This is a genomic window from Pigmentiphaga soli (assembly GCF_039541095.1).
In the GTDB taxonomy this organism is placed as follows: Bacteria; Pseudomonadota; Gammaproteobacteria; order Burkholderiales; family Burkholderiaceae_B; genus Pigmentiphaga; species Pigmentiphaga soli.
This window is the reverse complement of record NZ_BAABFO010000029.1, coordinates 1-55,601: the sequence shown is the minus strand read 5'-3', so window position 1 is coordinate 55,601 and position 55,601 is coordinate 1. Positions and strand designations below refer to the sequence as shown.

The 55,601-nt window shown below is 69.9% G+C and carries 50 protein-coding genes and 1 pseudogene (1 of these 51 running past the window's edge); 29 read left to right on the top strand and 22 right to left on the bottom strand.

What is annotated here, in order from left to right:
• The 4 genes from ABD927_RS21495 to ABD927_RS21480 all read right to left on the bottom strand — a co-directional run.
• On the bottom strand, positions 1–194 hold the start of the coding sequence (locus ABD927_RS21495; protein ID WP_345251918.1) for a hydantoinase B/oxoprolinase family protein. Its footprint begins 1,387 nt before the window's first position; 194 of the gene's 1,581 nt are visible here — the first part of the coding sequence; it begins with the start codon at positions 192–194; its stop codon lies beyond the left edge, outside the window.
• An 8-nt stretch (positions 195–202) separates the two neighbouring features.
• Entirely contained in the window at positions 203–2,308 is a 2,106-nt protein-coding gene (locus ABD927_RS21490) for a hydantoinase/oxoprolinase family protein (protein WP_345251917.1), read from the bottom strand.
• Positions 2,309–2,446: 138 nt separating this feature from the next.
• Positions 2,447–2,761 (bottom strand): DUF4387 domain-containing protein, encoded by a 315-nt coding sequence (locus ABD927_RS21485; RefSeq protein WP_345251916.1) that lies wholly within the window; start codon positions 2,759–2,761, stop codon positions 2,447–2,449.
• Positions 2,758–4,134 carry an acyclic terpene utilization AtuA family protein gene (locus ABD927_RS21480; RefSeq protein ID WP_345251915.1) on the bottom strand — a complete coding sequence of 459 codons (1,377 nt, stop codon included), beginning with the start codon at positions 4,132–4,134 and terminating at the stop codon, positions 2,758–2,760. The genes ABD927_RS21485 and ABD927_RS21480 overlap by 4 nt, the downstream gene beginning before the upstream one ends.
• A gap of 249 nt (positions 4,135–4,383) precedes the next feature.
• On the opposite strand from ABD927_RS21480, the gene ABD927_RS21475 reads away from it, so the two are divergent.
• The 3 genes from ABD927_RS21475 to ABD927_RS21465 all read left to right on the top strand — a co-directional run bounded on the left by ABD927_RS21475 (position 4,384) and on the right by ABD927_RS21465 (position 7,030).
• A complete protein-coding gene (locus ABD927_RS21475) occupies positions 4,384–5,370 on the top strand; it encodes a tripartite tricarboxylate transporter substrate binding protein (RefSeq protein ID WP_345251914.1) in 987 nt (328 codons plus the stop codon).
• Between the two features lie 191 nt (positions 5,371–5,561).
• Positions 5,562–5,987: a DUF2501 domain-containing protein gene (locus ABD927_RS21470; protein ID WP_345251913.1), complete on the top strand. Its 426-nt coding sequence runs from the start codon at positions 5,562–5,564 to the stop codon at positions 5,985–5,987.
• A 68-nt stretch (positions 5,988–6,055) separates the two neighbouring features.
• The gene (locus ABD927_RS21465; protein ID WP_345251912.1) at positions 6,056–7,030 is read left to right on the top strand and encodes a Bug family tripartite tricarboxylate transporter substrate binding protein; all 975 of its coding nucleotides are present in this window, start codon (positions 6,056–6,058) and stop codon (positions 7,028–7,030) included.
• Here the strand turns inward: ABD927_RS21465 and ABD927_RS21460 are convergent.
• Complete coding sequence (locus ABD927_RS21460; RefSeq protein WP_345251911.1) at positions 7,027–7,431, bottom strand: TraR/DksA family transcriptional regulator; 405 nt, start codon at positions 7,429–7,431, stop codon at positions 7,027–7,029. The two genes, ABD927_RS21465 and ABD927_RS21460, sit on opposite strands and share 4 nt — an antisense overlap.
• A gap of 126 nt (positions 7,432–7,557) precedes the next feature.
• Here ABD927_RS21460 and ABD927_RS21455 point away from each other — a divergent pair, with 126 nt between their 5' ends.
• Positions 7,558–9,618 carry an NAD(+) synthase gene (locus ABD927_RS21455; RefSeq protein WP_345251910.1) on the top strand — a complete coding sequence of 687 codons (2,061 nt, stop codon included), beginning with the start codon at positions 7,558–7,560 and terminating at the stop codon, positions 9,616–9,618.
• A 48-nt stretch (positions 9,619–9,666) separates the two neighbouring features.
• Positions 9,667–10,236: a GNAT family N-acetyltransferase gene (locus tag ABD927_RS21450; RefSeq protein WP_345251909.1), complete on the top strand. Its 570-nt coding sequence runs from the start codon at positions 9,667–9,669 to the stop codon at positions 10,234–10,236.
• A 74-nt stretch (positions 10,237–10,310) separates the two neighbouring features.
• Here the strand turns inward: ABD927_RS21450 and ABD927_RS21445 are convergent, their stop codons facing one another.
• The 4 genes from ABD927_RS21445 to ABD927_RS21430 form a co-directional block, all read right to left on the bottom strand.
• Positions 10,311–10,928 (bottom strand): RraA family protein, encoded by a 618-nt coding sequence (locus tag ABD927_RS21445; protein WP_345251908.1) that lies wholly within the window; start codon positions 10,926–10,928, stop codon positions 10,311–10,313.
• Positions 10,929–11,093: 165 nt separating this feature from the next.
• Positions 11,094–11,930, bottom strand: a complete 837-nt coding sequence (locus ABD927_RS21440; RefSeq protein ID WP_345251907.1) for an amidohydrolase family protein — start codon at positions 11,928–11,930, stop codon at positions 11,094–11,096.
• A 17-nt stretch (positions 11,931–11,947) separates the two neighbouring features.
• Positions 11,948–12,922 carry a Bug family tripartite tricarboxylate transporter substrate binding protein gene (locus ABD927_RS21435; protein WP_345251906.1) on the bottom strand — a complete coding sequence of 325 codons (975 nt, stop codon included), beginning with the start codon at positions 12,920–12,922 and terminating at the stop codon, positions 11,948–11,950.
• Between the two features lie 196 nt (positions 12,923–13,118).
• Entirely contained in the window at positions 13,119–13,916 is a 798-nt protein-coding gene (locus ABD927_RS21430) for an IclR family transcriptional regulator (protein ID WP_345251905.1), read from the bottom strand.
• Positions 13,917–14,062: 146 nt separating this feature from the next.
• Between ABD927_RS21430 and ABD927_RS21425 the strand changes: the two genes are divergently transcribed.
• The 3 genes from ABD927_RS21425 to ABD927_RS21415 are packed head-to-tail and all read left to right on the top strand — an operon-like array spanning position 14,063 to position 17,137.
• Positions 14,063–15,022, top strand: a complete 960-nt coding sequence (locus ABD927_RS21425) for a Bug family tripartite tricarboxylate transporter substrate binding protein (RefSeq protein WP_345251904.1) — start codon at positions 14,063–14,065, stop codon at positions 15,020–15,022.
• 41 nt (positions 15,023–15,063) lie between these two features.
• On the top strand, positions 15,064–15,993 hold the full coding sequence (locus tag ABD927_RS21420) for a TauD/TfdA dioxygenase family protein (protein ID WP_345251903.1): 930 nt from the start codon (positions 15,064–15,066) through the stop codon (positions 15,991–15,993).
• A 13-nt stretch (positions 15,994–16,006) separates the two neighbouring features.
• On the top strand, positions 16,007–17,137 hold the full coding sequence (locus ABD927_RS21415) for a mandelate racemase/muconate lactonizing enzyme family protein (protein WP_345251902.1): 1,131 nt from the start codon (positions 16,007–16,009) through the stop codon (positions 17,135–17,137).
• A 15-nt stretch (positions 17,138–17,152) separates the two neighbouring features.
• Here ABD927_RS21415 and ABD927_RS21410 read toward each other — a convergent pair whose 3' ends face one another.
• From ABD927_RS21410 to ABD927_RS21395, 4 genes are all read right to left on the bottom strand, one after another.
• Complete coding sequence (locus tag ABD927_RS21410) at positions 17,153–19,288, bottom strand: amylo-alpha-1,6-glucosidase (protein ID WP_345251901.1); 2,136 nt, start codon at positions 19,286–19,288, stop codon at positions 17,153–17,155.
• Positions 19,289–19,295: 7 nt separating this feature from the next.
• On the bottom strand, positions 19,296–20,354 hold the full coding sequence (locus ABD927_RS21405) for a glycosyltransferase family 4 protein (protein WP_345251900.1): 1,059 nt from the start codon (positions 20,352–20,354) through the stop codon (positions 19,296–19,298).
• A 134-nt stretch (positions 20,355–20,488) separates the two neighbouring features.
• Entirely contained in the window at positions 20,489–21,241 is a 753-nt protein-coding gene (locus ABD927_RS21400) for a hypothetical protein (protein WP_345251899.1), read from the bottom strand.
• 16 nt (positions 21,242–21,257) lie between these two features.
• Positions 21,258–22,265: a Bug family tripartite tricarboxylate transporter substrate binding protein gene (locus ABD927_RS21395; protein ID WP_345251898.1), complete on the bottom strand. Its 1,008-nt coding sequence runs from the start codon at positions 22,263–22,265 to the stop codon at positions 21,258–21,260.
• Between the two features lie 381 nt (positions 22,266–22,646).
• Between ABD927_RS21395 and ABD927_RS21390 the strand changes: the two genes are divergently transcribed.
• From ABD927_RS21390 to ABD927_RS21380, 3 genes are read left to right on the top strand one after another with little or no spacing between them, the layout of a single operon-like run.
• Positions 22,647–23,399, top strand: a complete 753-nt coding sequence (locus tag ABD927_RS21390; RefSeq protein WP_345251897.1) for an SDR family oxidoreductase — start codon at positions 22,647–22,649, stop codon at positions 23,397–23,399.
• 49 nt (positions 23,400–23,448) lie between these two features.
• Complete coding sequence (locus ABD927_RS21385) at positions 23,449–24,033, top strand: cysteine hydrolase family protein (protein WP_345251896.1); 585 nt, start codon at positions 23,449–23,451, stop codon at positions 24,031–24,033.
• Positions 24,034–24,047: 14 nt separating this feature from the next.
• On the top strand, positions 24,048–24,848 hold the full coding sequence (locus tag ABD927_RS21380; protein ID WP_345251895.1) for an aspartate/glutamate racemase family protein: 801 nt from the start codon (positions 24,048–24,050) through the stop codon (positions 24,846–24,848).
• Positions 24,849–24,903: 55 nt separating this feature from the next.
• Here the strand turns inward: ABD927_RS21380 and ABD927_RS21375 are convergent, their stop codons facing one another.
• Positions 24,904–25,851, bottom strand: a complete 948-nt coding sequence (locus ABD927_RS21375) for a LysR family transcriptional regulator (protein ID WP_345251894.1) — start codon at positions 25,849–25,851, stop codon at positions 24,904–24,906.
• Between the two features lie 92 nt (positions 25,852–25,943).
• On the opposite strand from ABD927_RS21375, the gene ABD927_RS21370 reads away from it, so the two are divergent.
• Together ABD927_RS21370 and ABD927_RS21365 are read left to right on the top strand one after the other, a co-directional pair.
• On the top strand, positions 25,944–27,377 hold the full coding sequence (locus tag ABD927_RS21370; protein ID WP_425570331.1) for an NYN domain-containing protein: 1,434 nt from the start codon (positions 25,944–25,946) through the stop codon (positions 27,375–27,377).
• A gap of 51 nt (positions 27,378–27,428) precedes the next feature.
• On the top strand, positions 27,429–28,343 hold the full coding sequence (locus ABD927_RS21365; RefSeq protein WP_345251892.1) for a LysR family transcriptional regulator: 915 nt from the start codon (positions 27,429–27,431) through the stop codon (positions 28,341–28,343).
• On the opposite strand, the gene ABD927_RS21360 is transcribed toward ABD927_RS21365, so the two are convergent.
• The 3 genes from ABD927_RS21360 to ABD927_RS21350 all read right to left on the bottom strand — a co-directional run bounded on the left by ABD927_RS21360 (position 28,340) and on the right by ABD927_RS21350 (position 30,987).
• Positions 28,340–29,302: a Bug family tripartite tricarboxylate transporter substrate binding protein gene (locus ABD927_RS21360; RefSeq protein ID WP_345251891.1), complete on the bottom strand. Its 963-nt coding sequence runs from the start codon at positions 29,300–29,302 to the stop codon at positions 28,340–28,342. The genes ABD927_RS21365 and ABD927_RS21360 overlap by 4 nt on opposite strands.
• Positions 29,303–29,367: 65 nt before the next feature.
• A complete protein-coding gene (locus tag ABD927_RS21355; protein WP_345251890.1) occupies positions 29,368–30,228 on the bottom strand; it encodes a TauD/TfdA dioxygenase family protein in 861 nt (286 codons plus the stop codon).
• Between the two features lie 147 nt (positions 30,229–30,375).
• Complete coding sequence (locus ABD927_RS21350; RefSeq protein WP_345251889.1) at positions 30,376–30,987, bottom strand: glutathione S-transferase family protein; 612 nt, start codon at positions 30,985–30,987, stop codon at positions 30,376–30,378.
• Between the two features lie 152 nt (positions 30,988–31,139).
• Here ABD927_RS21350 and ABD927_RS21345 point away from each other — a divergent pair, with 152 nt between their 5' ends.
• Together ABD927_RS21345 and ABD927_RS21340 are read left to right on the top strand one after the other, a co-directional pair.
• The gene (locus ABD927_RS21345) at positions 31,140–31,610 is read left to right on the top strand and encodes a hemerythrin domain-containing protein (protein WP_345251888.1); all 471 of its coding nucleotides are present in this window, start codon (positions 31,140–31,142) and stop codon (positions 31,608–31,610) included.
• Positions 31,607–32,254 (top strand): annotated as a pseudogene (locus ABD927_RS21340) (low affinity iron permease family protein). The gene ABD927_RS21345 and the pseudogene ABD927_RS21340 overlap by 4 nt, the downstream one beginning before the upstream one ends.
• Positions 32,255–32,267: 13 nt before the next feature.
• Here the strand turns inward: ABD927_RS21340 and ABD927_RS21335 are convergent.
• Complete coding sequence (locus tag ABD927_RS21335) at positions 32,268–33,308, bottom strand: PhnD/SsuA/transferrin family substrate-binding protein (RefSeq protein WP_345251887.1); 1,041 nt, start codon at positions 33,306–33,308, stop codon at positions 32,268–32,270.
• A 183-nt stretch (positions 33,309–33,491) separates the two neighbouring features.
• Between ABD927_RS21335 and ABD927_RS21330 the strand changes: the two genes are divergently transcribed.
• Positions 33,492–34,241 (top strand): GntR family transcriptional regulator, encoded by a 750-nt coding sequence (locus ABD927_RS21330; protein WP_345251886.1) that lies wholly within the window; start codon positions 33,492–33,494, stop codon positions 34,239–34,241.
• On the opposite strand, the gene ABD927_RS21325 is transcribed toward ABD927_RS21330, so the two are convergent.
• Positions 34,225–35,190 carry a PfkB family carbohydrate kinase gene (locus tag ABD927_RS21325; RefSeq protein WP_345251885.1) on the bottom strand — a complete coding sequence of 322 codons (966 nt, stop codon included), beginning with the start codon at positions 35,188–35,190 and terminating at the stop codon, positions 34,225–34,227. The genes ABD927_RS21330 and ABD927_RS21325 overlap by 17 nt on opposite strands.
• Positions 35,191–35,350: 160 nt before the next feature.
• Between ABD927_RS21325 and ABD927_RS21320 the strand changes: the two genes are divergently transcribed.
• The 7 genes from ABD927_RS21320 to ABD927_RS21290 all read left to right on the top strand — a co-directional run bounded on the left by ABD927_RS21320 (position 35,351) and on the right by ABD927_RS21290 (position 43,589).
• Positions 35,351–36,328 (top strand): NAD(P)-dependent oxidoreductase, encoded by a 978-nt coding sequence (locus ABD927_RS21320; protein ID WP_345251922.1) that lies wholly within the window; start codon positions 35,351–35,353, stop codon positions 36,326–36,328.
• A gap of 31 nt (positions 36,329–36,359) precedes the next feature.
• Positions 36,360–37,595, top strand: coding sequence for a CaiB/BaiF CoA transferase family protein (locus ABD927_RS21315; protein ID WP_345251884.1), 1,236 nt, complete (start codon positions 36,360–36,362; stop codon positions 37,593–37,595).
• 80 nt (positions 37,596–37,675) lie between these two features.
• Positions 37,676–38,641: a tripartite tricarboxylate transporter substrate binding protein gene (locus tag ABD927_RS21310; protein ID WP_345251883.1), complete on the top strand. Its 966-nt coding sequence runs from the start codon at positions 37,676–37,678 to the stop codon at positions 38,639–38,641.
• A gap of 10 nt (positions 38,642–38,651) precedes the next feature.
• On the top strand, positions 38,652–40,298 hold the full coding sequence (locus tag ABD927_RS21305; protein WP_345251882.1) for a thiamine pyrophosphate-binding protein: 1,647 nt from the start codon (positions 38,652–38,654) through the stop codon (positions 40,296–40,298).
• A complete protein-coding gene (locus ABD927_RS21300; RefSeq protein ID WP_345251881.1) occupies positions 40,298–41,695 on the top strand; it encodes an MmgE/PrpD family protein in 1,398 nt (465 codons plus the stop codon). The genes ABD927_RS21305 and ABD927_RS21300 overlap by 1 nt, the downstream gene beginning before the upstream one ends.
• Entirely contained in the window at positions 41,692–42,081 is a 390-nt protein-coding gene (locus ABD927_RS21295) for a carboxymuconolactone decarboxylase family protein (protein WP_345251880.1), read from the top strand. The genes ABD927_RS21300 and ABD927_RS21295 overlap by 4 nt, the downstream gene beginning before the upstream one ends.
• A gap of 29 nt (positions 42,082–42,110) precedes the next feature.
• Positions 42,111–43,589 carry an aldehyde dehydrogenase gene (locus tag ABD927_RS21290; RefSeq protein WP_345251879.1) on the top strand — a complete coding sequence of 493 codons (1,479 nt, stop codon included), beginning with the start codon at positions 42,111–42,113 and terminating at the stop codon, positions 43,587–43,589.
• On the opposite strand, the gene ABD927_RS21285 is transcribed toward ABD927_RS21290, so the two are convergent.
• The 3 genes from ABD927_RS21285 to ABD927_RS21275 all read right to left on the bottom strand — a co-directional run bounded on the left by ABD927_RS21285 (position 43,586) and on the right by ABD927_RS21275 (position 48,771).
• Entirely contained in the window at positions 43,586–44,545 is a 960-nt protein-coding gene (locus ABD927_RS21285) for a LysR family transcriptional regulator (RefSeq protein ID WP_345251878.1), read from the bottom strand. The two genes, ABD927_RS21290 and ABD927_RS21285, sit on opposite strands and share 4 nt — an antisense overlap.
• 88 nt (positions 44,546–44,633) lie before the next feature.
• A complete protein-coding gene (locus tag ABD927_RS21280; RefSeq protein ID WP_345251877.1) occupies positions 44,634–46,511 on the bottom strand; it encodes a sensor histidine kinase in 1,878 nt (625 codons plus the stop codon).
• A 22-nt stretch (positions 46,512–46,533) separates the two neighbouring features.
• The gene (locus tag ABD927_RS21275) at positions 46,534–48,771 is read right to left on the bottom strand and encodes a putative bifunctional diguanylate cyclase/phosphodiesterase (protein WP_345251876.1); all 2,238 of its coding nucleotides are present in this window, start codon (positions 48,769–48,771) and stop codon (positions 46,534–46,536) included.
• 370 nt (positions 48,772–49,141) lie between these two features.
• Between ABD927_RS21275 and ABD927_RS21270 the strand changes: the two genes are divergently transcribed.
• The 6 genes from ABD927_RS21270 to ABD927_RS21245 form a co-directional block, all read left to right on the top strand.
• Entirely contained in the window at positions 49,142–49,630 is a 489-nt protein-coding gene (locus ABD927_RS21270; RefSeq protein ID WP_425570330.1) for a formate dehydrogenase subunit gamma, read from the top strand.
• A 61-nt stretch (positions 49,631–49,691) separates the two neighbouring features.
• Positions 49,692–51,263 carry a formate dehydrogenase beta subunit gene (locus ABD927_RS21265; RefSeq protein ID WP_345251875.1) on the top strand — a complete coding sequence of 524 codons (1,572 nt, stop codon included), beginning with the start codon at positions 49,692–49,694 and terminating at the stop codon, positions 51,261–51,263.
• Between the two features lie 13 nt (positions 51,264–51,276).
• Positions 51,277–54,225 (top strand): molybdopterin-dependent oxidoreductase, encoded by a 2,949-nt coding sequence (locus tag ABD927_RS21260; protein ID WP_345251874.1) that lies wholly within the window; start codon positions 51,277–51,279, stop codon positions 54,223–54,225.
• Positions 54,226–54,234: 9 nt separating this feature from the next.
• A complete protein-coding gene (locus tag ABD927_RS21255; RefSeq protein ID WP_345251873.1) occupies positions 54,235–54,459 on the top strand; it encodes a formate dehydrogenase subunit delta in 225 nt (74 codons plus the stop codon).
• 28 nt (positions 54,460–54,487) lie between these two features.
• The gene (locus ABD927_RS21250; RefSeq protein WP_345251872.1) at positions 54,488–55,255 is read left to right on the top strand and encodes a DNA-binding transcriptional regulator; all 768 of its coding nucleotides are present in this window, start codon (positions 54,488–54,490) and stop codon (positions 55,253–55,255) included.
• A gap of 103 nt (positions 55,256–55,358) precedes the next feature.
• Positions 55,359–55,601, top strand: a 243-nt coding sequence (locus ABD927_RS21245; RefSeq protein ID WP_345251870.1) for an Rpn family recombination-promoting nuclease/putative transposase, incomplete at its 3' end; no start/stop codon positions are given.

Genomic DNA, 55,601 nt, shown 5'->3' with positions numbered 1-55,601 from the left:
CGGCCGGCCGGGTCCAGCAGCAGCGCGCCGAAGTCGCGCGCCTCCACGACGATCTTCGACATCGAGGTGCGCAGGATGGCATAGGCGGCCTCGTCGACCACCGTCACCAGCTGGCTCCACAGCACTTCCAGGTCTATCGGGCCGAGCCCGTGTTCGTGCGCGGCCGCGGCCGCGTTGGTATGCATAGTCGTCATGATGGTTCCTAGGCTGCCCGGACCGGATCCAGGGCCACACGCAGGCTGCCCAGCGCGTCGATCGACGCCCTGGCGCCGGCGCCGATGAAGACGGCCGACTCGGTTTCCTCGACGATGGCCGGCCCGTCGAACGCCGTCCCCGCCGCCAGCGCATAGCGGTCGTAGACCGGCACCTTGCGAAAGCCACCGGCCTCGGGCACCCACGCGTCGCGCTGGCCGCGCCGCGCCGCGCCGGCGTTACCGCCGGGCGCGGCCAGCCGCGGCTTGCCGCCCGGGTCGGCCGCGGTCACCCGCACGCGCCATCGCACCGCTTCCAGGCCGCCGCGTTCGCCGGCCTGGTGGTAGCGCGCGGCGTAGGCTTCGGTGAAGCGGCCGGCGATGCTTGCGATGCCGGCCGTATCCAGCGTGCCGCCGTCGACCGGCACGTACAGTTCGAAGCTCTGGCCCCGGTAGCGCACCGCCACCGCGCGTTCCACCGCGAAGTGCGCGGCGTCCGGCACGCTGGCGCGCACCACTCGCTCGGCCTCGCGCGCCATGTCGTCCAGCAGGGCGTCCAGCGCGGCCGGATCGGCGTCGTCGAGCGGGACCAAGCCGCCGCGCAGCACTTCGAACGACGGGTCGGCCACCAGGAAGCCGAAGGCCGATAGCACGCCGGCCCGCAGCGGGTAGATCAGCTCGCCGGCGCCCAGCAGGCGCGCCACGCCATAGGCATGGACCGGGCCCGCCCCGCCGTACGGGAACAGCGCGAAGCGGCGCGCGTCCTTGCCCTGTTCCAGGCAGTGCACCTTGGCCGCGCGCGCCATGTTGGCGTTGACCACGCGATGGATGCTGCAGGCGGCCTCTTCGATCGACAGCCCGAGCGGGCGCGCCACGCTGCGGTCGATCGCCGCCCGCGCCGCCGCCACGTCGAGCCGCATCGTGCCGCCCAGGAAGGAATCGGCGGCCAGGTAGCCCAGCACCAGGTCGGCGTCGGTCACGGTGGCGTACTCACCGCCCAGGCCGTAGCAGGCCGGGCCGGGGGCTGCATTGGCGCTGTGCGGACCGATCTGCAGCATGCCGATTTCGTTGACGTGAGCGATGCTGCCGCCACCGGCGCCGATCTCGATCATCTCGACCACCGGGATCTGCAGCGGCAGGCCGCTGCCGCGCGCGAAGCGGTCGGAGCGGCCGAACTCGAAGCTGTTGGACTTCAGCGGCGCGCCGCCCTCGATCACGCAGACCTTGGCGGTGGTGCCGCCCATGTCGTAGGCGATGAGGTCCGGCACGCCGCTCTGGCCGCCGATGAAGGCAGCGGCGGTGGCGCCGCCGGCCGGCCCCGATTCGGTCAGCCGCACCGGGAATCGCGCGGCGGTCTCGACGTCGACCAGGCCGCCGTCGGAAGTCATGATGAGCAGTTCGGTGCGTATGCCCAGTTCGTCCAGCGCGCGGCGCAGGCGCCGCAGGTAGCCGCGGATGACGGGGCGCACGTAGGCGTTGGCCGCCGTGGTGGTGGCGCGTTCGTACTCGCGAACGTCGGGCATGACCTCCGACGACAGGCAGACGTCCACGCCGGGCAGCCGCCGCGCCAGTTCCTGCGCCACCTGTTGTTCATGGGACGGATTGGCGTAGGCGTGCAGCAGGCATACGGCCACGCTTTCGATGCCGGCCGCCCGCAGTTGCCCGGCCAGGCGCGCGCCCGCGCCGTCGGCCGGCGGCCGAAGGACGCGGCCATGGTGGTCCATGCGTTCATCGATCTCGAACACCAGGTCGCGCGGCACGATCGGCGGCGTGACGGCCAGGTCGATGTCGTAGATGTTGTAGCGGCTCTCGCGCGCGAACTCCAGCACGTCGCCGAAGCCGGCGGTGGTCACCAGCGCGGTGGGCACGCCGCGCCGTTCGATCAGGCTGTTGGTGACCAGGGTGGTGCCGTGGACCACGCGGCGTATCGTGTCGGCGGCGATGCCGGCGTCGGCCATTACGCTGCGGATGCCGGTCATCACGCCGCGCGCCAGGTCCTGGTAGTCGGTCAATACCTTGCCGGTAGCGAGACGGCCGCCGGCGGCATCGAAGGCGACCACATCGGTGAAGGTGCCGCCGATGTCGACGCCGAAGGTAACGGACGGTGGAAGCGTCATTTCAGTTATCCATGGTGCTGCGCACTTGCCACAATGCATGAGCCCGCGTCGCTTCATCCAGGATGCGGCGGATCCGGCTTCGCCGGTCCGCTCGCATCGCCCCCTCGAGGGGGCGAGCGAAGCGCGTAGGGGGTGGGTTCATCCCAGCGGAATGTCCACGTCCAGCAGCGGAGCGTGCTGCTGCGCGCCGTAGACGTCGGTGTCGCCGATGTCGCCCGACGATACGCGGCGCGGAATCGTGGCCTTGAAGGCCAGGGCAGGGGCGTATGGCGTGAACAGCACGTCGCTTTCGGCCACGCCGTACAGGCGCGCGATCAGCGCGGCGTCGAGCACGCCGGCGGCCAGCACGCGATCGTAGGTTTCGCGGTCCCCGAACATGATGTCCAGCGTGACCTCGAACGGCCCGGCGTTCTTGCTCTTGCAGACTTTGGCCAGATGGCGCAGCGTGGTCATGGGGTCACCTCCTGGAGTTCGATGGGGAACAGGGCCAGCGGATCGTCTTGGCGCACTACGTGGAAGACGGAAAACCGATAGGTGGGACCGACCGAGATGTCCGACGGAGAGAAGGGGAAGGCCATGTTGCCGCTCTTGCACAGCCGGCCCGGGAAGTCGATCTTGGGCGTGACGACGCGGGCAATGGCCAGCACGGCCCGCGCCGTTTCCTGGTCGGCCGCCACCACTTCGATGACGATGCCCAGTTCGTGCGAGGCGGTCTGCCGCACCGGCTCGCCGGCGCCCATGACGCCGTCCTTGCCGTAGACGTGCAGCACCATCCGGTAGGCGTCGGACGACAGGCCGATGTCGGCGGCGCGGCGAGCCACGTCGGCGCGCACCTCCTCCAGGTAGCCCTCGATCTGGCCGATCAGGACCGGGTCGCGCGTGCCGCATATCGTGATCGCCCGAAAGCCGACGCATTCCGCGCCCTCCAGCTTCAGGTCGTAGCGCCGCGGCCGCCAGCGCATGCCCGCGACCCGGACGGCGCGGTCGGACAAGGCTTCGAACGTGCAGTCGGTGGCGTCCAGCGTGCCGCCGGGCTCTTCGTGCACCGACGGGCTGGCGTTCTCGTGCAGCGCATGGGTAGCCACCGATAGCGTCGTGCAGCGCCGCTGCGGATTGACCGGTTCCACGTCGATATGGTCGTCGCGCACGGTGACCAGCAGGCAGTCGTGGCCCTTGGGCGTGGCCGACGCGCAGCTGCATTCCAGCATCTTGCCGGAATACCAGGCGGGCGCCGGCGCCAGCCCCATGTGCATGGCGCAAGCCGCCCACGAGGCGGCATCGCTCGCGCGCGCGGCCAGAATCACCTGCGCGCCCTGCTCCAGCGCCCGCACGAACGGCTCGGCGCCCATCATGCCGACGATGCGTGACGACCGGTCGACCGCCTCGGCGGTCAGTTCGGGCACGTTGCGCAGCGCCGCGACGCGGCCGTCGGCCAGCCAGACCTTGACGTCTTCGGCCTTCTGCTCGGCGTGGATCAGCGCCATGCGGAAGGCCAGGCCCTCTTCGCGGGCCACTTCGCGCGCCAGTTCCGCCACGATCTGCAGGTGAGGCTCGCCGCCAGCGCCGCCGCAACTGCCGATCACCACAGGTACGCCGGCAGGCACGCCCGCCCGCAGCATCAGGCGCAGGTCGCGTTTCATGGCGGCGCGCGAGTTCAGGCATTCGCCGGCGCCCAGGTAGTGGGGGCCGGGGTCGGTGCTGCCGCCGTCGCAGCCGATGAAGTGGGGGTTGCGCGCCATCGCCAGGCGCAGCGATTGTTCCGGAAATCCGTATCCTAGGATGCTCGTGGTCGAGACCATCCGACATTCTTTCAATGCGTCGTGCATGTCTATCTCCTCCGTTGCGCGCGCTGCCGGTCGAGCCGGCCGCCGCTTCGGTGGACGGCATGTTCGGCCACGCGGCCTCTTCCGACAATTTCCGATTTCTCGCGAGGGTTGAGATTTACGAATGTCCGGACGGGGACAGGCAAGGGGTCTCTGGCATTCGAAAACCTCATGCCATGGAACAAATCGGAAATTGTCGACGCGCGCCGACTGCCGGAATATCCGGCGCGAAGACCGCACGAGGAGACAACGATGAAATCGCTACGCAGTGGCTTGCCCTTTTCTTTCCTGCTCGCGGCGCTGGCGCTGGCGTGCCCTGCCGGCGCGGCCCCGGCCCCTGGCTATCCGGCCAGGCCGATCAGGATGATCGTGTCGGGCGGCCCGGGGGGCGGGGTCGACACGATCTCACGGCTGATCGGGCAAAAGATGACCGAGGACCTGGGCCAGCCGGTCGTGTCCGAGAACCGGCCCGGCGCGGGGACCATGCTGGCGACCGAGCTGGTCGCCAAGGCGCCGCCCGACGGCTACACCATCCTGCTCACGACCAACAGCCTGTCGATTAATGCAGCGGTGCGCAAGATCAACCTGGATCCGCTGGCCGATCTGGCGGCGATCACGCTGGTGGCCAGCGCGCCCGACATCCTGGTAGCCAATCCGCGGCTGCCGGCCAAGAACGTCCAGGAAGTGATGGCGCTGGCGCGCGAAAAGCCCGGCAAGATCACCTTCGGCTCGGCCGGCACCGGCTCGGGTACCCACATGGATGGCGAGCTGTTCAAGTCGCTGGCCGGCATCGACATCCTGCACGTGCCGTACAAGGGCGGTTCGCAGGCGCTGGCGGACCTGCTGGGCGGCCACATCGACCTGATGTTCATGAATCCGATCGGCGTGCTGGGCCAGGTGCGGCGCGGCGATGCGCGCGCGTTGGCGGTCAGCACCACCAGCCGCCTGCCGCTGCTGCCCGAGGTGCCGACGCTGGCCGAGGCGGGCGTGCCGGGCTACGATTCGGGCGTCTGGTACGCGGCGTTCGCGCCGGCCGGCACGCCGGCCGACATCGTCGACGCGCTGCACCGGGCGATCGTGCAGGCGCTGAAGTCGCCCGCGGTGGAAAAAGAGCTGCAGTCGCTGGGCGCCCAGGTGGTGGGGAGCAGCCCGCGCGACTTCCATGCATACCTGGCCGCCGACATCGCCCGCTGGCAAAAGGTGGTGCAGGGCAATCCCAAGCTGCGCATCGCCGACTGAACGCGGCGCCGGACAAGGATGAACAATTGCAAACGCCGTTGCCCACCGGCGGCGAGCCGCGCCTACACTAGCTGCGTCATTCGCATCCTGTCAGGGGACACTCCATGCTTTCCATCCTCCGGTCCGGCCGTTGCCTGGCGCTTTGCGCCGCGGCCATGACATTCGCGTGGGCGCCGGCCCACGCTCAGCTAATGGATTCGATCAAGGGCGCGCTGGGCGGCGCGAGCAGCCAGGGTTCGTCGTCGGGCGGCTCGTTCCTGGGCGGCGGCAGCGGCAGCGGCGGCGGGCTGGGCAGCCTCTCCGGCCTGAGCGGGCTGGCCGGCGGGTCCCTGCCCTCGCTCGATTCGGTCGGCACCGGCAACATCGCCGGCATTCTCGGCTTCTGCGCCAAGAACAAGTTCCTGGGCGGCGATGCGACCTCGCTGCAGGACAAGCTGCTGGGGCAGCTCGGCGGCCAGAGCAAGGCCCAATCCGACAGTGGCTACGCCGAGGGCCTGAGCGGCATCCTGGGCGGCAACAGCGGCCAGAAGGTGGACCTGAACGGCGGCGGCCTGAAGCAGAAGCTCACCGACCAGGTCTGCGACAAGGTGCTGGAGTACGGGCAGTCTCTGCTGTAGCGGGCGGCAGGCTTGCCGAACCCGCCCTGCCGCCGCACAATGCCTCCTCCCCCACACGGAGTGAGACGATGAAAAAAATCATAGCGCTTGCGGCACTCTCCATCACGGCCTGCGTGCCGGCGCGCTTCGCGGCGGCCCAGGCCGCCTACCCCAACAAACCCATCCGCCTGATCGTGACCTTCGCCCCCGCCGGCAGCGTCGACATCATCGCGCGGGTGATCGCGCCCAAGCTGTCGGAAAAGCTCGGCCAGAGCGTGGTGGTCGAGAACCGGGCCGGCGCCTCGGGCATCATCGGCATCGAAGCCGTCAAGAACGCCGCGCCCGACGGCTACACGCTGATGCTGAACACGATTCCGTTCGTGGCCAATCAGTACATGTACAAGAAGCTGCCCTATTCGCCGCTGAACGATTTCGTGCCGATTTCGCTAGTGGTGGCGTCGCCGTCGGTGCTGGTCGTCAACCCGAAGAAAATGCCGGTGAATTCCGTCAAGGAGCTGATCGAGGTGGCCAAGTCCAAGCCCGGCCAGCTCGACTACTCCGCGGCAGGCGCCGGCACCAATCCGCACATCTCCGGCGAGCTGTTCAACAAGCTGGCCGGCGTGAAGCTGCAGGCCATCCAGTACAAGGGCGGCGGCCCGGCTGTGGCGGCGGTGGTCAGCGGCGAGGTCGGCATCATGTTCTCCAACGTCTCGGAAAGCGCCGCCTTCGTCAAGAGCGGCCAACTGCGCGCGCTGGGCGTGACCAGCTCCGTCCGCTCGCCCGTCTATCCCGACCTGCCCACCGTGGCCGAGGCCGGCGTGCCGGGCTACGAGTTCAGCACCTGGCACGGGATGCTGGCGCCGAAGGGCACGCCCGACGCGATCGTGCAACTGCTCAGCCAGAAAGTGCAGGAAACCGCGAGGGATCCGGAAATCTCCAAGCGGCTGCAGGAAATGGGCCTGGACGTCATCGCCAGCACGCCGCAGCAGTTCGGCGAGCACCTGAAAAAGGAATCGGCGAAGTGGGGCCAGGTGCTGAAAGACGGCGCGATTACGCTGGATTAGAGCGTGCTGTGCACGAGGCCCGCGCGCCGCTCGTGCACTTCCTGGCACGACAGGCAGCGCTTGGCGGTGGGATAGGCCAGCAGCCGGGCGTACTCGATGTCGTCGCCGCAGTTCACGCACTGGCCATAGGTGCCCGCGGCGATGCGGGCGCGGGCCGCGGCCACGTCGCGCAGTACTTCCAGCTGCAAGCCCACCGCCGCGTGGTCGAGGTCGACCAGCAGGTCGCCGCCCGAGGCGTCGCCCTGGTCGCCTGCCGCCCCGGACAATTCGGCATACGATTCGTCGGCCAGCTCCTGTGCCTTGCGGCCGGCTTCCTCGCGCGCAGCCAGTTCGCGGCGGATGAGCGCCTGTTCGAGCAGCGCAAGCTGCGTCGGGTTGGGATAAGGGCTGGGTACGGACATGGCAAACTCCTGGAAGACGCGGCCATGCGGCCGCCTGCGCTCGCCGCCGCCTGTTTGTGACATATTGAGCCGATCCGGCCCCGCTGCCTTGATTACGATCAAACGGATTCCATGCCCAGAACCGCGATGAAACCGACGCCTGAATTCTTCAACCTCCACCGCCACGATTTCGTGCGCGTGGCCGTGGCGGTGCCGCGGCTGCGCGTGGCCGACCCGGCCTTCAACACCGCGCAGACCATCGCCGCGATGCGCGAGGCCGCCGGCCGGCACGCGCTCGTCGCCCTGTTCCCCGAACTAGGCCTGTCGGCGTATTCGTGCGACGACCTGTTCCAGCAGCAGCCGCTGCTGGACGGCTGCCTGCGCGGGCTGGAGGCGGTGCTCGAGGCCTCGCGCGAACTGCCGCTGATCGCGGTGGTGGGCCTGCCGCTGCGCATCGACGGCATGCTGTTCAATTGCGCGGCGGTGGTGCACCGCGGGCGGCTGGCCGGCATCGTGCCGAAAACCTACCTGCCCAACTACCGCGAGTTCTACGAGATGCGGCAGTTCGCCTCCGGCGACTGCCTGCGGCGGCGCGAACTGTCGCTGCTGGGGCAGCAGGGCGTGCCCTGCGGCGACCGGCTGCTGTTCGACGTGCCCGACCAGCCGCTGTTGCGCTTCCACGTGGAGATCTGCGAAGACCTGTGGACGCCGATTCCGCCGTCGTCGTTCGGCGCGCTGGCCGGCGCCACGCTGCTGCTGAACCTGTCGGCTTCCAACGTCACCATCGCCAAGGCCGACTACCGGCGCGAGCTGGTGGGCAACCAGTCGGCACGCTGCCTGGCCGCCTACGCCTACAGCGCCGCCGGCTACGGCGAATCCACCACCGACCTGGCCTGGGACGGCCACGGCATGGTGTGCGAGAACGGCACCCTGCTGCGCGAGACCGAGCGTTTCCTGGACGACTCGCAGCTGATCTGCGCCGACGTCGACCTCGACCGGCTGGCGCAGGAGCGCGCGCGGCAGACCAGTTTCTCGCAGTCGGTGCTGCGGCACCGGCAGGCCTGCGCCGAGTTCCGCACCGTGGTGATCGATGAAAAACTGGACCGCGCCGGCCGCATCCTGCTCGATCGCGAATACGGCCGCTTCCCCTACGTGCCGGCCGACCCGGTCAAGCGCAACGAGCGCTGCGAAGAGATCCATGCGATCCAGGTGCAGGGTCTGGTCACGCGGATGCGCTCGGCCGGCATCAAGAAACTGGTGATCGGCGTGTCGGGCGGGCTGGATTCCTGCAATGCCCTGCTGGTGTGCGCCGGCGCGGTCGACAAGCTCGGCCTGCCGCGCGAGAACATCGTGGCCGTATCGATGCCCGGCTTCGCCACCAGCGAGCGTACCCGCGCGCAGGCCAACGCGCTAATGGCCGGCATCGGCTGCAAGGCGCTCGAAATCGACATCCGGCCCAGCTGCCGGCAAATGCTGGAAGACATCGGCCACCCCTACGCGAGCGGCGAGGAACGCTACGACGTGACCTTCGAGAACGTGCAGGCCGGCGAACGCACCAGCCACCTGTTCCGGCTGGCCAATATGCACGGCGCGCTGGTGGTGGGCACCGGCGACCTGAGCGAGCTGGCGCTGGGCTGGTGCACCTACGGCGTGGGCGACCACATGTCGCACTACGGCGTCAATGGCAGCGTACCGAAGACGCTGGTGCAGTACCTGATCCGCTGGGCCGCGGACGCGGCGCCGTTCGGGCCGGCGCTGGGGCCGGTGCTGAAAGACGTGCTCGACACCGAGATCAGCCCCGAGCTCGTGCCCGGCGGCGTGCAGCGCTCGGAGGATTCGGTGGGGCCCTACGAACTGCAGGACTTCAACCTGTACTTCCTGCTGCGCTTCGGCTTCCGGCCATCGAAGATCGCCTTCCTGGCCTGGCACGCATGGCACGACGCCACCCGCGGCCGCTGGCCCGACATGCCGGCCGAACTGCGCCACGCCTACGGCATCGGCGACATCAAGCACTGGCTGCGCGTGTTCGTGAAGCGCTTCATCCAGGACATGCAATACAAGCGCAGCTGCCTGCCGAACGGGCCCAAGGTGGGGTCGGGCGGCTCGCTGTCGCCGCGCGGCGACTACCGCGCGCCCAGCGATGCCGACGCGGGGGCGTGGCTGGCCGACGTGGAGACGATTCCGGACGCCATGGCGCAGGCGGCCTGAACTGCACTACCATGCCGGCTGCGACCTTGCTCACGAAGCCGGAACATCATGTCTCTGTCCGCTGCCCCGTACCCGGGCGCCCGCGTTGCCGTCCGCGACGCAACCCCTGCCGACATGCCCGCCATCCGGGCCATCTACGCCCACTACGTGCTGAACGGGCTGGCCACGTTCGAAGAAGTGCCGCCGTCGGCCGACGAGATGGCGGCGCGGCGCGAGGCGGTGCTGGCGGCGGGGCTGCCGTACCTGGCGGCCGAACTGGATGGGCGGGTGGTGGGCTACTCGTATGCCACCGCCTACCGGGCGCGGTCGGCCTACCGGTTCACGATCGAAGACTCGGTCTACGTCGGCTACGGCCTGTCCGGCCGCGGCATCGGCAGCGCATTGCTGGCCGAACTGATCGCCCGCTGCGAGCGCGGGCCGTGGCGCCAGATGCTGGCCGTGATCGGCGACAGCGCCAATGCCGGGTCGATCGCGCTGCACCGCCGCCTGGGTTTCCAGCCGGCCGGCACCTTGCGGGCGGTGGGGTTCAAGCTGGGCCGCTGGGTGGACACGGTGCTGATGCAGCGGGCGCTGGGGCCGGGTGCCGGCAGCACCCCCGGGCAGGGCAAGAGCGATTGATACACCGCCGGCGCCGCCGCGGCCATTGTGCCGCCGCGGCGATTCGCTGCGCCGCCGCCGGGCCCGCGCGTCCCTTACCCCGCCTGCCGTTCCGCCGACGCGTCTTCCTTGTCGGCGATCTTCAACCCCGCCTCCAGCACTTCCAGCCGCTGCGCGAACGGCACCACGATGGCGCCGTCCTCGTCGGCCACGATCAGGTCGCCGGGGCGGATCTGCACGCGGCCGATCATGACCGGCTCGCCGATCGACACGGTTTCGTAGTCCCATTGGCTCTTGATCGGCGTGAAGCCGCGGCAGTAGGCGGCAAAGCCCAGCCGCCGGATCTTGGCGGCGTCGCGGATGCAGCCGTCGATCAGCAGCCCGGCGATGCCGGCCTGCACGCAGTGGCGGCTGTGCAGTTCGCCCCATGAGCTGAGGTCGGTGAAGCCGCCGGCATCCATCACGACGAAGTCGCCCGGACGGGTTTGCGTGCGGATGGTGGCCGCATGCTTGACCAGCCGTTCCGAATGTCCGGCCGATGCGTGCTTGAGCATCTGGCGCATGGTGAAAGCAATGCCCACCGCCACCTTGTCGGGCGCGGTGCAGCGCAGGCCGGTGACGACCGAACGGCGGAAGCCCAGTTCCTCCATGGCGTCGGAGGTCGTGGCCGTGCCCAGCCGCTGCCAATTCTCGATTTCTTTCGGGTCAAGCATGACGTGGTGACTCCTCGTTGAGGTCAGATGTTAGTGCTCTGGCGCTGCACGCCGTCCGTGAAGCATGAACCCGCGCCGCCCCACCCAGGATGCGGCGGATCCGGTTCCGCCGGTCCGCGCGCATCGCCCCCTGGGGGGCGCGCGAAGCGCGTAGGGGAGGGCCTCTCATCCCCTCCAGCCCAGCCATTCGCACAGGCCGCGGCCCAGGATCCAGGCCTTGTCGTCTTCGCTAAGCCAGGGCAGTTCTTCGGTGAACAGCGTCAGGCACTGGCGGTAGGTGCAGGGCAGGCGGGTCATGTCGCTGCCCCAGAAGCTGCGCCGCGGGCCGTAGGCCTGCACCATCTGCCGGATCAGGCCGTGGATGTCGCGGAACGGGTAGGGTTCGTTGGAGAACAGCGGCAGCGCCGACAGCTTGACCGCCACGTTGGGCAGCTCGGCCATCGCGGCCAGGTAGTCCATCTCGGCCGGGTCGATGCGGAACGGGTGGCCGGCCACGCGGTGCATCGAGCAGTGGTCGATGACGATGCGCAGGCCGGGATGGCGGGTGGCGATGTCGCGCATCGCCGGCAGCGAGCCGGTGGGCAGGATCATCAGCGGCAGGCCGGCCTTCTCCGCGGCGGGCCAGAACCAGTCGACCGTGCCGTCTTCCAGCCAGCGGCGCTGCTGGGGCAGGTGGAAGGTCAGCCGCAGGCCCAGCATGCCGGGCTGCTCGCGCCAGCGGGCGAGCTGGGCTTCGCTGCGGCGATCTTCGATCGGCAGCCGGCCCATCGCGGCGAAGCGGTCCGGATGGGCCCGGGCGGCGGCCAGCACCAGGTCGTTGCGGTCGCCTTCGTAGGAGGGCGGCACCAGGATGGCGCGGTCCACGCCGGCTTGCGCCATTTCCTGCAGCAGCCCTTCGTGCGACAGCGGCACCGGGCGGTGGGCGCGCGCCGCCTGGCCCGGCACCCAGGGCCGCTCGGGCGTGTCGGCGGCCCAGATGTGTACTTGCGCATCGACGATCATGGTCGGTTCTCCGGCTTTCAGTTCTTGGGTACCTTGGCGATCTCGAGGATTTTCTTCCACGCCACGATCTCGCGCTCGATCAGCTCGCGGTATTCCTGGCGGGTGCTGGCCGACGCGATCACGCCCAGCGTGGCGTATTTGTCGATCACGTCGGGGATGGCGACGATCACGCGCAGTTCGGCGTTGAGGCGGTCCAGTATGGCGTCGGGCACGCCCTTGGGGGCCACCAGGCCGTTCCACGATGTCATTTCGTAGTCCAGCCCGGATTCGCGCACGGTCGGCACGTCGGGCAGCAGCGGGAAGCGCGTCGAGTTGGTCATCGCGATCGCGCGCAGCGCCTTGCTGCGCACGTGCGGGATGAGGGGCGGGATGGTGTCGAGCGCGAGGTCCACCGCGCCCGACCGCACCGCGGCGACGACGTCGCCCGAGCTCTTGAACGGCACGGTCACGCAATCGATGCCTGCCACCGACTTCAGCAGTTCGACGCCCACGTTGGGCGACGAACCGACGGCGATCGAGCCGATGTTGATGGTGCCGGGCCGGGCCTTGGCGGCGCGGATCAGTTCCTGGATGCTGCCGATGCCGACCTTGGGATTGGCCACGATCAGGAAGCCGAACTTGGCCAGGAGGCCGATGGCCTCGAAGTCGCGCGCGGTGTCGAACGGCACGTCCTTGAACAGCGTGGGCGTCATCGCCATGTTGCTGGAGGCGCCCAGCATCAGCGTGTAGCCGTCGGCCGGGGACTGCAGCACCTGCTGCGCGGCGACGATGCCGCCGGCGCCGGGCTTATTGTCGACGATGAAAGGCTGGCCCAGGCGCTGCGCCAGCTTTTCGGCGACGATGCGCACGGTCACGTCGCCGTTGCCGCCGGCGCCGAAGCCGACCACGATCTTGACAGGGCGCGAGGGGTAGGTTTCTGCGGCCCGCAGGGCCGGGGCCAGGGAGGCGGCGCACGACAGCGCGCCGGCCTTGAGGAGGGTCCTTCTTTTCACAGCCGTCTCCTGGACCGTTGCGCGCCGTGCCGGCGCGGGCGGCGGTCCTCGTTCTTCTCGGGATTCCGGGGTCGCTGCGGGGCGGGCAGCCGGAGTGCGAAGTGTAGCCCCAAGGCGGCGGATCCGGCTTTGAGATATTTTCAAAAGTCGAATAGCAAGACTCATGGATCGCGCCGGCCTGGCCCGTCCGGCCAGGCTATTCCATCACCTTGGCGGCCTCGGCCTCCAGCAGCCGGCACTCGGCGCGCAGCGCCTCCACCACTTCCGGCATGCGCGCCTCCGGCACCTCGGGCGCGTGGCAGGCGATGGCCAGCGAGCCGAACACCGTGCCGCCGGCGCCGCGCACCGGCAGCGCGAAGGCATGCACGCCGGCCGCCGTCTCGCCGCGGTTGAAGGCCAGGCCCTGCCGCTGGGAGCGTTCGATCATCGCCTCGATCGCCTTGACCGCCGTGCGCGTGCGCGCCGCCATGCGGGCGAAGTTGCTGGCCTTGATGCGCTCGCGCTCGGCCGGCGGCAGCGCGATCAGGATCGCCACGCCGCCGGCCGAGGCGATCAGCGGCCAGCGGGTGCCGAGGTCCATCGCGGTGCCCACGTACACCGATTCGCCGGCCCGGCCGATGCAGACCGTGTCGTCGCCGCTGTGCAGGTGCATCAGCGCCAGGCCGCCGAAGCGGCGCGCCAGGCGTTCGAGCGGCTGCGCGCAGGCGTGCTGGAAGGCGGCGTAGGCGGGCATGGCCTGCGCGATCTCGAACACCAGCGGGCCGGGCAGGTAGTGATGGTCGCTGCGGCGCTGCTGCACCAGGCGCTCGCGGACCAGGCCGGCCAGGATGCGGTGGGTGGTGCCGCGGTCGAGCCCGCAGCGGTCGGCCAGGTCGCTCAGGCGCCAGCCGAAACGCCCGCGCGTGCTGAGCTGGCGCAGGATCAGCGCGGCCCGCGAAATGGCCTGGGTACCGGTGCGATGCGGCGGATCGTTCGGAGGATCGGGCAATGCCATGGCGTGTCCCGCGGGCATGACTCACAGTTTCGCATTGTGAACTATTTTGCCCCTGCCGGGCCGCCGGCCTCTAGGAAGCGATGCGGCGCCGACCTAGGATGGCAGCAACGAGCACGCGGCCGCAGAGCCGCGGAAGGAGACGAGCGATGTTCCCGATTTCCAGGCTATGCGCCGCGGCCCTGGCGGCTGCCTTGCCGGTGCTGGCGCCGGCGCAGGACGCCTTCCCCGCCAAGCCCATCCACATGGTGGTGTGCTGCACCGGCACGCCCGAGGCGGTGGCCCGCATGCTGGCCAGCGACATGTCGGACCGTACCGGCCAGCCGGTGGTGGTGGAGGCCAGGCCGGGCGCCAACGGCATCCTGGCCGCCTCGTACGCGGCCAAGGCCGAGGCCGACGGCTACACCGTCTTCATCGGCACCAATTCCACGCACGCGGCCAACCAGAGCCTCTACCGGAAGCTGCCCTACGACTATGTGTCCGACTTCGCGCCGCTCACCGGCATCCTGCAAGGCAATCTGATGGCGGCGGTCAACGCCCGGTCCAAGGTGCGCAGCATCGGCGAGCTCACCGAGATGGCGCGGCGCGAGCCAGGCCGGATCAATTTCGGCTACGGCAGTTCGTCGGTGCGCGCGGCGGCCGAGCTGTACAGCCAGCTGGCCGGCATCAGGCTGACCGGCGTGCCGTACAAGACCAACCCGCAGGCGGCCACCGACCTGGTCGGCGGCCGGGTCGACCTGATGATCGCCGATACCGTGACGCTGATGCCGCTGGTGGAGTCCGGCAAGCTGCGCGCGCTGGCGGTGACCGGCACCAAGCGGCTGCAGGCGCAGCCGCAGCTGCCCACGATGGCGGAGGCCGGCGTGCCGGGCTATGCGCTGACCTACTGGCTGGGCGCGTGGGCGCCGGCCGGCACGCCGGCGCCCGTCGTGGCCCGCCTGAACCAGCTGCTGACCGCGGCCTTGAAGAGCGAGCGGGTACGCGAGTTCATCGCCAAGGCCGGCGGCGAGCCCTATCCGACCACGCCGCAAGAATTGATGCGCTTCCAGACCGCCGAGAAAGAAAAGTGGGCCCGCATCGTGGCCGGCGCCGGGATCGAACCCGAGTGAGGCCGCCGGCCGGGTCTTCGTTTGAACAGGAGCCAACGTCCATGTCGTTCTTCATCCGCTTCGCCGACGCGCCGCTCGGCCACGAAATCGTCGGCGTCGACCTGTCGCACGAGATTCCCGACGAACAATTCGCCCAGATCCAGGACGCCTACGACCGCTACGGCGTGATCGTCTTCCGCGGCCAGCGCATCACGCCCGACCAGCAGATCGCCTTCAGCCGCCGCTTCGGCCCGCTCGACCGCTACATCCTCGAGCGCTACAACCTGAAGACCCATCCCGAGATCTTCGTCGTTTCCAACATCCTCGGCGACGACGGCCAGCCGATCGGGCTGGGCGACGCCGGCCGCTACTGGCATACCGACATGTGGTCCATCCCGGCGCCGCCGCGCGGCTCGCTGCTGTACGCGCTGGAGGTGCCCGAGAAAGACGGCCGGGTCTACGGCGACACCTTCTTCTGCAGCACGCAGGCCGCCTACGACGGGCTGCCGCCGGACCTGCGGCGCGCCATCGAGGGACGCCAGGCGCTGTACAGCACGCGGCGCCTGGTGGACTTCCGCGTGGCCGCCGCGCAGGCCCAGAGCGGCGGCGCGCTGACGCAGGCCGAGATCGAAGGAATGAAAGAGCGCAGCAAGAACATGCTGCAGGAGATCACCCATCCGCTGGTGCGCCTGCACCCGCGCACCGGCCGCAAGTGCATCTACTACAGCGAAGGCGCGATCTCCGGCATCGTCGACGTGCCGCAGGCCGAGGCCGAGCAGATCCTGGAGGCGCTGCGCCGGCACCTGCTGCAGCCGGAGTTCATCTACCGCCACCGCTGGGCCGCGGGCGACCTCGTGATGTGGGACAACTGTTCCTGCATCCACAAGGCCACCGGCGATTTCGACCTGCCGCTGCGCCGTCGCATGCATCGCACCACGCTGCGCGGCACGGTGCCGATCCCGTCGGCCGCCGGCGCGGCGGCCGTGCAATAGACGAGGACAGCCCATGCCCCCGCAAGACGACACCCCCTTTGCCGCGGGCCGCGGCAGCGCCATCGAACGGATTGCCACGCGCATCGTCGCGGTGCCGCTGGAAGAGCCGATCGTGCATCCCTTCCTGGGCGCCCGCACCCAGTTCGCGACGCTGCTGGTGGAGGTATGGACCGCCGACGGCGTCAAGGGCCTGGGCTGGGCCACCTTCGAAAGCCCGCGCCAATTGGCCGCGCTGGCGCAGGTGGTCGACAGCATGGCGCCGCAGCTCAAGGGCCGCGACGCCCTGCTGCGCACCGCCTTGCACGATCTGATGTGGAACCTGACGGTGGACCTGCTGCACGGCGGCGCCACCAACCTGGCGCTGGCCGCGGTCGACATCGCCCTGTGGGACATCGCCGGCCGCTATGCCGGCATGCCGTTGTGGAAGCTGCTGGGCGGCTGCCGGCGCGAGGTGCCCGCCTATGCCAGCTGGACGCTGTGGCGGCACCAGGACGACGCCAAATGGGCGGCCGAGGCCGAACGGCTCGCGGCCGACGGCTGGACCGCGATGAAGCTGCGCCTGGGCGGCCCGCGCAGTTTCGAGCAGGACGTGGCGCGCGCCGCGCTGGTGCGGCGCGTGGTGGGGCCCGACGTGCGGCTGATGGTCGACGCGCTGTGGGGACTGACGCCGTTCCGCGGGGTGCAGACGGCGCGCGCGCTGGGCGAGCTGGGCTATTACTGGCTGGAGGAGCCGGTGCGCGAAGGCGACTGGCAGGGCCTGGCCGACGCCAGGGCGGTGCACGCGGTGCCGATCGCCGCCGGCGAGCGCATCTCGCGCCTGCAGGCGCTGCACCAGTTGCCCGGCCGCGTCGATCACGCGATCCTGGACGGCATGCACCTGGGCGGCGTCACGCCGTGGGCCAAGGCCGCGGCGGTGATGGACGTGGCCGACCTGCCGGTGTCGGCGCATTCCAACCCGGAGCTGCACGCGCACCTGCTGGGCGCGGTGCGCACCGGCGCCTATGTGGAATACATGCCCTGGTGGCGCCCGCTGTACCAGGACCCGCCACAGCCGGTGAACGGCGTCATCACGCTGGGCGACCGGCCGGGGCTGGGGCTGGAGCTGGACGAACAGGCGGTGCGGCGGTTCGCGGTGGCGGCGTAGCCGGCCGCCCGCCGTTCACAAGCGCAGCACCACATTGACCGGCTGCGGCCCGTCCTGTCCTTCCACCGCGGCGACGACGCGGTCGCCGATGCGCTGGAACAGCAGGTCCAGCCGCTGTTCGCCGATCCGCAGGCCGCCGATCCGCAGCCGGTCGACGCCCGGCGGCAGGCTCGGCTGTTCGATCTGCACCGTATGGCGGTGGGCGTCGATGCGCAGCCCCAGGCAGGCCTGCAGCAGCATGAAGGCCGAGCCGGCGGCCCAGGCCTGGGGCAGGCAGGCCACGGGATAGGCGATGGGCGCCTCGCCGGCCTCGCGCGCGAAGCCGCAGAACAGTTCCGGCAGCCGCATGCCGAAATGCACGGCGGCCTCGAAGATGCCGTTGAGCAGCAGCACGGCCGCTTCCCGCTCGCCGTAGCGGGCGATGCCGGCGGCGCACAGCGCCACGTCGTGCGGCCATACGGAGCCGTTGTGGTACGACATGGGACTGAAGCGCGCCGCCTCCGGCGCCAGGGTGCGGATGCCCCAGCCCGAATTGAAGGCCCGCGACGCCAGTTGCCGCGCCACGGCCAGGCCGCGCTTCTTGTGCGGCAGGCCCGCGTAGAGCAGGTGCCCCGCATTGGAGGCGCGCACCTCGCACGGGCGGCCTTCGCCGTCCAGCGCCAGTGCGTAGAATTGCCGGTCCTCCAGCCAGAAGCGGTGCTCGACCGTGGCGCGCAGCGCGTCGGCGCGTTCGCGCCAGCCGGCCGCGGCGGCGGCGTCGCCGCGCCAATGCGCCAGCTGCGCCATCACCGAGTAGGCGCGGTAGGCGTAGCCCTGCACCTCCACCAGCGCGATCGGACCCGGCGGCGTGCTGCCGTCGGCATGGAAGATCGAATCGTGGCTGTCTTTCCAGCCCTGGTTGAACAGTCCGCTCGATTCGAAGCGGGCGTAGGCCAGCAGCCCCAGCGGATGCGATGCCGCGCTGCGCACGATCCAGCCGGCGGCCGCCTCCAGGGCCGGCCGCAGTTGCTCGATGAAGGCCAGGTCGGCCGTGCGTTCGGCATAGGCGCCGGCCAGCATCACGAACAGCGGCGTGGTGTCGACGCCGCCGTAGTATTTCCCGAAGGGCAGTTCGTTGACGGCCGCCATTTCGCCCTTGCGGGTCTCGTGCATGATCTTGCCGGGCTCGGCGTCGCGGAAGGCGGACGTCTCCTTGGCCTGGTTGCTGGCCAGGTAGGTCAGCACCCCGCGCGCCAGGCCGGGATCGAGCCACAGCATCTGCAAGGCGGTGACGATGGCGTCGCGGCCGAACGGCGTCGAGAACCATGGGATGCCGGCGTAGGGGTAGGGGCCGCCGGGCAGGTCGGTGGTCAGCAGCGCCAGGTCGGCGCGCGATTTGTCCAGCCAGGACTGGAACAGGCGGGCGCCGGCCTGCACGCGCGCGCCGGGCCGCCGCCGCCCACGCATGTGGCGGCGCGCCTGCGCGGCCGCATGGCGGTAGCGCGCGCGGCCGGGTTGGGCCGGCTCGCCGCCGATCTCCAGGTACAGCTCCCAGGCGCCGCGCGCCGCCAGCCGCACGATGAAATCGGCACGGCCGGCTTCGATCCGTTCCGGCGTTGCCGAAAAATCGATGGCCATGCGGCGCGACAGCCCGTCCAGGCCGCGGTAGCGGATTTCCACGCCGCGCTCGCCGATGCGCGAGCCGTCGAATTTGCCGCGGTGCGCGCGCTGCTGGCCGCGCACTTCGAACATGTCGCGGAAGTCGGCGGCAAAGCGCAGCGCCAGCGGCGCCTCGATGGTGCGGTCGCCGTAGTTGACCAGGCCGATACGCTCGAACACGCGGTCCTTCCACAGGAAGCGCTTGCGTTCGATGTGGATCAGCCCCTCCGGCACCGGCTCGCTGCCCAGCGGCGGCAGCGGCCGGTTGGTCAGGTGCGCGATGAAGAAAACGTTGTCCTGGCCGACGCCGCTGGACAGCAGCGAGGGGCGGCTGCCGGCGAATTCCAGCCGCAGCGTCGACAGCACCCGCGTGTCGTTGCTGAAGAGCCCGTCCTCCTCGCCCACCACGTCGCCGTAGGCGTCCGCCACCAGGAACGTGTCGCCCTCCTTGAGCACCGACAGCCGCGCAGGGCTGCGCTCCGGCGCCAGGGGCGCGTCCGGTCCGCCTTCCATGGCCGCCTCACGCCGCCTGCGCCCGTACCCGCGGATCGCCGTCGGTGAGCCGCCGGTACAGGTCGACGTAGTTGGACGCCATGGCCGCGGCCGAAAAGCGCCGCTCGAAAGTGGCCCGTATCTGCCGCCGGTCCAGGCGCTGCACCTGCCAGACCGCCTCGGCCGCCTGCGCCTCGCTGTCGACGATGACGCCCGTCACGCCCGGGTCGACCACTTCGGGCACCGATCCGCAGCGCCACGCGATGACCGGCGTGCCGCAGGCCATGGCCTCGATCATCACCAGCCCGAACGGTTCGGGCCAGTCGATGGGGAACAGCAGCGCGCGGGCATTGCCGAGGAAATCGGATTTGTCGGCATCGCCGATCTCGCCCAGGAATTCCACCGCCGGGTCGTCGAGCATGGGGCGGATGCGCTGCTCGAAGTAATTGCGGTCGGCCGCGTCGACCTTGGCGGCGATCCTCAGCGGCAGGCCGGCCGCGCGCGCGATGGCGATGGCGCGGTCGGGCCGCTTCTCGGGCGAGATGCGGCCCAGGAAGGCGAGGTAGTCGCCGGCCGGCCGCGCCGGCGGCCGGTAGCCGGCGGCATCGAGCCCGTGGTGGACGTTGCCGTGCCAGTTGGCCTCGGGCAGCGGCGCGCGCTGCGCCATCGAGATCGAAACCAGCGGGAAACCGGCCCAGCGGCGGTACGCCACATCCAGGTCTTTCAGGTCGAGCCGGCCGTGCAGGGTGGTGAGGGTCTTCCCGGCGATCGACTCGAAGAACGGGAAATGCAGCAGGTCGATATGGAAATGCAGAACATCGAACTCGCCGGCCCGCCGCCTCAGCTGGTCGAGCATGCCGAGGTGGCAGGCCAGGTCGGACTTCAGGGGGGCCGGGTCCAGCCGCAGGGCCTGGTCGCGGACCGGCACCAGCCGGGCGCGGGTGTCGGCGTCGGCGGACGCGAACAGGGTCACGTCGTGGCCCTGGTCGGCCAGGGCATTGGCCAGATGGGCCACGATCCGTTCGGTGCCGCCGTACAGGCGCGGCGGCACGGCTTCGTACAGGGGGGCGACTTGCGCGATCTTCACATCCGTCCTCGCGAAAAAACAGAATAGAAAAAGGGGCCCGCCGCTGGGGCGCGCCCGGCGCGAAATCGGAAATCGGGGCGAAGGGATGGAATTTCAAGAGGGGGGCGCCGGCGGCCGGCGCCCCCGCGGCGGGCTCAGCGCGGCTTCAGTTCGAAGCCGTCCTGGCTGGGCAGCTCGGCCCAGGCCTTGAACTGCGGCGAGGCCGGCACGCGGCCGGCGCGGATCAGTTCCAGCCAGACGCCGGCGGCGTCGTGGAAGCTGTTGGCGCCGCAGGGCCACAGCGCGACGCTCATGGCCTCGGCCATCTTGGCCTCGGGGATGCCCAGCGCGTAGCCGGCTTCCAGCTCGGCGGCCACGCCCCATTTCGAGTGGGCGCCGGAGTGGGCCGACAGCAGCGCCAGGTGCGCCCATTCCGGCGTCACGCCCTCCAGCCCGGCGATCAGCGCATCGACGCCGGCCAGGTAGGTGTCGCGCGCCCGGACTTCGGGGAAATAGCGCTGCCAGTTCTGCTCGACGAACACGAACGAGCTCACGCCCGCCACCCACGCCGCCAGGCGGAACGCCGCGCTGGCCTGGGCATTGGTGCCGCCGTGCTTGAAGAACAGGTTCAGGTGGTGGGTGCCGAGCTCATTGGCCACGCACAGCAGCACCAGCCAGACGAATTCCTTCTCCAGCGGCGCCAGGTGCTTCTCGTCGAGCACCAGCGCCTTGTAGAACACGCGGTAGCCGTCGAACACGCCGGGCAGCGCGGCGGCCATCGGGCCCTGCTGCGGATTGACGTAGCCGCGCCGGCTGCGGAATTCGTCCAGCCGGGCGATCACTTCCTCGGTACTGGACAGGCCGCTGCCGGTCTGCGGCGGCGCGGGTTTGCGGTCGGAGCCGTGCATCAGTGTCTCCTTGAGCCTACTTCGTCGTCATATTGGAAGCCTTGACGATTGCTTCCACCAGCGGCTGGCGGCGCTCCAGGAAGGTGCGGAATTCCGCCGACGTGCTGCCGACCGGCTCGGCGCCGAGTTCCTTCAGCGCAGCCAGGGTGGCCGGATCGCGCGCGGCCGCGATCGCGGCCTGCTCCAGCCGCGCAACGATGGCGGGCGGGGTGCTGGCCGGCGCGAACAGGCCGGTCCACGAGGTGGACTCGTACTCGGGCAGCCCCTTCTCGGCCAGCGTGGGCAGGTCGGGCAGGAAGCTCGAATGCGAGGCCGAGCCCATGGCCAGCGCGCGCAACTGGCCTTCCTTGACCAGGCCCAGCACCGCCGGCAGGTTCTCGAACTCCACCTGCAGCGCGCCCGAGCGCAGGTCGGTCAGGGCCTGCGAGGTGCCGCGGTACGGTATGTGGGTGAACTTGACCTTGGCGAGATACTGGAACATCTCGGCGCTGAAGTGCGCCATCGAGCCGACGCCGGCGCTGCCGACGTTGATGGCGCCCGGCCGCTTGCGGGCGTCGTCGATCAGGTCTTGTACCGAATGGTAGGGCGTGTCCTTGTTCACGACCAGCACCACCGGGCTGTCGGAGAAGCGCGAGATGGGAATGAAGTCTTTCTGCGGGTTGTAGCGCAGGTCGGGCTGCATCGCCGGGTTGACCTGGATGCTGCCGGGCGTGCCGATGATCAGCGTGTAGCCGTCGCCGGCGGCGCGCGCCACCTGCACGGCGCCGATCGTGCCGCCCGCGCCGGTCACGTTTTCCACCACGACCGGCTGGCCCAGTTTTTCGCCCATGGGCTTGGCCATCAGGCGGGCCAGGACGTCGGTGCCGCCGCCGGCGGCGAACGGCACGACCAGGCGGATCGGCCGCGACGGGTAGTGGGCGGCGTCGTTCTGGGCTTGCGGCCAGGCGGCCGACGCATACAGCGCGACCGCCGCGCAGGCCGCGAGGGCGAGTTTGTTGCGCCGATGGCTCGATAGCGGATTCACCGGGGTCACCTCCAATCGTTCAATGTGTAATGGTGTAACGGGCCCGGCACAGCGTCGGGCGGGCAGCGCCCGGCGGGCCGAACCCTGGGCAGCAGTCGTTACCAAGTCTATCGGAGCGGGTTCTGGCGTCGTTCGAAAATTATGAACGGGTTGTTCGGCTATCCCGAATGCGGCGGGCAAGAGGGAGCCCGGGGGAGGCCCGGAACGGCGGTCCGCCCGTGGTGGGCAAAGCCGATTATTCGCGAAAACCTAAGAGCCTTTTTGATGGGGCCGTATCGTCAAATCATCTGCCGCAGCGCACGCTATGCGTTTCTGTTCTTACGAGGATGCCGACGTGGCACAACACCCATTCGACAAGGCCGAGGCCGGCGGGGGCGCCTGATGGCGGCTCCGGATTTCACCGGCCGCGTGGCGCTGGTAACGGGCGGCTCGGGATCGATCGGGGGCGGCGTGGCAGAGGCGCTGCGGGCGCACGGCGCGCGCGTGGTGGCGGCCGACCTGCATGGCAAGGGCGCGGCGGCCGGCGCCGAGGGCGTGCGGCCGCTGGACGTGACCGACAAGGCCGCGGTCGGGGCCCTGGTCGAGGCGGTCGAGCGCGAGTTCGGCGGCGTCGACATCCTGGTCAACGCGGCGGGCGTCGTGTCGTTCGGCGATGCGCACGGCCTGGCCGAGGCGGAGTGGGACCGCGTCATCGACATCAATCTGAAGGGCAGCTTCCTGGCCTGCCAGGCGGTGATGGGCACCATGAAGCGCCGCGGCTACGGCCGCATCGTCAACGTCGGCTCGGTGGTGGGCAAGAACGGCGGCAACGCGCGGCCCTGGCTGGATCCGGCCGAGCAGCGCATCGCCGGCAACGTCGCCTACGGCGTCTCGAAGGCGGGCGTGCATGCGATGACGGCCTTCCTGGCCAAGGAGCTCGCGGCCAGCGGCGTGACCGTCAACGCGGTGGCGCCCGGCCCGATCGCCACCGCGATGACGACCGCATTCCCCGCCACGCTGCGCGCGCTGATCCCGGCAGGCCGCATGGGCACCGTCGACGACGTCGCGCGCGCCGTCCTGTTCCTGGCGGCCGAGGAGGCCGGTTTCATCAGCGGCGAGATCCTCGACATCAACGGCGGCATGTGGTGCGATTAGACTGCCCGCCGCGTCTTTCCTTCATCAACGTTTTCCGGATCACCCATCCATGAAGTCCATTTATCTGGTTCTCGACATGCAGAACGACCTCGTCCACCCCGACGGCCCGAACGGCAAGTCGCCGATGGGCGAGCAGGTGCGGGCGCGCGACGTGGTCGCCAAGACGGCCGCCGCCATCGCCCGCGCCCGCCAGGCCGGCGTCGCGGTCGGTTTCGTGCGGGTCGGTTTTTCGCCCGATTACCACGAGTGCCCGACGGGTTCGCAGGTGTTCTCGGCGGCGCCGAAGGCGGGCCTGTTCAAGCTCGGCGGCTGGGGCACCGAAATCCATCCCGACCTGCCGCAGCAGCCGGGCGACGTCCAGGTGACCAAGCACCGCGTCAGCCCCTTCTATTCGACCACCCTGGAAGTCCAGCTGCGGGCGCTGGGCATCGGGCGCATCTACTGCTCGGGCGTATCGACCCAGGCCGTGGTGCAGGCCACGGTGCGCGACGCCCACGACCGCGACTACGACGTCGTGGTGCTGGAAGACTGCTGCGCCGCGCATTCCGCGCAGGAGCACCAGAACTCGATCGGCAGCATCGGCCGCTTCTGCCGGGTGGTGCAGTCCGGCGACGTCGACTTCGCGGCCCCCTGAACGGAACCCCGACCATGACGCTTCGCATCTGGCACCAGAGCTTTACCGTGCTCGAAGACCTCGGCGCGTACAACGACGCGATGGCGGCCCATCTGCAGCGCGTGGCCGCGCCGGGCACCGAGATCGTCATGCACGGCATGCGGCCCGGCACCTACCGCTCCGACTATCCCGGCCACGACATCCGCCACATCGGCCTGCAATACCTGCATTCGATGCAGTTCGTGCATGCCGGCCTGCAGGCCCAGCGCGAGGGCTTCGACGCGTACGCGATCGCCACGCTGCCCGATCCCGCGCTGCGCGAATTGCGCTCGCTGCTGACCATACCCGTGGTCGGCTACGGCGAATCGGCGATGCTGACGGCCTGCCTGCTGGGCGCCCGCTTCTCGATCCTGGTGTTCATCAGCGAGTTCGACGTGCTGCTGGCCGACAACGCGCGGCGCTATGGCTTGCAGGAACGGCTGTGCGGCGTGTCGGACGTGGGTTTTCGCTTCAACGACGTGCTGCAGGCCTACGGCGGCGACCCGGGGCCGCTGATCGAGCGTTTCCGCGCCGCCGCGCGGCGCGAGATCGCGCGCGGCGCCGACGTGATCATCCCGGGCGAGGCGCCGCTGTGCGTGCTGCTGCAGCAGCAGGGCGTGACCAGCGTGGACGGCGTGCCCATCCTGGATTCGCTGTCGTGCTGGGCCAAGCATGCGGAAATGCTGGTCGGCCTGCAGCGCCAGGGCATCACCGCCAGCCGCAAGGGCATCTTCCGCGAGCCGCCGCCGCAGGAGCGGATAGACGAGGTCTGCGCGTTCTACCGCAATTTCCCGTAGGCGAAGGACGCAGGGCGTTTCCGCGTCTGCCCGCCTGGCCCCGCCGTCGCAAGGCTCACGGCCGCCAGGCGGCGGCCGGCCCGGTCCGCACCGCTTCCCACGGCCGCGGGCGGCGCTGGGCGTCCAGCGTCTCCAGCAGGAAATCGATCAGCGTGCGGATCTTGGTCGACATGACGCGCGTTTTCGGCGTGACGGCGTAGAAAGGCTTGATGCCGGTGGTCCATTCCGGATAGGCGCACGCCAGTTCGCCGCTGGCGACGTAGGCGTCGGCGTAGACGTCCAGCACGTGCACCAGCCCCGTTCCCTGCAGCGCGGCGCCGATCAGCGCGTTGCTGCTGTTGAAGTGCAGCGGGCCGTCCGGCCGCACGAACACCGGCTCCTCGCCCTCGCGCTCGAGCTGCCAGCCGGCGGGCACGAAGCCGCCTTCGTCGACCAGGCCCAGGCACAACCGCGGATCAAGCTGCGAGGGATGGGCGGGCAGCCGGTCGACCACGTCGGGCCGGCCGCAGACGAGGTAGCGGCCCTCGAAGATCGGCCGCGCGACCATGTCGGCTTCCTCCACCCGGCCCATGCGGATGGCGACGTCGATCGCGTTCTCTATCATATTGTGGGTCTGGTTGGTGAGCGTGACCGCCAGCGACAGGCGCGGATGGCGCGCCGCGAACAGGCTCAGCGCGGGACAGATCAGCGCCTGCCCGATCGCGATCGGCACTTCCATGCGCAGCGTGCCGCGCAGCTCGCCGATGGCCGATTGGATGTCGGACTCGGCCCGCTCGACGGCCTGCAGGATCTGCCTGCTGTCGCGCAGGAACTGCTCGCCGGCGTCGGTCAGGCACAGGAAGCGCGTGTTGCGGTTGATCAGCGTGGCGCCCAGGTGCTTTTCCAGATTGCGGACGCAGGCGGTGACGGTGGCATTGGCCAGGTTGAGCGAGGCGGCGGCGCGCGAGAAGCTGCCGGATTCCGTCACCCTGACGAATACCTGCATGGCCCACAGTCGATCCATTCCGATTTCTACCTTGCGTTGTTCGGGGGCAGGGTAACATCGTTGCCTAGCCTTAGGAGATTCGCGTGGCCCCATCCCGGGAAATCGTCAGCATGGCCCTGTTCTGCGACTTCGAGAACGTCGCGCTGGGCGTGCGCGACGCCAAGTACGAAAAATTCGACATCGGCCTGGTCCTCGAGCGCCTGCTGCTCAAGGGCAGCACCGTGGTCAAGAAGGCCTATTGCGATTGGGAGCGCTACAAAAGCTTCAAGGCGGTCATGCACGAGGCCAATTTCGAGCTGATCGACATCCCGCACGTGCGGCAGTCGGGCAAGAACTCGGCCGACATCCGGATGGTGGTGGACGCGCTCGACCTTTGCTACACCAAGTCGCACGTGGACACCTTCGTCATCATAAGCGGCGATTCCGATTTCTCGCCGCTGGTGTCCAAGCTGCGCGAGAACGCCAAGCAGGTGATCGGCGTCGGCGTCAAGCAATCCACGTCGGACCTGCTGATCGCCAATTGCGACGAGTTCATTTTCTACGACGACCTGGTGCGCGTGCAGCGCGCCGGCCGCCGCGACACGCGCGAGGCGCAGCCGGCCCGGCGCGAGCCGGCCGAAGAGCCGCGCCGAGACGATATCGAAAAGCGGCGCGCCAAGGGCATCGCGCTGGCGGTCGAGACCTTCGACGCGCTGGTGGCCGAGCGCGGCGACAGCGGCAAGATCTGGGCCTCGATGCTGAAAGAGGCCGTCAAGCGCCGGCGGCCGGATTTCAACGAGTCCTATTTCGGCTTCCGCAGCTTCGGCAACCTGCTGGAGGCGGCGCAGGCCAAGGGCCTGCTGGAGGTCGGGCGCGACGAGAAATCGGGCACCTTCGTGTTCCGCAACCATGGCGGCGCGGAAGCGGCCGATGTGGCGGCAGGCGGCATCGCGGAGCCCGTGGCGGCCGGAACCGGCGCCGCGCCGGCCGAGGCGCCGGAGACGCCGCCCGCCCAGCAGGGCCGGCGGGAGCGGGGAAGGCGTTCCGGCGGCAGGGGACGGGCCGGCAAGGGCGGCGCGCCGACGGACGCCGCCTCGGCCGAGACCGCCGCGGCCGAGGCTGTCCCGGCCGAGGCCCCGCCGGATCCGGCCGCGCCAGAGGACGATCAGGCCACGCCGGGCGAGGCCACGGCACCGATTCCGGCGCCCGTGTTCGACATCGGGCCTGCCGGCCAGGAGCCGTCCATGGCGCCGGTCGAGGGGGCCGCCGTCCCGGCCGACGTCTCGTCAGCCGCTTCTGCCGCGCCTGCGCGGCGGCGCCGGTCGCCGCGCAAGACAGGCGCCAGAGCGGAAGCACAGGAGCGGACACCGGCAGGCGTCGCGGGCGTGGAGGGCGGCGTTTCGCCGGAAAGCGCCGGTGCCGGGACGGATGGCGCGGCGGCCGATGCCGGCGGCGAGGCGGAAGCGCCACCGGCCCGCAAGCGTTCCCGCAAGACGCCGGCGCGCAAGGCGGCCGGCGCCGGGACGGCCGCCGGCGGCGAGCGCAAGTCCGGCGGGCGCGGCTAGGCCTGCCGGCCGCACGCCATGGCCGCATAGGCTGCGGGGAAGCGTTCCGCCATGAATACTTCCGGTTTCGATCTCAACCTGTTGCCTGTGTTCGAGGCTCTTTTCGAGGAACAAAGCGTCACCCGCGCGGGCACGCGCCTGGGAATGAGCCAGGCGACGGTCAGCAACGCCTTGAGACGGATGCGCAATGCCGCAGGAGACCCATTGTTCGTCCGGGTCAAGGGTGTCATGGTGCCGACCCCCTATGCGGAGCTCATGGCTCAAAAGCTCGTTCCCGCAATCCGCCTTATCAGGGACGGCCTGTCCCCGCCGGACGAATTCGATGCCCGGCGCTCCGAACGGGTATTCACGCTGCTGATGTCCGACGTGGTGCAGCATCGGGTGCTGCCCGCCCTGGCGACCTACCTGCGCGAACATGGCCCGCGTATAGAGATACGGGTGGGCGAGACCGCGCGCGAAACCTATGTGCAAGAGCTTGAATCCGGCCGCGCCGACCTGGCCATCGGCCATTTCGAAGAACTGCAGACGGGCTTCTACCAGCAGCGGCTGTTCGAGGACCGCCACGTATGCGTGGCGGGCAGGGCGTACGAGGGGCCCGAAGGCAACAGCCTCACCATGGAGCAGTACCTGGCTGCCCGGCATCTGGTCGTCTCCTCCAGCCGCACCGACGCCTATATCGACCGGCAGCTTGCGAACAAGGGTTGCGCGCGGCGCGTGGCGATCCGTGCGTCCAGCTACCTGGTCATCGCGGAATTGATGCGGCATACCGATTTGCTGGTGACCATGTCGAGCCGCTCGGGCCTGTTCCTTTGCGGAGCGGAATACCGGCAATATGAATTGCCGCTGGCCCTGCCCCCGGTGAACGTGCGCCAATTCTGGCATATGCGCAACCATGAGGATCCGGCCAGCCGCTGGCTGCGCCGGACCATCGCGGAATTGGGCCTCAGATCGGCGGCGCAGCGCTAGTTCGGCGTCAGCCCGTATTCGGCGATCAAGCGCTTGGACTTGTCGTACGTCGACCTGATGAGACTGGCGAATTCCTGCTGCGACATCGGGGCGGGCGAGGTGCCGCTGGCGATCAATGTCCGGGCGATCTCGGGATCTTGCAGGCCTGCCACCAGCGCGGCGTTGAGCTTGTCCAGGACGGCGGGCGGCGTGCCGGCGGGCGCCACGATGCCATACCAGCCCGCATACTCGAACCCGGGCAGCCCCTGCTCGGCGATAGTGGCGAGCCGGGGCAGGGCGGGAGACCGTTCGGCGGAGGTGATGCCCAGGGCCCTGAGCTTGCTCGACTTCATGTTGGACACCGCCGTCATCACGGGGTCGAAGGCCAGGTCGACGTAGCCGCCCATCAGATCGCGGATGGCTTCCGCGGAGCCCTTGTAGGGAATGTGCTGGAGATCTATGCCGGCCCGCGCGGCCAGCTGCGCGCCGTTCAGGTGGCCCACCGAGCCGTAGCCGTACGAGGCGTATCTGAGCTTGCCGGGATTGCGCCGCGCGAAATCGATCAGGTCGCCTACGTCGTTGAAGGGCAGCGATGCGTTGATCAGCAGGACCGACGGGGTCAGGGCGATCGCGGTCACCGGTGCGAAATCGGTTCGCGCGTCGTAGGGCAGGCTCTTGTATAGGTTGGGATTGATGGCGAACGTGACGCTGGTGCCGAGCAGCAAGGTATAGCCGTCGGGCGCGGAACGGGCGACGCGGGCCGCGCCCACATTGGACGCGGCGCCCGGCACGTTTTCCACGATGACCGGCTGGTTCAGGCGGTCTTTTATCGCCTTGGCCGCAAGGCGGCCCATGACGTCGGTCGGCCCGCCCGCCGTGTAAGGCACGATCAGGGTGATCGGCTTGGACGGGAACGGCTCCTGGGCGTGGGCGGGACAGGCAAGGGACGACGCCAGGGCAACGAATAGACTGCAAGGCACGCGCATTACGGGCTCCTGTTGAACGAGCTACGGCGGAGGGCCGCGTCCGATGAAACGCAGCCGTACTAGAACGGCTTTTCCCCTCCGACGGTCAGCCGGTACAGCAGCCGCCTGTATTTCTTTCGGTCGTACTCCGTGGCGCAATGAAGCATGCCCCGGTTGTCCCAGATCACCAGGTCGCGGACCTGCCATTTATGCGCGTAGACATTTTCCGGCCTGGAAGTCATGGCCACGAGTTCGTCGATCAGCTGGCGTCCCTCGGGTTCCGGCATGCCGAGCGGAAGAGCCGATTTGGAACTCAGGTAGACCGCCTTGCGGCCGGTCATCGGATGGGTCCGGACCAGGGGATGGAAGACGTCGGGAGCGCGTGCGCGCTGTTCCTCGGTCAGGGGCGGCGCGCTCTTGCGCGTGGCGTGCAGCATGTCGTGGCTATGCCGCACGGTCAGGCGGGAAAGCGCCTCCTGGCGTTCCACGGGCAGCCGCTCGTAGGTGTCGAATGCGCTGCTGAACAGCGTATCGGCTCCTTCGGCCGGCACTTCCAGGCTGTATAGCGCGGTATAGGCGGTCGGCCGCTCGCAGAACGCCATGTCGGTGTGCCAGCCGAACCCATCGTAGGGATTGCCGAGATTCTTGCCGTTTTCGACGATGTTGGAGATTACGTAGATGTCGGGATGCGAGGCAAGGTGGAAGTCGTCGCGGATGCTGAATTCCAGCGGCCCGAATTTCTTCATCAGGACGATGAAATCCTCGGGTGCGAGATCCTGGCCGCGCGCGACGACCACGCCGCGTTCGGCCAGGAGGCGGATCAGCGCCGCCATGTCCGAGCCTCGCAGGTCCTTGACCTGGACCTGCGTGATTTCCGCGCCGAAGCGCTCCGTCAATGGAGCGAAGCGAATGCCCATGGAACCGTTTCCCTTTTTCGTCATGACATGTCGCCATCCCGAGGCTGGCGGTCGGCTCTTAGCTTGAGCCCGGTGCGCCGGCTTGTATAGGCGCGCTACGACATGCAAGGTATTTCGGCGGTGAATACTTCCCCGCCGGGAAGGGATGCGGCGGCCAGGGCGGCGACGGGCCTAGGCAGCCGGCGGCGCCGTGCGGGCGAATGCCGGCGTGCGCTGTTCGAAGTCGGCCAGCCACGCCACCAGCTTCGGATGCCCGGCGCGCCATTTGCCGCCGAAACGGAAATCCAGGTAGGCCAGCGCCACCGCCTGCGCGATCTCGCCGATGTGCGGCGTGCCGGCGCGCGGCTGCGACAGCTGGGCTTCGGCGAAGTCCAGCGCGCGCTGCACCTTGGCCTGCTGGTAGTCGAGCCAGCTCTGCACCTTCATTTCCGCAGGCCGGAAGCGGCCTTCGTATATCTGGAGGATGGCGGCGTCGAGCAGGCCGTCGGCCAGCGCCTGCTGGCGCAGCACGGGAATGCGGTGGGGCGCCGGCGGGATCAGGATGCCGCGGCCATCGGTTTCTTCCAGGTATTCGATGATGACGCGCGAATCGAACAGGGCTTCGCCGTTGTCCAGGATCAGGGTGGGGATCTTGCCGAGCGGGTTCTGCTGCCGCAGGCTGTCGGAGGCGTCGGCGGTATCGGCGTACTGCACCTGGACCTTGTCTTCGAGGCCCAGCACGGCGAGCGCGATCTTGATCTTGCGGCCGAACGGCGAAGGGGGGGATGTTCTCAGGATCGGCATGGCGGTCGTAGGTCTCCGGTGGTGGACGTTGCGCCGGCCGGCTGGCGCGGCGGGCGCCGTCATCGTACTCCCGAAGCGGCCGGCGGGGGCGGGCACGTTCCTTGCAACCCGCCGGTCGGGCGCCACGAGGCGCGACTCAGGAGAAAATCGTCATGAACAAGTCGACCATCCCGGCGGATCAACGGCTCGCCATCGGCATGCTGCTGGATGACCATCGCAGTGCAAAAAAGCACTTCAAGGCCTTCGAGCAGGCGTCTTCGGACGACGAGAAGGGGCAGATCGCGCGCGAGGTCTGTATGGAGCTGACCGCCCACACCCAGCTGGAGGAAGAACTGTTCTATCCCTTCCTGCGCGACGTGCCGGGCCTGGAGGACATGCTGGACGAGGCGGTCGTCGAGCATGCCAGCGCCAAGGACCTGATCGCCCAGATCCAGGCCATGCAGCCCGGCGATGACCTGTTCGACGCCAAGGTCACCGTGCTCGGCGAATACATCAACCACCACGTCGGGGAAGAGGAGGGCGAGCTGTTTCCCAAGGTCATCGCCAAGAAGGTCGACATGCGCGAACTGGGCGAACGCATGAAGGCGCGCAAGGAAGAACTGATGGCGGTGGCCACGGCGTGAGTACCCTGGCCCGGCCGGCCGGCACGGCGCCCGTGCCGGCCGTGGGCGGCGTACCGGACGAGGCCGCGACGCCCACCGAAGCCGCCAAGGCCCGGCGGCCGCGTACCGTGCGGGCCTTGTTCGACCGCTTCGCCAGCTCCGTCACGCGCTGCGTCGGCACGCCGGCGGCCTTCGCCGCCGCTTTCTTCGTCATCGTGGTGTGGGCCGCCTGCGGGCCGGTGTTCGGCTATTCCGAAACCTAGCAACTGGTGGTCAACACCGGCACCACCATCGTCACTTTCCTGATGGTGTTCCTGATCCAGCAAAGCCAGAACAAGGACAGCGTCGCGCTGCACCTCAAGCTCGACGAGCTGCTGGCCTCCCAGTCGGGCGCCAGCAACCAGCTGGTCAACATCGAAGAGCTGGACGAACAGGAATTGCACCAGATGATGCGGGTGTATGCGCGGCTGGCGGAGCGTTCGCGGCGGACCGGGCAGGGCGTGGCCCGGCTCAACAGCGGCAGGGCCCGCACCGCGTTCAACGGCTGCCCGCCGCCGGCCCGGCGCGGCACGCGCCCGTGCGGCACCGTGGGCGAACGCTTCCGCGCGGTGCGGCAGGCGCAGGCGCCGGGCCGGCCGGCTGCGGCGCCGTCGCGGCAGGGATGAGGCCTGGCGCCGGTCAGCGCCGCGTGTCGGATACCGGTACGACCGGCACCTGCGTCCGCGCCGGCATCGGCGGCATCCCGCCTTCGGCCTCCAGCATCGCGGTCAGGCCGGCATAGTCGCGGTCGACTCGCCGCAGGCGGGCCTGCAGCGCGTCATCGTTCACCCAGCGCGATTGCAGCGCGCTCTGGCGCGCCAACTGATACACGAGCTGCGCGGTGGACAGCAGCGCCGTATCGTCGGCCGCGGTGAAGCCGGAAAAATCGCGCAACTGGCGCAGCGCCGCCCGCTCGGCGTCGCCGCCCGGCCCGGGCGTGCGGCCGTAGGCCGTCAGCCAGGCCTGCAGGCGTTCGAGCAGCGGAGCCGGCAGGTCGCGCCGCGCGAGCAGGTGGGCGTCGGGGAACTGCGCCGACCGCCACAGCACCGCCAGCCGCCGGTATTCCTGCGGGAAGCGGCGGCTGAAGCGCTCCAGGTCGCCGCTGGTCGTGATGCCCAGATCGGCCTCGCCGTTGGCCACCGCCAGCGCGTTGCTCTGGTGGTAGCCCTCCGTTTCGCTGACGAAGAACGATTCCGGGCGAATGTGCCGAGGCAGGAACAACTGCAGCCAGGGTACCAGGTAGCCCGCCATCGACTGCTGTTCGCCGCGCGCCAGCCGCCAGCGGCCCGGCATGGTCAGCATCTGGTCCAGCGTGCCGGGCATGGCGTCGCGGCGCGCCACCAGCACCGAGCGGCAGCAGCCGGGATCGTCGTGACGGGCCTGCGCCAGCACCACCATCGATTGCCGCGTTGCCGCTTCCAGCGCCAATTGGCCGGACAGCAGCGCCAGGTCGACGTCGCCGCGCCGCAGCGCGGCTTCCAGCGCATCGTACGAGGTCAGCGACAGCGGTTCCACCGCGCGGCCCAGGGCCCTGGACATGCCGGCCAGCACCGGCGCCCATTCGTTGCGGGCCTCCAGCGGGTCGCTGTTGGGCAGGATGCCGAAGCGCAGCGCCGGCTGCTGCGCCGCCGCCACCGCGCACCACAGCATGGCCAATAGCAGAAGTAGGCGACCGGACATGGGGCGGTTTGGGGCCGTAGTGGCTACAGGGAATGGACTGTGTTTGGATTGCTTTTCGCCAGAATTGGATACCCTTTTTAGGTCCAATACAAGCAATGACACAATTGAATGCAGATATACTTGCCGCATCTCGTGCCCGTGGCCAGCATGTCAGCGAATGCGTCCCCCTCCGGTGCATCGGCATTGGACCTCCTTCTTTCCCGCCTGCAGCGCCCCGCCGCCGTCCGCGGCCCGTACTACGTCAGGCTGCAACGCGAAATCCAGTCCCTGATCGACGCCGGCGAACTCGGGGCCGGCAGCGGGCTGCCGTCGGAACGGGAACTGGCCAAGGCGCTGAACATCAGCCGCAGCACGGTCAAGCGCAGCTACGACCGGCTGCGCGAGGCGCAGTCCCTGGTCAGTTCGCAGGGGCGCGGCGGCACGGCGGTCGGGCCGGCGCCGCGCGTGTCGCCCGGCATGCACCGGCTCAAGGGTTTCACCGAGGAAATGCGCGAACTCGGCCTCACGCCGTCGGCCCGCATCGTCGAACGCGCGATCGCGGCCGACCGCACGGTGGCGTCGATCTTCGGCCGGCCGTCGCAAACGGCCTTCCTCAAGCTGGTGCGGGTGCGCCTGGCCGACGGCGTGCCGATGTCGCGCGAAATGGCCTGGTTCGACCTGACCGTCGCGCCCGGCATGGCGGAGTGGGACGGCGAAGGCTCCGCCTATGCGCGGCTGCGGGAGCACTGCGGCATCGAGCTGACCTGGGCCGACCAGTCGGTGGAGGCCATCCTGAGCTCGCCGGTGGAGGACGCGGTGTTCGGCTTCGAACGCCCCGGCCCCTGTCTGTTGCTCAAGCGGCGCAGCCACTCGGCCGACGACGTGCTGGTGGAATACGTGGAAGGAACCTTCCGCGGCGACGCCTACGCCTACCGTCTCAAGCTGAAGGCCTGAGCGCCGCCGCCAGTTCTTCCGCGCGAGGCAGGGCGTCGAGGATGCCGTCGCGGCCGACGGCCAGGGCGGCGCAGGCATTGCCTTCGCGCAGTGCCTGCCTCACGCCGGCGCCGCGCGCCAGCGCCACGCAGAAGCCGGCGCTGAAGGCGTCGCCGGCGCCGACGCTGCGGGTGGCCGGCACGGGCAGCGCGGGCGCCTCGGCCACGCTGCCGTCGCGCGCGACGGCCAGGCTGCCTTCGGCGCCCAGGCTCACCACCAGCCATTCGCCCCGCCAGCGGCGGCGCAGTGCCGGCAGCGCCGCGGCCAGCCGTGCCGCGCAGCCGGCCCGGTCCGGCGCCAGCGGCCGCCGCAGCAGCGCGCGGGCCTCGACGGCGTTGACGATCAAAACGTCGGCCAGCGCGAGCAACGCCGGCGCAAGCGGCCGCCAAGGAGACGGGTTCAGCACGGTCCTGGTCCCATGGGCGCGCGCCGCGCGGAACGCCGCTTCGACGGTGGCCGGCGGCACCTCGAATTGCCCGTACAGCAGGCCGGCCGCGGCGATGTCGGCCTCGGCGGCGGCGACGTCAGCCGGCGCCAGCAATGCGTTGGCCCCGGGAAAGACGGCGATGGCGTTGTCGCCGCCGCCCTCCAGGCCCGCGCCGTAGCCCGAACGGGCGCCGCGCCGGTGCACGTGCCCGGCGGCCAGGCCTTCGTCGGACAGCCGCTGCAGCAGCCGGTCGCCCACGTAGTCGTTGCCGATCGCCATCAGCAGGTCGACCCGCGCGCCGAGCCGGCGGCTGCCCACGGCCACGCTCAGCCCCTTGCCCGCGGGCTCGGTGGCGAAGGCCTCGGCGCATACCGATTCGCCGCGCCGCGGCAGGCGGGCCATCCGCCAGCAGCAGGCCTGCATGAAACTGCCCAGCACGGCGATGCGCGGCGGTTCCGGCGGCGCGCCGGCGACGGTTGGCATGGCGGACATCCTCGTTCTATGCGCGCCGCGGCCGGAAGGGGCGCGGTCCCGCAATTATGAAGGAAGGCCGCCGCGCGCCTGTAACCTCGCCATGCCGCGAATCGTCATTCTGGTATGCCTGGAATGGCGGCGATAAACGGCGGGCAGGCTCCTAGAATCGCTGCACCAGGCGCCGGGCCTGAACCGCGGAAGATCCCGCACCGCACGGGACCGCGGCCGGCGCCGCCATACGGAGGAGCCAGGAATGGAAGGCAAGACGGTCGGTTTCATTGGCATTGGCCGCATGGGCGGCCCGATGGCCACGCGCCTGCTCGACGCGGGCCACCGTGTATGCGTGTACGACAGCAGCCCGCAGGCCATGCAGGCGCTGGCGGCGCGCGGCGCGCAGGCCGCGGCCTCGCCCCGCGGCGTGGGCGACGTCGCCGAGACGGTGTTCCTGAGCCTGCCCAATCCCGACATCGTCCACCAGGTGGCGCTCGGCAAGGACGGCCTGATCGAAGGCTCGGCCGTGCGGCGCGTGGCCGATTTCTCCACCATCGGCCCGCGCGTGGCGGGCATCGTGGCCCGCGCGCTGGCCCAGCGCGACATCGCCTACGCCGATGCGCCGGTCAGCGGCGGCATCGCCGGCGCCACCAAGGGCACGCTGGCGGTGATGGTGTCGTGCCCCAAGGCCGTCTACGCCGAACTGCAGCCGCTGCTGGCAACCTTCGGCAAGCTGTTCCACCTGGGCGAAGGCGCCGGCCAGGCGCAGACGATGAAGCTGGCCAACAACCTGCTGGCCGCCAGCGCGATCGTCATCACTTCCGAGGCGATGGTGATGGGCGTGAAGGCCGGTCTGGACCCGCGCGTGATGCTGGAGGTGTTCAACAACGGCACCGGCCGCAACAGCGCCACGCAAGACAAGTTCCCGCGCTCGGTGCTGCCCGGCACCTTCGACTTCGGCTTCGCCACCGGCCTGTCGTACAAGGACGTGCGCCTGTGCGTGGACGAGGCCGAATCGCTGGGCGTGCCGATGGTGGCCGGCGCCGCGGTGCGCGAGATGCTGGCGGTGACCAACGCGATGTTCGGCGCCGATTCCGACTTCACCTCGATCTGCCGCGTGATCGAGTCGTGGGGCAAGGCCGAGGTGCGCGGCTGAGCGCCATCCGCCGTCGATACAAAGGAAACCCATGAACCAGTCCACCGGGGCCGAGGGACAGGGCAAGGCCTTGTCCGGCATCAAGGTCGTCGATTTCACGCAGTTCGAATCGGGCACGTCGTGCACCCAGTCGCTCGCCTGGCTGGGCGCCGACGTGGTCAAGATCGAGGAGCCCAGGCGCGGGGAAAGCGGCCGCTATGCCTCGACCGAGCAGGTCGGCATCGATTCCTATTTCTTCATCCTGATGAACGCCAACAAGCGCAGCCTGGCCTGCGACATCAAGTCGGAGGCCGGCCGGCGCATGGTGCGCGAACTGATCGCGCAGGCCGACGTGTTCATCGAGAACATGTCGCCCGGCACCATCGAGCGCCTGGGCTTCGGCTACGACGAAGTGCGCCGGATCAACCCGCGCATCATCTACGCGCAGATCAAGGGCTTCGCGCCCGACGGTCCCTACGCCAACTACCTCAGCTTCGACTACATCGCGCAGTCGGTGGGCGTGTCGGTCTCGCTGACCGGCGTGGAGGGCGGCCCGCCGCTCAAGCCCGGCCCCAACGTGGGCGACACCGGCGCCGGCCTGCACTGCACGATCGGCATCCTGTCGGCGCTGCTGCAGCGGCAGATCACCGGGCAGGGCCAGCGCATCGAAGTATCGATGCAGGACGCCGTCATCAACTTCAACCGGATCAACTTCGCCGCCCAGCTGATGCGCGGCCGGCCGCCCGAACGAAAGGGCAACCAGGGCGTGCTGGGCACCAGCGCGCCGTGCGAGCTGTATCCGTGCCGGCCGTTCGGCCAGAACGACTACGTGTTCATCTACACCTCGCGCGGCGGCAACAAGCAGTGGCATGCGCTGCTCAAGGTGATCGAACGCGAAGACCTGATGGACGACCCGCGTTTCTGCAGCCCCGAGGCGCGCATCGCCCATGTGCGAGACGTCGACGCGCTGCTGGCGCAGTGGTGCAGCCACCGCACCAAGATCGAGGCGATGGAGATGCTGCAGCGGGGCGGCGTGCCGGCCGGCGCGGTGCTGGATACGCAGGAACTGATGGAAGACGAGCACCTGCGCCGCCGCGGCACCTTCGCGGCGGTGCGGCATCCCGTGCGCGGCGAGGTCGTGATGCCGGGCTGGCCGGTGAAGATGTCGGCCTCGCACGTGGAGGTGACCAGCGCCCCGCTGCTGGGCGCGCATACCGAGGAAGTGTTGCAGCAATGGCTGGGGTGGGACGAGCGGCAGATCGAGGCCTACGTCGAACGGCTGCGATGACCATTCCGGTGTGCCCCGGATGGGGCGGCGCGGGTTCATGCGTCGTGGGAAAACTGACAAGAAAACATCGGAGACATGAAATGAGATTCTTGACGCTTGCCCTCTTATACGGCGCCCTGGCCCTGCAGGGCGCCGCCGCGGCCGATGCCTGGCCTTCCAAGCCCATCAAGCTGGTGGTGACCTTCCCGCCGGGCGGCAGCACCGACGTGACCGGCCGCCTGATCGCCGACAAGCTGCGCGGCGAACTCGGCCAGTCGGTGGTGGTGGACAACCGCGCCGGCGCCGGCGGCAACATCGGCGCCGACGTGGTGGCGAAGTCGCCGCCCGACGGCTACACGCTGCTGATGGCCACCAGCTCGCACATCACCAACATCAGCCTCTACAAGACGCTGCCGTACGACTTCATGAAGGACTTCGAGCCGGTCTCGACCATCGCCTTCATCCCGAACGTGATGGTGATCAATCCCAGCTTCCTGAAGGTCGGCTCGCTGCAGGAATTCATCGCCTACGCCAAGAACCTGAAGGACACCAAGCTCAATTTCGCCACCGGCGGCAGCGGCACTTCCTACCACCTGTCGAACGCCACCTTCAACGCGATGACCGGCATCGACATGGAGCACATTCCCTACAAGGGCGGCGCCCCGGCGGTGACGGCGCTGCTGGGCGGCGAGGTGCAGGTGATCTTCGCGCCGCTGATCGAGGTGCTGCCGCACATCCAGGCCGGCAAGCTCAAGCCGCTGGGCGTGACCACGCGCAACCGCTCCTCGCTGCTGCCCGACGTGCCGGCCATCGGCGAGGTACTGCCCGGCTACGAGGTGGCGCTGTGGAACGCCATCATGGCGCCCGCCGGCACGCCGAAGGACATCGTCGACAAGCTCGACAAGGCGATCCTGAAGGTGCTGGCCGATCCCGACGTCAAGAAGAAGCTGGCCGAACAGGGCTCCGATCCGTCCGGCAAGACGCCGGAGGAGTTCAAGGCCTTCATCGCCACCGAAATCCCGAAGTGGGCGAAGCTGGTGAAGCTCTCGGGCGCGCAGGCGGAATAGGGGAATCGATATGCTGGTCTCCGGCAACACCCTGGCGGTGGAGGCGCTCAGGCGCCACGGCGTCGACACTTTTTTCTTCCTGATGGGCGGGCCCATGCTGGCCCTGGAAAAAGGCGCGATCGACGCCGGCCTGCGCGGCATCGACGTGCGGCACGAACAGGCGGCGGCGATGATGGCCCATGCCTATGCGCGCGTCACCAACCGCGTCGGCGTGTGCATGGCCTGCTCGGGGCCGGGCACCATCAACCTCGGCACCGGCATGGCCAACGCGCTGGTCGATTGCGCGCCCGTGGTCGCGCTGGGCGGCTCCAGCCCGCTCAACGAGGCCGGCACCGGCGCCTTCCAGGAGTTCGACCAGGTGGCCGTCATGAAGCCGGTCACCAAATGGGCCGAGCGCGTCTATGAAACCCGCCGCATTCCCGAGCTGATCGACCAGGCTTTCCGCCAGGCCTTCTCGGGCAAGCCGGGGCCGGTCTACCTGGACCTGCCCAGCGACGTCCTGTACGGGCAGGTGGAGGAATCGTCGGTGACATGGCCCGACCCGGCGCGCGCCGCGGCCCGGCCGCGGCCGGCGGCCGACCCCGCCCAGGTCCGCCAAGTGGTCGATTCGCTGGAAGGGGCCGAGCGCCCGGTGATCCTGTCGGGCAGCGGCGTGCTGTGGTCGGGCGCCAGCGATGCGCTGCGCGAGCTGGCGCAGCGCTACGGCGTCCCGCTCTACACCACGCCGCAGGGCCGCGGCGTGATTGCCGAAGACCTGCCCGAGGCGATGCCGAACGCGCGCTCGACCGCGATGGGCGAGGCCGACCTGGTGCTGGTGGTGGGTACCCGGCTGAACTATGTGTTCAGCCGCGGCCTGCCGCCGCGCATCGCGGCCGGCGCGAAGATGGTCCGGATCGACATCGACCCGGCCGAGGTCGCCGCCAGCCCGCGGGTCGACCTCGGCATCGTCGGCGATGCCCGCACCGTGCTGCAACAGCTGCTGGATGCCGCGGCCGGGCGGCTGTCGGCCGAACGTTACGCCGCATGGCGCCGTCGCCTGGGCGAGGTCGAGGCGGCCCGCCGGCCGAAGCAGGAACAGGCCATCGCCACCGACCAGGTGCCGATCCATCCGCTGCGCCTGTGCAAGGAGGTGCGCGATTTCATCGAGCGCGATGCGATCCTGGTGGTCGATGGCCAGGAGATCCTGAACTACGGACGCCAGACCATCCCCTCCTACCTGCCGGGCCGCCGGCTGAACTCGGGCCCCTTCGGCACCATGGGCGTGGGCCTGCCGTTCGGGCTGGGCGCCAAGGCCGCGCGGCCCGACGCCCAGGTGGTGGTGCTGCACGGCGACGGCTCGTTCGGCATGAACGGCCTGGAGCTCGATACCGCCGTGCGCCACCGGCTGCCGGTGCTGGTGGTGATCAGCCTGAACGGCGGCTGGACCGCCGACCCGAACCGCGACAAGCCCGGCCGGGAACTCGGCTATACGCGCTTCGACGAGATCGCGCGGGCGCTCGGCTGCCACGGCGAGTTCGTCGAACGGCCGCAGGACATCCGCCCGGCGCTGGAACGCGCCTGGGAAGCGGTGCGCGCCGGCCGGCCGGCGGTGGTCAATGTGGTGACCGATTTCGCGGCGCGCGCCGTGACGGTCAAGTTCGCGCAGGCGCTGACCTGATGAGCCACCCTCCCGAGCCCCTGGCCGCCCGCATCGGGCGCGAGGCCCACGCGTTCGGCTACGGCGATCTCGACGTCGCCGCGCGCGGCAAGGTCAAGCTGTGCCTGATGGACATGGTCGGCTGCGCGCTGGAGGCGCGCGCCTTGCCGTGGAGCCGGCAGGCGGCGGTGGCGGCCGGCGCGGCCGGTGACAACGGCGACGGCGGCCCGGCCACAGTGATCGGCTGGCCGCGGCGCGCCGCGCGCGGCGACGCCGCGTTCGCCAACGGCACGATGGGCCACGGCCTGGTGCGCGAGGACATGCACGCCGGCGCCGTCAGCCACCTGGGCGTGGCGATCCTGCCGGCGCTGATGGCGCTGGCCGAAGGCAGGAAGGTGGCCGGCCGCGACTTCATCGCCGCCGCCGTGCTCGGCTACGAGGTCGGCGCCCAGGTCGGCCGCGCGGTCATCGATGCCGAACTGGCGCGCACCCGCCGTCCCACCGGCATCACCGGCCCGATCGGCGCGGCGGCGGGCGGCGCCCGCCTGCTGGGCCTGGCGCCGGCGCAGATCGCCAGCGCGGTGGCGCTGGCGGCCAACGCCACCGGCGGCCTGAACGAATGGGCGCACACCGGCGGCAGCGAAATGTTCTTCCACCCGGGCCTGGCCGCGCGCAGCGGCGTCACCGCCGTGCAGTTGGCGCAGGCCGGCGCCTTCGGCTCGCCGTCGGCGCTCGACGGCCCGGCCGGCCTGTTCGCCTCGCTCGGCAAGGCCGGCGCGCAGGAAGGCGTGCGCCTGTTCGGCGTCGCGCCCGAGATCCTGGCCGTCTACCACAAGCCCGTGCCGGCCTGCAATTTCGCGCAGACCGCCAGCCAGGCCGCGATCGCCGCGGCGAGCGAACTGGCAGCGCCCGCCGAGGCCGTCGCCTCGATCGCGATCCGCGTGCCGCGCGCCGGCGCGCTGTATCCCGGCTGCGATTTCACCGGGCCGTTCGAACGGGTGCTGCAAGCCAAGATGAGCATCCAGTACTGCGTCGCCTCGGCGCTGATCGAAGGCGACGTGACCGAACGCAACTTCGCGTTGCTCGACGATCCGCGCCTGCATCGTCTGCTGGCCCTTACCCGGTTGGAAATCGACGATGAAATGACGCGCGCATTCCCGGCGCGGCAGGGCGGCGAGGTCGAGCTCGCGCTGGCCGGCGGCAGGCGTATCCGCCATCGCCTCGATGACGTGGTCAACGCCTCGCCCGCCCAGGTCCGCGCGCGCTTTCGCGCCGCGTGCGCCGACGCGTTCGGCGCCGGACGCGCCGAACGCATCGAAGCCGCCATCGACGGGCTGGACTACGCGGACGATGCCGGCGCCTGGATCGCGCTGCTGTCCGGCCAAACGACTTTTCACCCCTCAGGAGATCCACGATGAACGACGAACTTTTCCAGCGCGGCCTGAGCATCCGCAAATCCGTCCTCGGCGCCGAATTCGTCGAGAACTCGATCGCCAGCGCCGACGACTTCAACATGCCCATGCAGCGCCTGACCACCGAATACTGCTGGGGCGCGGTATGGGGCCGCGAAGGCCTGCCGCGCAAGTTCCGCAGCATGTTGAACCTGGCCATGATCAGCGCGCTGAACCGCCCGCACGAACTGAAGATGCACATCGCCGGCGCGCTGCGCAACGGCGTGTCGCGCGACGAGATCCGCGAGGTCATGCTGCAGGTGGCCATCTATTGCGGCATCCCGGCCGGCGTCGACTCCTTCCGCATCGCGCGCGAGGTGTTCGCCGAACAGGACAAGACCGGCGCAAAATAGGGTTTTTCATCGCGCAGGCGGAGGCGGCAATGCAGAAATACCAGATGCTGGTCGGCGGCGAATGGGTCGATCCGGCCACGGGCCAGTGGTTCGAGTCCTACAATCCCTACACCGGCGAGCCTTGGGCCCTGATCCCGCGCGGCGGCGCCGACGACGTCGCGCGCGCGGTGGCGGCCGCGCGCAAGGCCTTCTACGACCCCGCATGGCGCAAGCTGACGGCCACCGCCCGCGGCGCGCTGCTGCGCCGCCTGGGCGACCTGATCGCCGCCGACGCCGACCGCCTGGCCGAAATCGAAACGCGCGACAACGGCAAGCTGATCTCCGAAATGCGCTCCCAGCTGCGCTACATGCCGAACTGGTACCACTACTTCGGCGGCCTGGCCGACAAGCTGGAAGGCCGCGTGATCCCGATCGACAAGCCGAACTGCTTCAACTTCACGGTGGAAGAGCCGCTGGGCGTGGTGGCGGCCATCACGCCATGGAACTCGCCGCTGATGCTGGCCACCTGGAAGCTGGCGCCGGCGCTGGCGGCCGGCAACACGGTGGTGTGGAAGCCGTCCGAGCATTCCTCGGTATCGGCGCTGGAATTCGGCAGGCTGTTCGAGCAGGCCGGCCTGCCGCCGGGCGTGGTCAATATCGTGTGCGGCTTCGGCGCCGACGTGGGCGAACCGCTGGTCACCCATCCCGACGTGGCCAAGGTGGCGTTCACCGGCGGCGACGGCTCCGGCCAGCACGTGTACGAACGCGCCGCGCGCGGCATCAAGCCGGTCACGCTGGAACTGGGCGGCAAGTCGGCCAACATCGTGTTCGATGATGCCGACCTCGACAACGCCGTCAAAGGCGTGATCTCCGGCATCTTCGCCGCCACCGGCCAGACCTGCATCGCCGGTTCGCGCGCGCTGGTGCACCGCCCGGTGCACGAGGAATTCGTGCGCCGCCTGGTGGATTTCGCCCGCACCGCGCGCATGGGCAACCCGCTCGACCCGGGTACCCAGGTCGGCCCGATCACCACCCGGCCGCAATACGGCAAGGTGCTGGAATACATCGACATCGCCCGCAACGAAGGCGCGCGCTGCGTGCTGGGCGGCGGCGCGGCGCAGCGCCCCGAATGCGGCACGGGCTGGTTCATCGAGCCCACCATCTTCACCGGCGTTTCGCCCGAAATGCGGATCGCCCAGGAAGAAGTATTCGGCCCGGTGCTGGCCATCCTGCCGTTCGACACCGAAGAAGAAGCCATACGCATCGCCAACGACAGCCGCTACGGCCTGGCCGCCGGCGTGTGGACGCGCGACATGGGCCGCGCGCTGCGCATGTCGCACGCGCTGGAAGCCGGCACGGTCTGGGTCAACACCTACCGCGCCACCAGCTACATGTCGCCCTTCGGCGGCTACAAGCGCTCGGGCATCGGCCGCGAAAGCGGCCTGTCGGCGATCCGCGAATACCTGCAGGAAAAAAGCGTGTGGATCGACACCGGGGCCGAGGTGCCGAACCCGTTCATCATGCGCTAGCCGGGGGCATCCGGCGGCCGGGCGGCCGCCGGCCCCTGCCCGGGATGCCATCTTCCCTGGTCCACCATCAGCTGGATCTGCGTGCGCGCCATGCGCGCCAGCACGCGCGCCGCCTTGGTCACCGGCCGCTGGGTGGAGGTGGCCAGCACCATGGTGCGGGTCAGCGTGGGCTCGACGATGGGCCAGTAGCGGATCCGGCCGGCCTGCACCAGGTGGTGCACGCAGGAGTACGACAGGATGGTATAGGCCACGCCGCGCTCGACCAGCATCAGCGTGGACGGCATGGCGTCGATCTCGACCTGGATGTTGGGGCGGATGCCGGCTTTCATCAGGCATTCGTCCACCACTACCCGCAGGCCGTGCGGGCGGCTCGGCAGAATCAGCGGGATGCGGCTGAGCCGCTCGGCCTCGACCTGGCCGTTGCCGGCGCCGGCGGGGTCGGCCACCGGACCCAGCAGGATCAGTTCGTCGGTCACCAGCGGGTCGGCGGCCAGCGTGCTGATGCGCGGCGCGTTGTACAGAATGGCCACGTCGATGCGGGCATCGATCAGCCATTCCAGCACGTGGCCGCTGAAGCCTTCGGTCACGCCCAGCGACACTTGCGGATACTCGTGATGGAATCGGGCCACCAGCGGCGTGGTCAGCACCGCGCCCACCGACGGCGGCATGCCGATCGCCACGCGGCCGATCAGCGCCGAGCCGAGCGCGCGGAATTCGCTCTTGATGACCGCGCTGCGTTCGGCCATCGCCTGCGCGTGTTCGGCCAGCATCTTGCCGGCCTCGGTCAGCACGATGCCGCGCCCGGTGCGGTGGTACAGGTCTGCGCCCAGTTCGAGCTCCAGCGCGCGGATCTGCCGGCTCAGCACCGGCTGGCCCACCGACAGCTTCAGCGCCGCCCGCGAGAACGCGCCGGTCTCGACGATCGCGAGGAAGTATTCGAGCTGCTTGAGTTCCATGGCATCCGCTTCGTGCGGGCGCTGCCGCCCGGGCGGGGCCATGATTGCACAGGGGCCCGCGAGCCGATAGCTAGCAATGCCCCTGGCCTCAGCCGGCTGCTTCGGGCGGCCGGTCGGGCGCCCGCCGCGGCAGGTGCAGCACGAAGGTCGTGCCGTGGCGGCCGTCGGCGCCCTGGTTCAGCGCGGCGATGCTGCCGCCCAGCACCTCCGTCACCAACTGGTGGGAGATGTGCAGCCCCAGGCCGGTGCCGCCGCGGTGGCGGCTGGTGGTGAAGAAGGGCTCGAACACGGCCTGCAGGTTTTTTTCCGGGATGCCGGCGCCGTTGTCCGAAAAACGGATCGAGACGTGGCCGGCGCCTTGCGCGCGCGAGCGGATCGTGATGAGGCCCGGGCTGCCGTCGGCGAAGGCATGCTTGAGCGCGTTGTCGAGCAGATTGGCGATGACCTGCCCCAGCGGGCCGGGGTAGCTGTCCATCGCCAGCCCCGGCTCCAGATCCAGCTTGAGGGCGACCGGGTCGTCGGGGCTCCACAGCGCCAGCCGCGGCTCGGCGTCGATGATGGCCTGCGCCAGGTCGAAACTGCGCCGCTCCATGGTGCTGCGGTCGACCGCCACCTGCTTGAAGCGCTGCACGATGCCCGACGAACGCCGGATCGCCGCCGCGGCCAGTTCCAGCCCGTGCTCGCCGTTCTGCAGAAAGCGCTCCAGGTCGGACTTGCGCAGGCCCGCGGCGAGCCGGCCGCGCAGCGTGGCCAGGTGCTGCCGGACCGTGCTGAGCGCCAGCGTGGCGCTGCCCAGCGGGGTGTTCAGCTCGTGCGCCACGCCGGCCACCACCATCCCCAGCGAGGACAGCCGCTCGGCTCGCACGAGGTCTTTCTGCATGCTGCGCAGCCGCTCGTTGGCGGCCGCCAGCGATTCGTTGGCCGCCTGCAGCTCGCGGCGCTGGCGTTCTTCCTTGGCCATGCCGCGCAGCATGCTGACGGCGTAGTAGGCGGCGCTCAGCGCGGTGAGCGCCATCAGCACGATCAGCGCCGGCTGCCACCGCCAGGCCAATGCCCGCAATTGTCCGGGATTGATGTTGACCAGCAGGTACAGGTCCAGGTCGCGCGCGGCCAGCGGCAGTTCGGCGTCGGCCCCGCCCGGCTCGAAGCGGGCGAAGGCCCAGCTGCCGGAGCGGTCGTCGAACACGCCCTGTTGCCGCAGGCGCATCGCCCGCCACAGCCCCGGATGCGTCTGCGCCAGGGTGCGCTGCGGCGCGCCGAGCTGCCAGGCCCAGTCGTCGGCGGGCGCCGGGCCGTGGATCCAGTAGCCCGCGTCGTTGGCCAGGTAGACGCTGATGCCCTGCCGGTTCGACAGCCCGGCCAGCCGTTGCAGCAGGCGGCCGGCCTGGTAGTCGATGACGACCACGCCGCGCCGGACGCCGGCCTGCAGTACCGGCGTGGCCACGCGCAGCACGGGCAGGTGCGGCTGCGCCACTGCGCCGTCTTCGTCGTTCAGCTGGATCGCGGAAAGGTACACGCTGCCGGGCGGCAGCTCGGCAGCGCCGATGAAATACGGCTGGCGCTCGCGCTGCCGCTGTCCCGCGGGCGCGGCCAGCGCCGCGCCGCCGTTGCGGCTGTCGACACGGATGCGCTCGCGGCCGCGCTCGTCGATCCAGCGCACCCGCTCGTAGGCCCGGGAACTGGCCGCGAAGGTGGCGAACAGCGCGTCCAGCATCGACTGGCCGGCCTCGTCGGCGGCCGGCAGCCGGCCCAGCACGTCGCTCAGGAACAGCGTGTCGCGGCTGGCGTTGTCTATCGTGCGCGACAGGATGTCGGCCGATTCGCGCAGCGTGTCGTCGCGGTCGCGCGTGAGCGGGCCTTCGACCGTGGCGTCGATGGTCTGCCACAGCAGCGGGAAGCCGAGCGCGATCACGGCCACCCAAGGCACGACGATCAGCGGCAGCCGGCGTTTGACGAAGCGCAGCACGGGGCGGGGCGGGCCGGCGGCGTCAGGCGCGCAGGCGCGCGATGAACGCGTCCAGCGTATCGGGCCGGCCGAACAGATAGCCTTGCGCCCGCGGGCAACCGTGCGCTTTCAGCCATGCCAGCTGTTCCGGCGTTTCCACCCCCTCGGCCACGACCAGCATGTCGAACTGCCGGCCGAGCCGGATCACCATGTCGGCGATGGTGCGGTTCTCGGGGATCACGCCGATCTCGTCGACGAAGCAGCGGTCCACCTTCAGCGTGGTGGCCGGCAGCGTGCGCAGATAGCCCAACGAGGAATAGCCGGTGCCGAAGTCGTCGATGGCGATCGGGAAGCCCGCCTGGCGCAGGGTCAGCAGGGTGTCGCTATTGCCCTGCCAGTTGCCCATCGCCGCCGATTCGGTCAGTTCGATTTCGATCCGGCCCGGCGCGACGCCGTAGCGGGCGATGGTTTCCTGCAGTCGGGCGACGAAGTCGCGCTGGGCCAGTTGCAGCGCCGAGACATTGACGGCGATCGGGACCCCGGGAAAGCCGGCTGCGTCGAGCGCGTTGACCGCCCGGCAGGCCAATTCCAGCACCCGCTGGCCGAGCGGCACGATCAGGCCGTTGGCCTCGGCCATCGGAATGAATTCGGCCGGCGGGATCCGCACGCCGTTGGGGCGGGTCCAGCGCGCCAGGGCCTCGGCGGCCACGATGCGGCCGGTGGCCAGTTCGATCTGCGGCTGGAATTCGATGCCGATCTCGTTGCCGTGCAGCGCGTGGTAGAGCTCGCGCGAACGGGTGAAGCGCTGGTCGGTCTCGCGTTCGATGCCGGGCTGGTAGTCCACCCATTGGCTCAGCCCCTGCGAGCGCGCGCGCTTGAGCAGCAGCGAGGCCATCGCCATCGCGCCGCGCGCCGAACCCTGGTACAGGTCGAGGTCGAGCCGGCCGGCGCCGATGCTGATGAAGGGCGGATGGGTCGGGTCTTCGGGGTCCAGCGACTCGAGCTGGACGATGCACTCGGGCCGCAGCAGCCGGCTGTGGCCGAGGACGGCGAAGGTGTCGTCGTGCAGCCGCGCGACGATGCTGGGCGGCGGGAACACGCTGCGCAGCCGCCGCGCCATCTTCTTGAGCATCAGGTCGCCCTGCTCGATGCCGAGCGACAGGCTGCCGGCCGAGTACTGGTCCAGATCGAGCAGCAGCAGCGTGCGGTTGCGCGGGCCCGGGGTGTCGAGCACGATCTCCACGTGGCGCAGCAGCGCGTTGGCGTTGGGTATGCCCAGCAGCGGGTCTTCGTAGGCGATGCGGTCGAGCCGGCTGGTGAGCGAGACGTTGATCAGGCCCGAGTTGATGTTGCTGGAGAACACGCGCAGCAATTCGCGCTCGGTCGGGTCGAGCGGGCGGCCGGTGGCGAGATAGACGGCGGCGCGCGGGCTTTCGCCGCCGGAGAAGAACAGTACCTGGCTGGCCTCGGATTCGATGCCGGTGCGTTCGGCCAGGCTGCGGCGCAGCAGGCCGCGGATCCGTTCGTCGGACAGCGTGGACAACCGTTGCGACACGTTGGCCGCCAGCTGGCCGGAGGCGCCCACGATCAGCGCGTCGAGCGGATCGCCGTCGGCCGCTTCCTGCACGCAGACGATGCCTTCGGGCTCCAGGTGCAGCAGGCGGCACAGTTCGGCCATCATGCGCTGCGAGAAATCGGCCAGCCCGCGGGCGCGGATCAGGTTGTTGCTGGCTTCGGCGATCACTTGCAGGCCGCGGCGCGCCCGGCCCAGCGCGCGGATCTGTTCCCAGGTGCGCAGGTTGGCCGTCAGGATGCCCAGCAGGCGCGCCTGGGTGAGGTCGGTCTTGAGCCAGTAGTCGCTGATGTCGAGCTGGTCGAGCGAGGCCCGCATCGAGCTCATGCCGGGCTGGCCGGTGACCAGCACGATGCGGATCTCGGCATTGCCGAGCACCTCGCGCACGCTCTTGACCATGCGCAGGCCGGCGTCGTCGGTTTCCATGACCACGTCGAGGATCATGACGGCGATGCAGGGCTCGGCCGCGAGCACCTGCGCGGCCTCCGCCGCCGACGATGCCGCCAGCAGACGCACCGGCGCGCCCTGGAAACGGAAGCCGTCCAGCGCGAGACGGATGGAGCGCTGGAACTCGGCGTCGTCGTCGACCGTCAGGACGATCAATTCCGGCCCGCCGGCGCCCTCTTGCGACGCGGCGGCTTCCGGCAGAAATGTAAAAGCGGCCTCGGCATCTTCATGGCCGGCTGCTTCGGGGCGTTGGCCTTGCATACCGCTTCTCCTCGACGGCGCGGGGCCCGGCTTGAGCCGCTGGCGCGCATTCCGCTGTCGCACGGCGCCGCGCGGCCGTGGCCGGATTGCTCGGCACGCCATGGGCGGCCGGCGCGCATTTGATGGATGGTGTAACCAAATGGTACAAAAGAAGTGACGTAACGCCAACAGCCTGTGGATGCGCATCGCGCAAAAGCCGGCCGGCAAGGAGTAGGGATAGTATGACCGATCGCGATGGCCGTGCCCACGCCCGACCCACTATCTGCCGCTGCCGTACGCCGCCGGCGCGGCGTGAGCCGGGCCGCGCGCGGGTCGGCCCTGATGGCGGTATGCCGCGCAACGGGGCGCAGCCTGTATCATGATCGGCACCATGGAATCCATGACCGCCGCCACCGTCGAAGCCGCCGCCGTGCGGGCCGCTCTGCTCGAGCATGGTCACAAGCCGGGCGCCCTGCTGCCCGTGCTGCACCACCTGCAGGACGAACTCGGCTACGTCCCGCGCGCCGCCGTGCCGCAGCTTGCCGACGCGCTGAACCTGTCGCGCGCCGAGGTCTACGGCGTGCTCACCTTCTACCATCATTTCCGCTCGGAGCCGGGCGGCCGCCACCGCGTGCAGGTGTGCCGCGCCGAATCCTGTCGCGCGCTCGGCGGCGAACAACTGCTGGCCCACGTGCGCGAGCGCCTGGGCTGTCCCGGCGCCGATGCCGGCGCCGACGGCCGCTTCACCGTCGAGCCGGTGTACTGCCTGGGCCTGTGCGCGTCGTCGCCGGCCCTGGCGGTGGACGGGCGCCCCTATGCGCGCATGACGCCGCAGCGCTTCGAACGGGTGCTGGCGCAACTGGCGGAGACGGGGGAATGACCATGCTCGCCAATCCGTCCGCCCGTCCAGCCGCCGGGCGCGCGTCCCGCCGGGGGCCGGCATGAAACCCGCCGCCGTCTACGTGCCACGCGATTCGGCCGCGCTGGCGGTCGGCGCCGACGAGGTCGCCTACGCGCTGCAGGCCGAATGCGGCCGGCGCGGGCTGCCGATCCGGCTGGTGCGCAACGGCTCGCGCGGCCTGTTCTGGCTCGAACCGCTGGTCGAGGTGGAAACCCCGCGCGGCCGCGTCGCCTACGGCCCGGTCGACGCCGCCGACGTTCCCGCCCTGCTCGACGCCGGCCTGCTGGCCGGCGCCCCGCATCCGCTGTGCCATGGGCTGACCGATGCCATTGCCTACCTGGCGCGCCAGGAGCGCCTGACCTTCGCGCGGATGGGCGTGACCGACCCGCTGTCGCTGGACGACTACCGCGCGCTGGGCGGCTACGCCGGCCTGGAGCGCGCGCTGGCCAAGACGCCCGAGGCCATCATCGACGACGTGCTGCAGTCCGGCCTGCGCGGCCGCGGCGGCGCCGCCTTCCCGGCCGGCATCAAGTGGAAGACCGTGCGCCAGGCCCGGGCCGCGCAGAAATACGTGGTCTGCAATGCCGACGAAGGCGATTCGGGCACCTTCTCCGACCGCATGACGATGGAAGGCGACCCGTTCATGCTGATCGAGGGCATGACCATCGCCGCGCTGGCCACCGGCGCCACCCGCGGCTATGTGTACGTGCGCTCCGAATATCCGCATGCCGTCGCCACGCTGGAAGAGGCGATCCGCATCGCGCTGGCGCACGGCCTGCTGGGCGACGACATCCTCGGCGCCGGCCGCGCGTTCCGGCTGGAAGTGCGCAAGGCCGCCGGCGCCTACGTGTGCGGCGAGGAAACCGCGCTGCTGGAAAGCCTGGAAGGCCGGCGCGGCACGGTGCGCGCCAAGCCGCCGCTGCCCGCGCTGCAAGGCCTGTTCGGCCAGCCCACCGTGATCAACAACGTCATCACCTTCGCCAGCGTGCCGCTGATCCTGGCGCGCGGCCCCGCCTTCTATCGCGACTACGGCGTGGGCCGCTCGCACGGCACGCTGCCGATCCAGCTGGCCGGCAACATCCGGCACGGCGGCCTGGTGGAAAAGGCCTTCGGCGTCACGCTGCGCGAACTGCTGTACGACTTCGGCGGCGGCTCGGCCACGGGGCGGCCGATCAAGGCGGTGCAGGTGGGCGGCCCGCTGGGGGCCTACGTGCCCGAGTCGCAGTGGGACGTGCCGCTCGACTACGAAGCCTATGCCGCGATGGGGGCGGTGGTGGGGCACGGCGGCATCGTGGTGCACGACGACGGCGCCGACCTGGCCGGGCTGGCGCGCTACGCGATGGAGTTCTGCGCCATCGAATCGTGCGGCAAGTGCACCCCGTGCCGCATCGGCTCGACCCGCGGGGTGGAGGTCATCGACCGCCTGCGGGCCGCCGAGCTGCCGGAACAGCGCCGGCAGCAGGAACGGCTGCTGCGCGACCTGTGCGACACCATGCTGAACGGCTCGCTGTGCGCGATGGGCGGCATGACGCCGTACCCGGTGCTATCGGCCCTGAACCACTATCCCAGGGATTTTGGCCTGGGGACGGGCGAAACCGGCCGCGCCGCCTAGAAAGGAGACAATCATGCCGCATCTTCCGCAAGACATGGACTACGGCACGCCGCGGCGCGAATCGGCCGAGCGGGTCACGCTGGAGATCGACGGCGCGCCGGTGAGCGTGCCGGCCGGCACCTCGCTGATGCGCGCGGCGGCCGAGGCGGGCATCAAGGTGCCGAAGCTGTGCGCCACCGACAGCCTGGAGCCGTTCGGGTCGTGCCGCCTGTGCCTGGTCGAGATCGAGGGCCGGCGCGGCTTCCCGGCTTCCTGCACGACCCCGGCCGAGGCCGGCATGAAGGTCCGCACGCAGACCCCGCGCCTGCAGGAACTGCGCAAGGGCGTGATGGAGCTGTACATCTCCGACCACCCGCTGGACTGCCTGACCTGTTCGGCCAACGGCGACTGCGAACTGCAGGAAATGGCCGGCGTGACCGGGCTGCGCGCGGTGCGCTACGGCTTCGACGGCGCCAACCATCTCGGCGCCGCCAAGGACGAATCCAACCCGTACTTCGCCTACGACCCCTCCAAGTGCATCGTCTGCAACCGCTGCGTGCGCGCCTGCGAGGAAACGCAGGGCACCTTCGCGTTGACGATCGGCGGCCGCGGTTTCGAGTCGCGCGTGTCGGCCGGGATGGACGAGCCCTTCCTCGATTCCGAATGCGTGAGCTGCGGCGCCTGCGTGCAGGCCTGCCCGACCGCCACGCTGCAGGAAAAGACCGTGATCGAGCTCGGCCTGCCCGAGCACAGCGTGATCACCACCTGCGCCTACTGCGGCGTGGGCTGCGGCTTCAAGGCCGAGATGAAGGGCAGCCAGGTGGTGCGCATGGTGCCGTGGAAAGACGGCAAGGCCAACGATGGCCATTCCTGCGTGAAGGGCCGCTTCGCCTGGGGCTACGCCACCCACAAAGACCGCATCACCAAGCCGATGATCCGCGCGAAGATCACGGATCCGTGGCGCGAGGTGAGCTGGGACGAGGCCATTGCCTACGCCGCCGGCCAGTTCCGCCGCATCCAGGCCGAGTACGGCCGCGAGGCGGTCGGCGGCATCACCTCGTCGCGCTGCACCAACGAAGAGACCTACCTGGTCCAGAAGCTGGTGCGCGGGGCCTTCGGCAACAACAACGTCGACACCTGCGCCCGCGTCTGCCACTCGCCCACCGGCTACGGCCTGGGCCAGACCTACGGCACCTCGGCCGGCACGCAAACGTTCAAGTCGGTGGAGAAGGCCGACGTCATCATGGTGATCGGCGCCAACCCGACCGACGGCCATCCGGTGTTCGGCTCGCGCATGAAGAAGCGGCTGCGGCAGGGCGCGCGGCTGATCGTGATCGATCCGCGTTCGATCGACCTGGTCAAGTCGCCGCACGTGCGGGCCGACTTCCACCTCAAGCTCAGGCCCGGCACCAACGTGGCGGTGATCAACGCGCTGGCCCACGTGGTCGTTACCGAGGGCCTGGAAGACGCCGCCTTCGTGGCCGGGCGCTGCGACGCGCAGAGCTATCGCGAGTGGCGCGAGTTCGTGGCGCGGCCCGAGAATTCGCCCGAGGCGATGGCGCCGGTGTGCGGGGTGCCGGCCGAAACGCTGCGCGCCGCGGCGCGGCTGTACGCGACCGGTTCGGCCGGCGGCGGGTCCGGCGATGCCGAGGGCCACGGGGCCGGTGAGACGGGCGACGGCCGGCGCACGCCGATCTCGGGCCGTCCCAACGCCGCGATCTACTACGGACTGGGCGTGACCGAACACGCCCAGGGCGCCACCATGGTGATGGGCATCGCCAACCTGGCCATGGCCACCGGCAACGTCGGCCGCGAGGGCGTGGGCGTGAATCCGCTGCGCGGCCAGAACAACGTGCAGGGCTCGTGCGACATGGGCTCGTTCCCGCACGAACTGCCCGGCTACCGCCATATTTCCGACAGCACCGTGCGCGGCGAATTCGAGGCCGCCTGGGGCGTGCGGCTCGATCCAGAGCCGGGCCTGCGGCTGCCCAATATGTTCGACGCGGCCATCGCCGGCAGCTTCAAGGGCCTGTACTGCGAAGGCGAGGACGTGGTGCAGTCCGACCCCGACACGCAGCACGTGGCGGCGGCGCTGATGGCGATGGAATGCATCGTCGTGCAGGACCTGTTCCTGAACGAAACGGCCAAGTACGCCCACGTCTTCCTGCCAGGTTCGTCGTTCCTGGAGAAAGACGGCACCTTCACCAACGCCGAACGGCGCATTTCGCGCGTCGCCAGGGTCATGCCGCCGCTGGGCGGCCATGCCGACTGGGAAATCACGGTCAAGCTGGCGCAGGCGCTCGGCATGCAGATGGACTACCGCCACCCGGGCGAGATCATGGACGAGATCGCCGCGCTCACGCCCACCTTCCGCGGCGTGTCGTTCGAGAAGATCGAGCGGCTGGGCAGCGTGCAATGGCCGTGCAACGGCGACACGCCGGAAGGCGGCCAGGAGACCATGCACGTGGACGCCTTCGTGCGCGGCAAGGGCCGCTTCATCATCACCAAATACGTGCCGACCGACGAAAAGGTCACCCAGCGCTTCCCGCTGCTGCTGACCACCGGGCGCATCCTGTCGCAGTACAACGTGGGCGCGCAGACCCGGCGCACCGCCAACAACGTCTGGCACGGCGAAGACCGGCTCGAAATCCATCCGCACGACGCCGAGGACCGCGGCATCGAGGACGGCGACTGGGTCGGCATCGAAAGCCGCGCCGGCCAGACCGTGCTGCGCGCGCGGATCACCGAGCGCATGCAGCCCGGCGTGGTCTACACCACCTTCCACTTTCCCGAGTCGGGCGCCAACGTCATCACCACCGACAGTTCCGACTGGGCCACCAACTGCCCGGAATACAAGGTGACAGCGGTGCAGGTGCTGCCGGTGGCGCAGCCGTCGGCCTGGCAGCAGGAGTTCTCGCGTTTCGCGCGGGTGCAGCAGGATCTGCTGGAACGCGCGCGCGGCGCCGAGGCCTCGGCCGATTAGGGGCGGGCGATGGATACCGACAACCTGGTCCGCATGGCCAACCGGATCGGCGATTTCTTCGATGCCATGCCCGACCGCGGCGCGGCGCTGCACGGCGTGGCCGACCACATCCGCAAGTTCTGGGAGCCGCGCATGCGCCGGCAGATGCTGGAGCACCTGGATACCGGCGGCGCCGGGTTGAACGACTTCGTGCTGGAGGCGCTACGTACGCACCGCGATCTGGTCGCGTCCTGAGCGTGCCGGCCTCCTTCCGACGGCTGCCATGAATTCGTTCTCCCCCGTCCGCTCGGTCGAACGCGCGATCGACCTGCTGCTGGCGCTCAACCGCCAGCCGCTGAGCTCGCTCGACGTCCTGCACCGCCAGACCGGCATTCCCAAGCCCACCCTGGTCCGGCTGCTGGAGACCCTGCAGCGCAAGGAACTGGTGGCGCGCGCCCCGCAGTACGGCACCTACGGCCTGGCCTCCGGCGTCAAGCGCCTGTCGTCGGGCTATCACGGCGTGCCGCGCATCGTCGAGGCCGCGGCCGAGCCGGTCGAGGCGCTGACCAAGAAGATCAAGTGGCCGTTGGCCGTTGCGGTGCCCGACTACGACGCCGTCATCGTGCGCTACAGCTCGATCCCGAATTCGCCGCTGGCGCTGCTGCACTCCACCATCAACATGCGGCTGAGCCTGGCCGGCCGCGCGCTGGGCCGCGCCTACCTGGCCTTCTGCGGCCGCGAAGAGCGCAAGGCCCTGCTCGACATCCTGCGCCTGTCCGAAAACGCCGAAGACGCGCTGGCGCACGACCGCCGCGCGATGGCCGCCGCGCTGAGCCAGATCCGCAAGCAGGGCTATGCGCTGCGCCTGCCCGGCATCCGCCCGGTATCGGGCACCCTGGCGGTGCCGGTGTTCGAGAACCGGCGGGTGATCGCCTCCGTCGGCATGACCTGGATCGCCTCGGTGCTCAGCAACGAGCAGGCGGTGGAACGCTATCTGGAACCCATGCTGGCGCTGTCGCGCGAGGTGACGGAGCGGCTGGGCAAGCTGTGAGGCGCGGGGGGGCGGGCCTACGGACACTTGTATCCCACTACGTATATCCGGTCGGGGTGGCAGGCGATAGAGTGCAGTCCGACTCTTCACCGCATTGCTCGCCATGCCGGACCACGACGCCACCTACAAGTTGCTGTTCTCCCAATCGCCGATGGTGGCCGCGCTGCTGCGCGGCTTCGTGCGCGAGGAGTGGGTAGCGGCCCTGGACCTGTCCACGCTCGAACGCGTCGCCTCGTCCTTCGTGACCGGCGACCGCCGCCGGCGCGAAAGCGACATGGTCTGGCGGGTGCACAGCCGTGCTCGGTGGGTCTACGTCTACCTGCTGCTGGAATTCCAGTCGCGTAGC

What these genes read in the sequence shown, in the direction of transcription:
- ABD927_RS21255 (WP_345251873.1), top strand. Translation starts at nt 54,235, where the DNA reads ATGGATACCGACAACCTGGTCCGCATGGCCAACCGGATCGGCGATTTC.
- ABD927_RS21390 (WP_345251897.1), top strand. Translation starts at nt 22,647, where the DNA reads ATGGCGGCTCCGGATTTCACCGGCCGCGTGGCGCTGGTAACGGGCGGC.
- ABD927_RS21370 (WP_425570331.1), top strand. Translation starts at nt 25,944, where the DNA reads ATGGCCCTGTTCTGCGACTTCGAGAACGTCGCGCTGGGCGTGCGCGAC.
- ABD927_RS21285 (WP_345251878.1), bottom strand. Translation starts at nt 44,545, where the DNA reads ATGGAACTCAAGCAGCTCGAATACTTCCTCGCGATCGTCGAGACCGGC.
- ABD927_RS21425 (WP_345251904.1), top strand. Translation starts at nt 14,063, where the DNA reads ATGTTCCCGATTTCCAGGCTATGCGCCGCGGCCCTGGCGGCTGCCTTG.
- ABD927_RS21345 (WP_345251888.1), top strand. Translation starts at nt 31,140, where the DNA reads ATGAACAAGTCGACCATCCCGGCGGATCAACGGCTCGCCATCGGCATG.
- ABD927_RS21270 (WP_425570330.1), top strand. Translation starts at nt 49,142, where the DNA reads ATGGAATCCATGACCGCCGCCACCGTCGAAGCCGCCGCCGTGCGGGCC.
- ABD927_RS21420 (WP_345251903.1), top strand. Translation starts at nt 15,064, where the DNA reads ATGTCGTTCTTCATCCGCTTCGCCGACGCGCCGCTCGGCCACGAAATC.
- ABD927_RS21335 (WP_345251887.1), bottom strand. Translation starts at nt 33,308, where the DNA reads ATGTCCGGTCGCCTACTTCTGCTATTGGCCATGCTGTGGTGCGCGGTG.
- ABD927_RS21485 (WP_345251916.1), bottom strand. Translation starts at nt 2,761, where the DNA reads ATGACCACGCTGCGCCATCTGGCCAAAGTCTGCAAGAGCAAGAACGCC.
- ABD927_RS21315 (WP_345251884.1), top strand. Translation starts at nt 36,360, where the DNA reads ATGAACCAGTCCACCGGGGCCGAGGGACAGGGCAAGGCCTTGTCCGGC.
- ABD927_RS21490 (WP_345251917.1), bottom strand. Translation starts at nt 2,308, where the DNA reads ATGACGCTTCCACCGTCCGTTACCTTCGGCGTCGACATCGGCGGCACC.
- ABD927_RS21450 (WP_345251909.1), top strand. Translation starts at nt 9,667, where the DNA reads ATGTCTCTGTCCGCTGCCCCGTACCCGGGCGCCCGCGTTGCCGTCCGC.
- ABD927_RS21475 (WP_345251914.1), top strand. Translation starts at nt 4,384, where the DNA reads ATGAAATCGCTACGCAGTGGCTTGCCCTTTTCTTTCCTGCTCGCGGCG.
- ABD927_RS21445 (WP_345251908.1), bottom strand. Translation starts at nt 10,928, where the DNA reads ATGCTTGACCCGAAAGAAATCGAGAATTGGCAGCGGCTGGGCACGGCC.
- ABD927_RS21355 (WP_345251890.1), bottom strand. Translation starts at nt 30,228, where the DNA reads ATGACGAAAAAGGGAAACGGTTCCATGGGCATTCGCTTCGCTCCATTG.
- ABD927_RS21430 (WP_345251905.1), bottom strand. Translation starts at nt 13,916, where the DNA reads ATGGCATTGCCCGATCCTCCGAACGATCCGCCGCATCGCACCGGTACC.
- ABD927_RS21350 (WP_345251889.1), bottom strand. Translation starts at nt 30,987, where the DNA reads ATGCCGATCCTGAGAACATCCCCCCCTTCGCCGTTCGGCCGCAAGATC.
- ABD927_RS21400 (WP_345251899.1), bottom strand. Translation starts at nt 21,241, where the DNA reads ATGCACGGCTCCGACCGCAAACCCGCGCCGCCGCAGACCGGCAGCGGC.
- ABD927_RS21295 (WP_345251880.1), top strand. Translation starts at nt 41,692, where the DNA reads ATGAACGACGAACTTTTCCAGCGCGGCCTGAGCATCCGCAAATCCGTC.
- ABD927_RS21290 (WP_345251879.1), top strand. Translation starts at nt 42,111, where the DNA reads ATGCAGAAATACCAGATGCTGGTCGGCGGCGAATGGGTCGATCCGGCC.
- ABD927_RS21465 (WP_345251912.1), top strand. Translation starts at nt 6,056, where the DNA reads ATGAAAAAAATCATAGCGCTTGCGGCACTCTCCATCACGGCCTGCGTG.
- ABD927_RS21300 (WP_345251881.1), top strand. Translation starts at nt 40,298, where the DNA reads ATGAGCCACCCTCCCGAGCCCCTGGCCGCCCGCATCGGGCGCGAGGCC.
- ABD927_RS21305 (WP_345251882.1), top strand. Translation starts at nt 38,652, where the DNA reads ATGCTGGTCTCCGGCAACACCCTGGCGGTGGAGGCGCTCAGGCGCCAC.
- ABD927_RS21365 (WP_345251892.1), top strand. Translation starts at nt 27,429, where the DNA reads ATGAATACTTCCGGTTTCGATCTCAACCTGTTGCCTGTGTTCGAGGCT.
- ABD927_RS21260 (WP_345251874.1), top strand. Translation starts at nt 51,277, where the DNA reads ATGCCGCATCTTCCGCAAGACATGGACTACGGCACGCCGCGGCGCGAA.
- ABD927_RS21275 (WP_345251876.1), bottom strand. Translation starts at nt 48,771, where the DNA reads ATGCAAGGCCAACGCCCCGAAGCAGCCGGCCATGAAGATGCCGAGGCC.
- ABD927_RS21250 (WP_345251872.1), top strand. Translation starts at nt 54,488, where the DNA reads ATGAATTCGTTCTCCCCCGTCCGCTCGGTCGAACGCGCGATCGACCTG.
- ABD927_RS21455 (WP_345251910.1), top strand. Translation starts at nt 7,558, where the DNA reads ATGAAACCGACGCCTGAATTCTTCAACCTCCACCGCCACGATTTCGTG.
- ABD927_RS21385 (WP_345251896.1), top strand. Translation starts at nt 23,449, where the DNA reads ATGAAGTCCATTTATCTGGTTCTCGACATGCAGAACGACCTCGTCCAC.
- ABD927_RS21265 (WP_345251875.1), top strand. Translation starts at nt 49,692, where the DNA reads ATGAAACCCGCCGCCGTCTACGTGCCACGCGATTCGGCCGCGCTGGCG.
- ABD927_RS21460 (WP_345251911.1), bottom strand. Translation starts at nt 7,431, where the DNA reads ATGTCCGTACCCAGCCCTTATCCCAACCCGACGCAGCTTGCGCTGCTC.
- ABD927_RS21380 (WP_345251895.1), top strand. Translation starts at nt 24,048, where the DNA reads ATGACGCTTCGCATCTGGCACCAGAGCTTTACCGTGCTCGAAGACCTC.
- ABD927_RS21325 (WP_345251885.1), bottom strand. Translation starts at nt 35,190, where the DNA reads ATGCCAACCGTCGCCGGCGCGCCGCCGGAACCGCCGCGCATCGCCGTG.
- ABD927_RS21375 (WP_345251894.1), bottom strand. Translation starts at nt 25,851, where the DNA reads ATGGATCGACTGTGGGCCATGCAGGTATTCGTCAGGGTGACGGAATCC.
- ABD927_RS21480 (WP_345251915.1), bottom strand. Translation starts at nt 4,134, where the DNA reads ATGCACGACGCATTGAAAGAATGTCGGATGGTCTCGACCACGAGCATC.
- ABD927_RS21470 (WP_345251913.1), top strand. Translation starts at nt 5,562, where the DNA reads ATGGATTCGATCAAGGGCGCGCTGGGCGGCGCGAGCAGCCAGGGTTCG.
- ABD927_RS21440 (WP_345251907.1), bottom strand. Translation starts at nt 11,930, where the DNA reads ATGATCGTCGATGCGCAAGTACACATCTGGGCCGCCGACACGCCCGAG.
- ABD927_RS21310 (WP_345251883.1), top strand. Translation starts at nt 37,676, where the DNA reads ATGAGATTCTTGACGCTTGCCCTCTTATACGGCGCCCTGGCCCTGCAG.
- ABD927_RS21415 (WP_345251902.1), top strand. Translation starts at nt 16,007, where the DNA reads ATGCCCCCGCAAGACGACACCCCCTTTGCCGCGGGCCGCGGCAGCGCC.
- ABD927_RS21410 (WP_345251901.1), bottom strand. Translation starts at nt 19,288, where the DNA reads ATGGAAGGCGGACCGGACGCGCCCCTGGCGCCGGAGCGCAGCCCTGCG.